General features: G+C 72.2%; 61 protein-coding genes (2 of these 61 running past the window's edge). 8 read left to right on the top strand and 53 right to left on the bottom strand.

Features of this window, described 5'->3' with window-relative positions:
- Both AC07VC_RS03665 and AC07VC_RS03660 read right to left on the bottom strand, forming a co-directional pair.
- Positions 1 to 19, bottom strand: the start of a protein-coding gene (locus tag AC07VC_RS03665) for an ATP-dependent helicase (RefSeq protein WP_494674414.1). Its footprint begins 2,432 nt before the window's first position; 19 of the gene's 2,451 nt are visible here — the first part of the coding sequence; the start codon lies at positions 17 to 19; its stop codon lies beyond the left edge, outside the window.
- 54 nt (positions 20 to 73) lie between these two features.
- The gene (locus AC07VC_RS03660) at positions 74 to 1,243 is read right to left on the bottom strand and encodes a glycerophosphodiester phosphodiesterase family protein (RefSeq protein WP_494674415.1); all 1,170 of its coding nucleotides are present in this window, start codon (positions 1,241 to 1,243) and stop codon (positions 74 to 76) included.
- A gap of 141 nt (positions 1,244 to 1,384) precedes the next feature.
- On the opposite strand from AC07VC_RS03660, the gene AC07VC_RS03655 reads away from it, so the two are divergent.
- Entirely contained in the window at positions 1,385 to 2,188 is an 804-nt protein-coding gene (locus tag AC07VC_RS03655; protein ID WP_104343693.1) for a Bax inhibitor-1/YccA family protein, read from the top strand.
- 113 nt (positions 2,189 to 2,301) lie between these two features.
- On the opposite strand, the gene guaA is transcribed toward AC07VC_RS03655, so the two are convergent.
- The 8 genes from guaA to guaB form a co-directional block, all read right to left on the bottom strand.
- Positions 2,302 to 3,882: a glutamine-hydrolyzing GMP synthase gene (gene guaA, locus AC07VC_RS03650; protein WP_494674416.1), complete on the bottom strand. Its 1,581-nt coding sequence runs from the start codon at positions 3,880 to 3,882 to the stop codon at positions 2,302 to 2,304.
- Positions 3,879 to 4,418, bottom strand: coding sequence for a DUF3817 domain-containing protein (locus AC07VC_RS03645; protein WP_494674417.1), 540 nt, complete (start codon positions 4,416 to 4,418; stop codon positions 3,879 to 3,881). Before AC07VC_RS03645 ends, guaA begins: the two co-directional genes overlap by 4 nt.
- A 9-nt stretch (positions 4,419 to 4,427) precedes the next feature.
- Positions 4,428 to 5,444, bottom strand: coding sequence for an SURF1 family cytochrome oxidase biogenesis protein (locus AC07VC_RS03640; protein WP_494674418.1), 1,017 nt, complete (start codon positions 5,442 to 5,444; stop codon positions 4,428 to 4,430).
- Entirely contained in the window at positions 5,444 to 6,970 is a 1,527-nt protein-coding gene (locus AC07VC_RS03635; RefSeq protein ID WP_494674419.1) for a cation:proton antiporter, read from the bottom strand. The genes AC07VC_RS03640 and AC07VC_RS03635 overlap by 1 nt, the downstream gene beginning before the upstream one ends.
- Positions 6,971 to 6,973: 3 nt before the next feature.
- Positions 6,974 to 7,507, bottom strand: a complete 534-nt coding sequence (locus AC07VC_RS03630; RefSeq protein WP_094116559.1) for a cation:proton antiporter regulatory subunit — start codon at positions 7,505 to 7,507, stop codon at positions 6,974 to 6,976.
- A 99-nt stretch (positions 7,508 to 7,606) separates the two neighbouring features.
- A complete protein-coding gene (locus AC07VC_RS03625; protein WP_094117055.1) occupies positions 7,607 to 8,725 on the bottom strand; it encodes a GuaB3 family IMP dehydrogenase-related protein in 1,119 nt (372 codons plus the stop codon).
- On the bottom strand, positions 8,718 to 9,884 hold the full coding sequence (locus tag AC07VC_RS03620; protein WP_494674420.1) for a hypothetical protein: 1,167 nt from the start codon (positions 9,882 to 9,884) through the stop codon (positions 8,718 to 8,720). The genes AC07VC_RS03625 and AC07VC_RS03620 overlap by 8 nt, the downstream gene beginning before the upstream one ends.
- A 200-nt stretch (positions 9,885 to 10,084) precedes the next feature.
- On the bottom strand, positions 10,085 to 11,587 hold the full coding sequence (guaB, locus tag AC07VC_RS03615; RefSeq protein ID WP_317229011.1) for an IMP dehydrogenase: 1,503 nt from the start codon (positions 11,585 to 11,587) through the stop codon (positions 10,085 to 10,087).
- Positions 11,588 to 11,863: 276 nt separating this feature from the next.
- Between guaB and AC07VC_RS03610 the strand changes: the two genes are divergently transcribed.
- From AC07VC_RS03610 to AC07VC_RS03595, 4 genes are read left to right on the top strand one after another with little or no spacing between them, the layout of a single operon-like run.
- Positions 11,864 to 13,273, top strand: a complete 1,410-nt coding sequence (locus AC07VC_RS03610; protein ID WP_494674421.1) for an ABC transporter permease subunit — start codon at positions 11,864 to 11,866, stop codon at positions 13,271 to 13,273.
- A 6-nt stretch (positions 13,274 to 13,279) separates the two neighbouring features.
- Positions 13,280 to 14,251 carry a branched-chain amino acid ABC transporter permease gene (locus tag AC07VC_RS03605; RefSeq protein WP_104289944.1) on the top strand — a complete coding sequence of 324 codons (972 nt, stop codon included), beginning with the start codon at positions 13,280 to 13,282 and terminating at the stop codon, positions 14,249 to 14,251.
- Positions 14,244 to 15,167 (top strand): ABC transporter ATP-binding protein, encoded by a 924-nt coding sequence (locus tag AC07VC_RS03600; RefSeq protein ID WP_094116561.1) that lies wholly within the window; start codon positions 14,244 to 14,246, stop codon positions 15,165 to 15,167. The genes AC07VC_RS03605 and AC07VC_RS03600 overlap by 8 nt, the downstream gene beginning before the upstream one ends.
- A complete protein-coding gene (locus tag AC07VC_RS03595) occupies positions 15,164 to 15,922 on the top strand; it encodes an ABC transporter ATP-binding protein (protein ID WP_094116562.1) in 759 nt (252 codons plus the stop codon). Before AC07VC_RS03600 ends, AC07VC_RS03595 begins: the two co-directional genes overlap by 4 nt.
- A gap of 488 nt (positions 15,923 to 16,410) precedes the next feature.
- Here the strand turns inward: AC07VC_RS03595 and AC07VC_RS03590 are convergent, their stop codons facing one another.
- The 3 genes from AC07VC_RS03590 to groES form a co-directional block, all read right to left on the bottom strand.
- Positions 16,411 to 17,700: an ABC transporter substrate-binding protein gene (locus tag AC07VC_RS03590; protein ID WP_494674422.1), complete on the bottom strand. Its 1,290-nt coding sequence runs from the start codon at positions 17,698 to 17,700 to the stop codon at positions 16,411 to 16,413.
- 178 nt (positions 17,701 to 17,878) lie between these two features.
- Positions 17,879 to 18,832: an EamA family transporter RarD gene (gene rarD / locus AC07VC_RS03585; protein ID WP_494674423.1), complete on the bottom strand. Its 954-nt coding sequence runs from the start codon at positions 18,830 to 18,832 to the stop codon at positions 17,879 to 17,881.
- A gap of 120 nt (positions 18,833 to 18,952) precedes the next feature.
- Positions 18,953 to 19,249 carry a co-chaperone GroES gene (gene groES / locus AC07VC_RS03580; protein WP_012039257.1) on the bottom strand — a complete coding sequence of 99 codons (297 nt, stop codon included), beginning with the start codon at positions 19,247 to 19,249 and terminating at the stop codon, positions 18,953 to 18,955.
- A gap of 144 nt (positions 19,250 to 19,393) precedes the next feature.
- Between groES and AC07VC_RS03575 the strand changes: the two genes are divergently transcribed.
- The gene (locus AC07VC_RS03575) at positions 19,394 to 20,596 is read left to right on the top strand and encodes a class I SAM-dependent methyltransferase (RefSeq protein WP_494674424.1); all 1,203 of its coding nucleotides are present in this window, start codon (positions 19,394 to 19,396) and stop codon (positions 20,594 to 20,596) included.
- 91 nt (positions 20,597 to 20,687) lie between these two features.
- On the opposite strand, the gene AC07VC_RS03570 is transcribed toward AC07VC_RS03575, so the two are convergent.
- The 7 genes from AC07VC_RS03570 to glmS all read right to left on the bottom strand — a co-directional run bounded on the left by AC07VC_RS03570 (position 20,688) and on the right by glmS (position 28,588).
- Positions 20,688 to 21,113, bottom strand: coding sequence for a DUF4190 domain-containing protein (locus AC07VC_RS03570; RefSeq protein WP_494674425.1), 426 nt, complete (start codon positions 21,111 to 21,113; stop codon positions 20,688 to 20,690).
- A gap of 112 nt (positions 21,114 to 21,225) precedes the next feature.
- Positions 21,226 to 22,854, bottom strand: a complete 1,629-nt coding sequence (tsaD, locus tag AC07VC_RS03565; RefSeq protein WP_494674426.1) for a tRNA (adenosine(37)-N6)-threonylcarbamoyltransferase complex transferase subunit TsaD — start codon at positions 22,852 to 22,854, stop codon at positions 21,226 to 21,228.
- Entirely contained in the window at positions 22,851 to 23,468 is a 618-nt protein-coding gene (gene tsaB, locus AC07VC_RS03560) for a tRNA (adenosine(37)-N6)-threonylcarbamoyltransferase complex dimerization subunit type 1 TsaB (protein WP_317229018.1), read from the bottom strand. Before tsaB ends, tsaD begins: the two co-directional genes overlap by 4 nt.
- A 9-nt stretch (positions 23,469 to 23,477) precedes the next feature.
- On the bottom strand, positions 23,478 to 25,217 hold the full coding sequence (gene alr / locus AC07VC_RS03555; RefSeq protein WP_494674427.1) for an alanine racemase: 1,740 nt from the start codon (positions 25,215 to 25,217) through the stop codon (positions 23,478 to 23,480).
- Positions 25,214 to 26,371: an alanine racemase gene (gene alr / locus AC07VC_RS03550; RefSeq protein ID WP_494674428.1), complete on the bottom strand. Its 1,158-nt coding sequence runs from the start codon at positions 26,369 to 26,371 to the stop codon at positions 25,214 to 25,216. The genes alr (AC07VC_RS03555) and alr (AC07VC_RS03550) overlap by 4 nt, the downstream gene beginning before the upstream one ends.
- Positions 26,368 to 26,727, bottom strand: coding sequence for a holo-ACP synthase (locus AC07VC_RS03545; RefSeq protein ID WP_317229021.1), 360 nt, complete (start codon positions 26,725 to 26,727; stop codon positions 26,368 to 26,370). Before AC07VC_RS03545 ends, alr (AC07VC_RS03550) begins: the two co-directional genes overlap by 4 nt.
- A 10-nt stretch (positions 26,728 to 26,737) precedes the next feature.
- Positions 26,738 to 28,588, bottom strand: a complete 1,851-nt coding sequence (gene glmS, locus AC07VC_RS03540) for a glutamine--fructose-6-phosphate transaminase (isomerizing) (RefSeq protein ID WP_317229022.1) — start codon at positions 28,586 to 28,588, stop codon at positions 26,738 to 26,740.
- A gap of 110 nt (positions 28,589 to 28,698) precedes the next feature.
- Here glmS and coaA point away from each other — a divergent pair, with 110 nt between their 5' ends.
- Entirely contained in the window at positions 28,699 to 29,658 is a 960-nt protein-coding gene (coaA, locus tag AC07VC_RS03535; protein ID WP_494674429.1) for a type I pantothenate kinase, read from the top strand.
- Positions 29,659 to 29,703: 45 nt separating this feature from the next.
- Here coaA and glmM read toward each other — a convergent pair whose 3' ends face one another.
- The 17 genes from glmM to AC07VC_RS03450 all read right to left on the bottom strand — a co-directional run bounded on the left by glmM (position 29,704) and on the right by AC07VC_RS03450 (position 43,624).
- Positions 29,704 to 31,053 carry a phosphoglucosamine mutase gene (gene glmM, locus AC07VC_RS03530; RefSeq protein ID WP_494674430.1) on the bottom strand — a complete coding sequence of 450 codons (1,350 nt, stop codon included), beginning with the start codon at positions 31,051 to 31,053 and terminating at the stop codon, positions 29,704 to 29,706.
- Between the two features lie 23 nt (positions 31,054 to 31,076).
- Positions 31,077 to 31,562, bottom strand: coding sequence for a 30S ribosomal protein S9 (gene rpsI / locus AC07VC_RS03525; protein ID WP_043668864.1), 486 nt, complete (start codon positions 31,560 to 31,562; stop codon positions 31,077 to 31,079).
- Between the two features lie 50 nt (positions 31,563 to 31,612).
- Positions 31,613 to 32,059, bottom strand: a complete 447-nt coding sequence (rplM, locus tag AC07VC_RS03520) for a 50S ribosomal protein L13 (RefSeq protein ID WP_012039269.1) — start codon at positions 32,057 to 32,059, stop codon at positions 31,613 to 31,615.
- Between the two features lie 151 nt (positions 32,060 to 32,210).
- Positions 32,211 to 33,221: a tRNA pseudouridine synthase A gene (locus tag AC07VC_RS03515; RefSeq protein WP_494674431.1), complete on the bottom strand. Its 1,011-nt coding sequence runs from the start codon at positions 33,219 to 33,221 to the stop codon at positions 32,211 to 32,213.
- The gene (locus AC07VC_RS03510; RefSeq protein WP_317229026.1) at positions 33,218 to 34,309 is read right to left on the bottom strand and encodes a GNAT family N-acetyltransferase; all 1,092 of its coding nucleotides are present in this window, start codon (positions 34,307 to 34,309) and stop codon (positions 33,218 to 33,220) included. Before AC07VC_RS03510 ends, AC07VC_RS03515 begins: the two co-directional genes overlap by 4 nt.
- 155 nt (positions 34,310 to 34,464) lie before the next feature.
- Positions 34,465 to 35,034 carry a 50S ribosomal protein L17 gene (gene rplQ, locus AC07VC_RS03505; protein WP_464169999.1) on the bottom strand — a complete coding sequence of 190 codons (570 nt, stop codon included), beginning with the start codon at positions 35,032 to 35,034 and terminating at the stop codon, positions 34,465 to 34,467.
- 49 nt (positions 35,035 to 35,083) lie between these two features.
- A complete protein-coding gene (locus AC07VC_RS03500; RefSeq protein WP_086515376.1) occupies positions 35,084 to 36,079 on the bottom strand; it encodes a DNA-directed RNA polymerase subunit alpha in 996 nt (331 codons plus the stop codon).
- A gap of 161 nt (positions 36,080 to 36,240) precedes the next feature.
- The gene (gene rpsK, locus AC07VC_RS03495; RefSeq protein ID WP_012039274.1) at positions 36,241 to 36,639 is read right to left on the bottom strand and encodes a 30S ribosomal protein S11; all 399 of its coding nucleotides are present in this window, start codon (positions 36,637 to 36,639) and stop codon (positions 36,241 to 36,243) included.
- Between the two features lie 44 nt (positions 36,640 to 36,683).
- On the bottom strand, positions 36,684 to 37,058 hold the full coding sequence (gene rpsM, locus AC07VC_RS03490) for a 30S ribosomal protein S13 (RefSeq protein ID WP_015491172.1): 375 nt from the start codon (positions 37,056 to 37,058) through the stop codon (positions 36,684 to 36,686).
- A gap of 155 nt (positions 37,059 to 37,213) precedes the next feature.
- Complete coding sequence (rpmJ, locus tag AC07VC_RS03485; protein WP_077055107.1) at positions 37,214 to 37,327, bottom strand: 50S ribosomal protein L36; 114 nt, start codon at positions 37,325 to 37,327, stop codon at positions 37,214 to 37,216.
- 73 nt (positions 37,328 to 37,400) lie between these two features.
- Complete coding sequence (gene infA, locus AC07VC_RS03480; RefSeq protein ID WP_012039277.1) at positions 37,401 to 37,622, bottom strand: translation initiation factor IF-1; 222 nt, start codon at positions 37,620 to 37,622, stop codon at positions 37,401 to 37,403.
- A 231-nt stretch (positions 37,623 to 37,853) separates the two neighbouring features.
- Complete coding sequence (locus AC07VC_RS03475; RefSeq protein ID WP_494674432.1) at positions 37,854 to 39,026, bottom strand: mannitol-1-phosphate 5-dehydrogenase; 1,173 nt, start codon at positions 39,024 to 39,026, stop codon at positions 37,854 to 37,856.
- The gene (locus AC07VC_RS03470) at positions 39,023 to 39,460 is read right to left on the bottom strand and encodes a PTS mannitol transporter subunit IIA (protein WP_262404257.1); all 438 of its coding nucleotides are present in this window, start codon (positions 39,458 to 39,460) and stop codon (positions 39,023 to 39,025) included. The genes AC07VC_RS03475 and AC07VC_RS03470 overlap by 4 nt, the downstream gene beginning before the upstream one ends.
- 116 nt (positions 39,461 to 39,576) lie before the next feature.
- Positions 39,577 to 41,100, bottom strand: a complete 1,524-nt coding sequence (locus AC07VC_RS03465) for a PTS mannitol transporter subunit IIBC (RefSeq protein WP_262404258.1) — start codon at positions 41,098 to 41,100, stop codon at positions 39,577 to 39,579.
- 107 nt (positions 41,101 to 41,207) lie between these two features.
- Positions 41,208 to 42,878 carry a phosphoenolpyruvate--protein phosphotransferase gene (gene ptsP / locus AC07VC_RS03460; RefSeq protein WP_494674433.1) on the bottom strand — a complete coding sequence of 557 codons (1,671 nt, stop codon included), beginning with the start codon at positions 42,876 to 42,878 and terminating at the stop codon, positions 41,208 to 41,210.
- A complete protein-coding gene (locus AC07VC_RS03455; protein WP_012039282.1) occupies positions 42,875 to 43,141 on the bottom strand; it encodes an HPr family phosphocarrier protein in 267 nt (88 codons plus the stop codon). The genes ptsP and AC07VC_RS03455 overlap by 4 nt, the downstream gene beginning before the upstream one ends.
- A gap of 102 nt (positions 43,142 to 43,243) precedes the next feature.
- Positions 43,244 to 43,624 (bottom strand): PTS sugar transporter subunit IIB, encoded by a 381-nt coding sequence (locus tag AC07VC_RS03450; protein ID WP_494674434.1) that lies wholly within the window; start codon positions 43,622 to 43,624, stop codon positions 43,244 to 43,246.
- Between the two features lie 206 nt (positions 43,625 to 43,830).
- Between AC07VC_RS03450 and AC07VC_RS03445 the strand changes: the two genes are divergently transcribed.
- Positions 43,831 to 45,897, top strand: a complete 2,067-nt coding sequence (locus AC07VC_RS03445; RefSeq protein WP_494674435.1) for a BglG family transcription antiterminator — start codon at positions 43,831 to 43,833, stop codon at positions 45,895 to 45,897.
- Positions 45,898 to 45,922: 25 nt separating this feature from the next.
- Here AC07VC_RS03445 and map read toward each other — a convergent pair whose 3' ends face one another.
- The 16 genes from map to rpsC all read right to left on the bottom strand — a co-directional run.
- Entirely contained in the window at positions 45,923 to 46,759 is an 837-nt protein-coding gene (gene map, locus AC07VC_RS03440) for a type I methionyl aminopeptidase (protein WP_494674436.1), read from the bottom strand.
- A 3-nt stretch (positions 46,760 to 46,762) separates the two neighbouring features.
- A complete protein-coding gene (locus AC07VC_RS03435) occupies positions 46,763 to 47,365 on the bottom strand; it encodes an adenylate kinase (RefSeq protein WP_494674437.1) in 603 nt (200 codons plus the stop codon).
- Positions 47,362 to 48,684 (bottom strand): preprotein translocase subunit SecY, encoded by a 1,323-nt coding sequence (secY, locus tag AC07VC_RS03430; RefSeq protein WP_094116581.1) that lies wholly within the window; start codon positions 48,682 to 48,684, stop codon positions 47,362 to 47,364. Before secY ends, AC07VC_RS03435 begins: the two co-directional genes overlap by 4 nt.
- A gap of 124 nt (positions 48,685 to 48,808) precedes the next feature.
- Positions 48,809 to 49,387, bottom strand: a complete 579-nt coding sequence (gene rplO / locus AC07VC_RS03425; protein ID WP_317229370.1) for a 50S ribosomal protein L15 — start codon at positions 49,385 to 49,387, stop codon at positions 48,809 to 48,811.
- Entirely contained in the window at positions 49,387 to 49,569 is a 183-nt protein-coding gene (rpmD, locus tag AC07VC_RS03420; protein ID WP_012039289.1) for a 50S ribosomal protein L30, read from the bottom strand. The genes rplO and rpmD overlap by 1 nt, the downstream gene beginning before the upstream one ends.
- Positions 49,569 to 50,234 carry a 30S ribosomal protein S5 gene (gene rpsE / locus AC07VC_RS03415; protein WP_012039290.1) on the bottom strand — a complete coding sequence of 222 codons (666 nt, stop codon included), beginning with the start codon at positions 50,232 to 50,234 and terminating at the stop codon, positions 49,569 to 49,571. The genes rpmD and rpsE overlap by 1 nt, the downstream gene beginning before the upstream one ends.
- 35 nt (positions 50,235 to 50,269) lie before the next feature.
- Positions 50,270 to 50,641, bottom strand: a complete 372-nt coding sequence (gene rplR / locus AC07VC_RS03410) for a 50S ribosomal protein L18 (RefSeq protein ID WP_012039291.1) — start codon at positions 50,639 to 50,641, stop codon at positions 50,270 to 50,272.
- Between the two features lie 2 nt (positions 50,642 to 50,643).
- Entirely contained in the window at positions 50,644 to 51,180 is a 537-nt protein-coding gene (rplF, locus tag AC07VC_RS03405) for a 50S ribosomal protein L6 (protein WP_094116583.1), read from the bottom strand.
- A gap of 4 nt (positions 51,181 to 51,184) precedes the next feature.
- Positions 51,185 to 51,583, bottom strand: a complete 399-nt coding sequence (rpsH, locus tag AC07VC_RS03400) for a 30S ribosomal protein S8 (protein ID WP_012039293.1) — start codon at positions 51,581 to 51,583, stop codon at positions 51,185 to 51,187.
- Between the two features lie 138 nt (positions 51,584 to 51,721).
- Complete coding sequence (gene rplE / locus AC07VC_RS03395) at positions 51,722 to 52,318, bottom strand: 50S ribosomal protein L5 (RefSeq protein WP_192973318.1); 597 nt, start codon at positions 52,316 to 52,318, stop codon at positions 51,722 to 51,724.
- Between the two features lie 2 nt (positions 52,319 to 52,320).
- Positions 52,321 to 52,680, bottom strand: coding sequence for a 50S ribosomal protein L24 (gene rplX, locus AC07VC_RS03390; protein ID WP_043668810.1), 360 nt, complete (start codon positions 52,678 to 52,680; stop codon positions 52,321 to 52,323).
- A gap of 2 nt (positions 52,681 to 52,682) precedes the next feature.
- A complete protein-coding gene (gene rplN / locus AC07VC_RS03385) occupies positions 52,683 to 53,051 on the bottom strand; it encodes a 50S ribosomal protein L14 (protein WP_012039296.1) in 369 nt (122 codons plus the stop codon).
- 27 nt (positions 53,052 to 53,078) lie between these two features.
- Positions 53,079 to 53,375: a 30S ribosomal protein S17 gene (gene rpsQ / locus AC07VC_RS03380; RefSeq protein WP_094116585.1), complete on the bottom strand. Its 297-nt coding sequence runs from the start codon at positions 53,373 to 53,375 to the stop codon at positions 53,079 to 53,081.
- 2 nt (positions 53,376 to 53,377) lie between these two features.
- Positions 53,378 to 53,704: a 50S ribosomal protein L29 gene (rpmC, locus tag AC07VC_RS03375; protein ID WP_012039298.1), complete on the bottom strand. Its 327-nt coding sequence runs from the start codon at positions 53,702 to 53,704 to the stop codon at positions 53,378 to 53,380.
- Complete coding sequence (gene rplP / locus AC07VC_RS03370) at positions 53,704 to 54,123, bottom strand: 50S ribosomal protein L16 (RefSeq protein WP_094116586.1); 420 nt, start codon at positions 54,121 to 54,123, stop codon at positions 53,704 to 53,706. Before rplP ends, rpmC begins: the two co-directional genes overlap by 1 nt.
- A gap of 2 nt (positions 54,124 to 54,125) precedes the next feature.
- Positions 54,126 to 54,242, bottom strand: partial view of a 30S ribosomal protein S3 gene (rpsC, locus tag AC07VC_RS03365; protein WP_012039300.1) — the 3' end only. It continues 681 nt past the right edge of the window; 117 of the gene's 798 nt are visible here — the last part of the coding sequence; its start codon lies off the right edge, out of view; the stop codon is at positions 54,126 to 54,128.

Genomic DNA, 54,242 nt, shown 5'->3' with positions numbered 1-54,242 from the left:
CGGCGGGGTCGGCACTCATGTCGGCTTCGATCCTAGGCGCTGCCCCCGACGCCCGGCCGGGCCCGGTCCCGCGTCAGCGCCCCGCCGCGGCCGCCAGCTCCGCGACCAGGCGCACCGCGAGGTCCGGGTGGTCGGCGAAGACGCCGTCGACCCCCGCGTCCAGGAGCCGCCCCCAGTGGGTGCGGTGGTCGCCGTGCGCCGAACGCGGCCCGGCGCTCCGGAGCGGCCGGGGCAGGAACGCGTTCTCCGGCCGCAGCGTCCACGTGAGGACCGAAAGACCCGCTCGGTGCGCGCGCTCGACGAGGTCGGAGACGGGTGCGACGCCGGGGTCGCCGCCACCGACCACGCCGGCCACCTGCACCCCCGGTGCCGTCACGGGTGTCGTCACGTTCGTCCCCCGAGCCGCCGCCCCCGCCCCGGCGGATGCCCCCGCGGATGCCGCCGCGGATGCCGCACCGAACGCGGCAGCGGCCACGATGCGCTCCATGCCGACGCTGATCCCGTCGACCTCCGCGGCGAGCGCGGCCAGCCCCGCGTCGGTCAGCTGCTCGTCGAAGGTGACCGCGCGGTCGCCGACCCGGGCGACCTCGTCCGCGGGTCGGCCGCGCCCCTCGAGCAGGTAGACGAGCCGTGCGGCGACGCCGCGCGCGCGGACGCGCAGCAGCACGTCGCGCTCGAAGGCCTCGACCGTGAGCCGGGACGCGTCCTCCGCCCAGCCGTGCGCGCCGAGGTCGCGGGCGAGCAGCTCGTCGAGCGGCAGGCCGAGCGCCTGGAAGTGCGTGGCGTGCTTGATCTCCGCGACCATGCCGAGCGGGCGGCCGTGGCGCGCGGACTCCTGGTCGATGATCCGCAGCAGGTCCGGCAGCGACAGCACGGTCTCCTCGTCGTCGTGGGCCGCGCTGGCCGGGCGCACCGCGGGGATCCGCTCCCGGCAGCGGAGCGTGCGGATCTCGGCCCACGTCATGTCCTCGGTGAACCAGCCGGTGCGCTCGACGCCGTCGACGAGGCGCGTCGTCCGCCGGTCCGCGAGCTCCGGGCGGTCGGCGACGTCGGTCGTGCCCGACAGCTCGTTCTCGTGCCGGATGACGAGCACCCCGTCGGACGACGCCACGAGGTCCGGCTCGACGGCGTCCGCCCCCTGGGCGAAGCCGAGCCGCACGGCCGCGGCCGAGTGCTCCGGACGGTGGCCGCTGGCGCCGCGATGGGCGATGACGAGGGGACGGGGGCGACGGGCGTGATCCACGCGGGGGACGCTACAGGCGCCAGGTGGACGGAGAGCGCGTGCCCATCCGAGGAAATGCGGAGGCCGCGCGAGTGGTTTCCCAGGCTGGTCGGCTAAATTCGTCGGCAATCACGTTCATCCACCACTGAGAGTAGAAGGACCATGGCCAACCCCACGTTCTCCAACAACCCGGTCTTCAACGGCCGGGGTGCGCAGCCGACGAGGGAGGTGACCCCGGAGAGCCTCGACGAGCTCTACAACCGCCCCTCGGCGACCTCGGTCCAGACCGACCGGATGACCTTCGAGGACACGACCGTGAAGACGGTCAGCCTGCTCGCCATCGTCGTGGTGCTCGGCGCCGTCGCATGGATCTCGGGTCCGCTCGCGCTCCCCCTCGCCATGCTCGGCGCCATCGGCGGTCTCGTCCTCGGCCTCGTCAACTCCTTCAAGAAGGAGCCGTCGGTCCCGCTCATCGTCGCCTACGCGGCGTTCGAGGGACTCTTCGTGGGTGGCATCTCCCGCGTCTTCGACAACATCTATCCGGGTGTCGCGACGCAGGCGGTCCTCGGCACGGCGGCCGTCTTCGCGACGGTCCTGCTGCTCTTCCGCAGCGGCAAGATCCGCGCCTCCAAGAAGGCCACGAAGATCTTCATGGTCGCCATGGTCGGCTACCTGCTCTTCTCGGTCGTCAACTTCGCCCTCACGGCGTTCGGCGTCCTGGACAGCCCGTTCGGCCTCCGCAGCGAGACGGTGTTCGGCATCCCGCTCGGCGTGATCCTCGGCATCTTCGTCGTGCTCCTGGCCTCGTACTCGCTGGTCCTCGACTTCGACTTCATCCAGCGCGGCGTCCGCTCGGGCGCTCCCCGCCGGTACGGGTGGACCGCGGCCTTCGGCCTCGTCGTCACCATCGTGTGGCTGTACGTCGAGCTGCTCCGCCTGTTCGCCATCCTGCGCGGCAACAACTAGCACCACCGCCGGTCCGCGGCGCAGCACCGCGGACCGGCAGAACGACGAAGGCCGCTCCCCTCGGGGAGCGGCCTTCGTCGTCCAGCGCCGGCGTCAGGGCCGGAGCGGGAGGATCACTCCCACTCGATGGTGCCCGGCGGCTTCGACGTGACGTCGAGCACGACGCGGTTCACGCCGTCGACCTCGTTCGTGATGCGGTTGGAGATGCGCGCCAGCACGTCGTACGGCAGGCGGGTCCAGTCCGCGGTCATGGCGTCCTCGCTGGAGACGGGGCGCAGCACGATGGGGTGGCCGTACGTACGGCCGTCGCCCTGCACGCCGACGGAGCGGACGTCCGCGAGGAGCACGACCGGGCACTGCCAGATCTCCTGGTCGAGGCCGGCCGCGCTGAGCTCGGCCCGCGCGATGGCGTCGGCCTTGCGGAGCAGCTCGAGGCGCTCGGCCGTGACCTCGCCGACGATGCGGATGCCGAGGCCGGGGCCGGGGAACGGCTGGCGTCCCACGATGACCTCGGGGAGGCCGAGCTCACGGCCGATGGCGCGCACCTCGTCCTTGAACAGCGTGCGGAGCGGCTCGACGAGCTCGAACTTGAGGTCCTCGGGGAGCCCGCCGACGTTGTGGTGGCTCTTGATGTTCGCGGTGCCCGTGCCGCCGCCGGACTCCACGACGTCCGGGTACAGCGTGCCCTGCACGAGGAAGCGGATCGGCTCGCCGTCGGCCTTCGCCTCGAGCACGAGCGCCTCCGCGGCGCCCTCGAACGACCGGATGAACTCGCGGCCGATGATCTTGCGCTTCGCCTCGGGGTCCGTGACGCCTGCGAGGCCGTCGAGGAACTGCTCGGCCGCGTCGACGGTGACGAGGCGGACGCCCGTGGCGGCCACGTAGTCCTCCTCGACCTGGCGGCGCTCGTCCTGGCGGAGGAGGCCGTGGTCGACGAACACGCAGGTGAGCTGGTCGCCGACCGCGCGGTGCACGATCGCCGCGGCCACGGCCGAGTCGACGCCGCCGGAGAGGCCGCAGATGACGCGGGCGTCGCCGACCTGGGCGCGGATGCGCTCGACCTGCTCGGCGATGACGTTGCCGCTGTTCCAGTCGCCGGGGATGCCCGCGGCGCGGTGCAGGAAGTTCTCGAGCACGGCCTGGCCGTGCGCGCTGTGCTTGACCTCGGGGTGCCACTGCACGCCGTACAGGCGGCGCTCGTCGCTCGCGAAGGCGGCGACGGGCGTCGAGGCGCTGGATGCGAGGACCTCGAAGCCCTCGGGGGCCTTCGACACCGAGTCGCCGTGGCTCATCCACACGGTCTGGTCGTCGGGCTGGCCGTCGAGGAGGGTGCTTCCGGGCGTGAGCGTGACCGCGGTGGATCCGTACTCGCGCTGGCCGGTGTGCGCCACCTCGCCGCCGAGCGCGCGGGCCATCACCTGGAAGCCGTAGCAGATGCCGAGCACCGGGACCCCGAGTTCGAGGATGCCCTCGTCGAGGCCGGGCGACCCCTCCTCGTAGACGCTGGACGGGCCGCCGCTCAGCACGATGCCCGAGGGGTCCTTCGCGCGGATCTCCTCCGCGGTGATCGTGGACGGCACGATCTCCGAGTACACGTTGGCCTCGCGGACGCGGCGGGCGATCAGCTGCGCGTACTGGGCGCCGAAGTCGACGACGAGGACGGGGCGCTGGTTCGTGGGGTTGTCGACGCTCAAGTGGTGGCCTCCGTGGTGGTGGTCGGGTCGATGGGTCGGGGATCGGGATCGTCGGCGCCGCCGGTCGGGGCCGCGCGGCGGGGCGCCTCGAGCCTCGCGATGGTCTCCCGCACCTGGCGGGCGATGCGCGCCTCCACCACGAAGGAGAGGAACGGCACGACGCCGCCCGCCGCGATGAGGATGAAGCGCGTGAACGACCAGCGCATCCTCTGCCACAGCAGGAAGTCGCTGATGAGGTAGACCACGTAGATGTTGCCGTGGACGATCTGGATGATGAGGCTCAGGTTGGTGCCCGTGAGCGTGTCGGCGGGCGACAGCGCCAGGAAGCCGGACGGTCCGTTCAGCTCCAGCTCGTAGCCCGCGCCCGCGAGGTACTGCAGCGAGCCGTCCACGAACTGGAAGCCGGGCAGGTACTTGAAGCCCATCTCCACGACGAGGAGCAGGAGGAACGCGCCGGTGATGAACGCCATGACGCGGTAGAAGGCGAGGACCCTCCGGATCTGCGGGACGTCGGAGCGCTTGAGTCCGTAGGCCATGGGGCGATCCTACCGGTCGGCGTCTGCGCGGCCCCCGGGGCGGGCGGCCCCCGGGAGGGCGGACCCGACGGGGGCGTCGAGGTCGTCGCCGGGGGACGCGTCGTCGTCCTCCTCGTCCTCGTCCTCGTCCTCGCGGTAGCCGGGCTGCTCCCGCGCCCACGTGTCGCGGACGGTGCGATACCAGATGACGATCGCGAAGATCGCGAAGACCGCCCACTCCGCCGCGTAGAAGATGTTGAGCCAGTTGAGCTGCACCGCCTCGCTCGGCGGCGGGGAGTCGATGGCCTCGAGACCCGCGACGGGCGCGGAGGCGACGATGAACCCGTTGTAGACGGCGCCGACATCGCCCGGCCAGAGGTTCACGAGCGCCGCGGTGCTGAGCCGCGTCATGCGCTCGGGGTCCTGGCCCGAGCCCGGCGGCTCCGGCTGCTCGCTGGGCAGGAAGCGGCCGACGACCTCGACGACCCCGGTGGGCGTCCCGTCGCCCGCGTCCATGGCGGCGGCCACGCGCGCGGCCTCCTCGTCCGTCGCGGCCCAGCCGAGCGCCACGGGAACGCTGTCCGGCAGGGCGTCGGAGTCGGGATCCGCGGGGACGCCGGCGTCCGTGATGGCGAGGTGCCCCACGACCCAGGCACCGGTGCGGTCGCCGTTCCGGCGGTCGGCGACGACGACGAGGTCGCCGGGGACGAGGGTGCCGGACACCGTGACCATGTGGCCCGCGGACCGGTCCGTGACGTAGCCCTGCGGCTCGACGAGGGTCCCGAGCGGGAGCGCCGTCTCCGTGTCGCGCTCGATGACGACGCCGGACTCGACCGCGCGAGCCAGCTGCCACTGGCCGAGGGCGGCGAAGCCGGCGGCGATGACCAGGGCGAGCGCCAGGAGCGCCACCGAGCGGGGGCGCCGGGCGACCTGGCCGACGGTGGGACCGGGAGCCTCGGATGCGGGGCCGCCAAGTCCGCCGGAGCCAGCGGATCCGGAGGCCGGCCGGTCGGAGGCGGGGATGCGGTGGTCGGGTGCGTGCGTCATCAGTAGTCGGGTTCCCGTTCGCGGGTGGGCGGTGTCCAGGTGTCGTGGTCGGACTGCTGTCCGGCCTGCTCGGCGCGGCGTCGGTCGGGCGCAGGATGCGCGTCCGCCTCCCCGTCGTCCGAGGCCGGGCCCGCGGACCCCGTGGCACCGCGCGCGCCCTCCGCCTCGGGTCCGGTACCCGGCGTCGTGCCGCGTCCCGGTGCGCCGGGACGGGATCCGGCGACCGCGAGCCCGTCGTCGTACGCGGACGTCGCGGCGGCGGGGGCGTCGCCGCGCTCGGCGGCCTCGAACAGCGCGAGCGCCCCGGCGCGCTCCGCGTCGCGCTCGGCCTTCTCCGCGGCGCGCCGGGTCGCGGACCGGTAGCGGGTGGGGAGCACGGCCGTGCCGATGCGCACCGAGTTGGCGGCGAGGAGCGGGCCCATGATCGCCATGACGAGCACGTACAGGCCGGCGAACGGCTGGATGCGCTCGTCGAGCCCCGCCGAGAGCGACAGGGTCGCGAGGATGAGCGCGAACTCGCCCCGGTTCTGCAGGATGAACGCCGTGTTGATGCCGGCCTGCGCCCCGTGGCCGTTCAGCCACGCGACGAACTGCCCGGCGATGAGGTTGAGCACGAAGGTCATCACCACGGCCACCAGGACCGGCACGACCACGGTCGGGAACTCGCCGGGATCGAGCGCCAGGCCGAAGTTGAGGAAGAAGAACGCGCCGAAGACGTCGCGCAACGGGATGGCGATCTGCTCGATGCGGTTGCGCATGCGGGTCGCGCCGAGCACGAGGCCGATGAGGAAGGCGCCGATCGCGTCGGTCACCCCGAGGACCTCGCCGATGCCGCCGAACAGGATGGCGAGCCCGAAGAACAGCACCGTGAACAGCTCGACGTCGCGCGTGCGCAGGAAGCGGGACAGGAACGCGCCGCCCTTCCGCGCGACCGTGAACATCACGACGAGGAACGCGAACGACACCGCGAGCTGCCCGACCACCGCCCACGGCTCGGTCTGGCCGCTGAGCACGACGGACACGATGGCGAGGTAGACGGCGATGAAGATGTCCTCGACCACGGTGACCCCGAGGATCATGGGGGTCTCGTCGTTGGCGAGGCGGTTGAGCTCGATGAGCAGCTTGGTGACGATGGCGCTCGAGGAGGTCGCCGTCATGCCGGCGATGATGAGCGCCTCGCGGGTCCCCCAGCCGAGCGCGAACCCGAACGCGAAGCCCACGCCCATGTTGATGAGCACGTAGGAGCCGCCGGAGACGATGAGCTTCCCGGCGTTGCCGAAGAACTCGTCCTGGTCGAACTCCAGCCCGAGGTTGAACAGGAGCAGGATCAGGCCGAAGACGGCGATCAGCTCGATGTCCCCCGAGGCGAAGTCGAGGGGGAACCAGTGGACGCTCGGGCTCGCGAGGAGCCCCACGAGCATGTAGATGGGGATCGCGGGCAGGCCGATGCGCTTGCCGAGCTGGCCGAAGGCGTACGCGAGGACGAACAGCAGGCCGAGGACGATGAGGTCGTGGCCGTGGTGCACCCGCTACCCTCCGTCCGGCGCGGAGCCGGATGCGGGACGGTGCGGGAACTCGCCCGTCCGGTAGAACGCGAAGGCCTTGGCCACCTTCTCGGGCGAGCCGGCGACCACGAGCGTGTCGCCCGGGTAGACGGTGAAGTCGTCGGCGGGGGCCGGGTTCGCCGAGTCGCCGCGCACGACGGCCACGACCGTGAGGCCGACGACGCCGCGGGAGGCGAGGTTGCCGAGCGCCTGCCCGGCGATGTGGTCGTCGTAGTCGACCGTGAACCAGTCGATGCTGAGCCCCGGGATCTGGTCGAGCTTGTCGATCGACTCGGTGATGCGGGTCCCGCCCAGCAGCTCCGCGAGCGTGTGGGCCTCGTCCTCGCTGAGGCGCAGCGACACCTTCTGCGTGTCGGGACCGTCCTGCTCCTCGGAGAAGGTGATCAGGTCGCTGTGGCCCGAGCGGTGGGCGATGACGCCGACCTTGCCCCCGTCGTCGGTGATGAAGGTGTGCAGCACGCCGACACCCGGCAGCTTGACGCGACGGACCTCCGCCATGCGCGCACCTCCCTCTTCCTGACCTTCACAACGCGGGCCGCGCCCCGCATGTTCCCGGACCGCGCATGCGGCGCGGACCGGCCGGGCGGCCGGCGTGGACTACTTGCCGTACGGCGCGACGACGACCTCGACGCGCTGGAACTCCTTGAGGTCGGAGTAGCCGGTGGTGGCCATGGCGCGACGCAGGGCGCCGACCAGGTTTGCGCTGCCGTCGGCGGTGGTGGACGGGCCGTAGAGGATCTGCTCGAGCGGGCCGACCTGGTCGACGCGGACGCGGTGCCCGCGCGGCAGCTCCGCGTGGTGCGCCTCGGCGCCCCAATGGAAGCCCTGGCCGGGCGCGTCGGTCGCGCGGGCGAGGGTCGAGCCGAGCATGACCGCGTCGGCGCCGACCGCGATGGCCTTGACGATGTCGCCCGAGCTGCCGAGACCGCCGTCGGCGATGACGTGCACGTAGCGGCCCCCGGACTCGTCCATGTAGTCGCGGCGGGCGCCGGCGACGTCGGAGAGGGCCGTGGCCATGGGCGCGTGGATGCCGAGCGTGGAGCGCGTCGTGGACGCCGCTCCCCCGCCGAAGCCGACGAGGACGCCGGCCGCGCCGGTGCGCATGAGGTGCAGGGCCGCCGTGTACGTGGCCGCGCCGCCGACGATGACGGGCACGTCGAGCTCGTAGATGAACTCCTTGAGGTTGAGCGGGGCCGCGGCCTTCGAGACGTGCTCCGCGGACACGGTCGTGCCGCGGATGACGAAGAGGTCGATGCCGGCGGCGACGACGGTCTCGTAGTGGTCGGCGGTGCGCTGGGGCGAGAGGGCCGCGGCGACCACGACGCCGGCCGCACGGATCTCGGCGATGCGCGCCGTGATGAGCTCGGGCTTGATGGGCTCGGAGTAGATCTGCTGCATGCGCCGCGTCGCGGACTCCGGCGGCAGCGAGCGGATCTCCTCGAGCAGACGCTCGGGGTGCTCGTAGCGCGTCCACAGCCCCTCGAGGTCGAGGACGCCGACCCCGCCGAGGCGGCCCATGGCGATGGCCGTGGCCGGGGAGACCACGGAGTCCATGGGCGCCGCGAGGAACGGGATCTCGAACTGGTAGGCGTCGATCGACCAGGCGACCGAGACGTCCTGCGGGTCGCGCGTGCGCCTCGACGGGACGATGGCGATGTCGTCGAACGCGAACACCCGGCGGGCCCGCTTGGCGCGGCCGATCTCTACATCACTCACCCGCACAGCCTAGCGGCGGGCCGCTGGACGGCCAGCCGACGCCGGAGGCGCTCCGTGCGCGGCCGGAGGCGGGGCCGGCCGGTCGCACGGGCTCGAGGCCCGCGTGCACGAGGAGCGCGCGGAGCCGCCCGGGGCCCAGCACGTCCCGCTCCGTGACGTCGACCATGCGCCACCGCGCGCCATCCGCCGACAGCCCGGGGTCGGACGGCCCGCCGTACCGCGTCGGCCTCGACGAGGACGACGGCGGCGGCGCGGGCGGCGCGATCCGCAGCCCGACGCGGTCTCCCGGCCAGGTCAGGGCGACGCGTCCATGTCCCTCGACCCGCACGCCGACCTCGGGGCGCGCCATCCCGGCCTCGGCGGCGATGCCGCGCGCGACGGACTCCGCCGGGCCGACCGCGCCGCCCTCCGCGGCCGAGATCAGGAGCGCGGACCGTCGGCTCCAGGGACCGGGGCCGCGCAGCGCCCGCTCCGCCTCGAGGTCCGCGCGGGTGATCGGCGACGGCCTGCTCGCCCCGAGCGCGTCGTCGAGCGCGACCAGGCCGTGCGCGAACCAGCCCGGCCCGCGCGGCGCGGCGTCGCGAACGGCCGCCATCGCCGCCTCGTGCGACGCGGCGAGCGCCGTCGCCGCGAGCCCGGGCAGCAGCACCCCCGCTCCGGCTCCGCCTCCGCCGACGCCGACGCCGACGCCGACGCCGACGAGCGAGGATCGCCCGCCGGACGGGTCGCGGACGGTGCGCGTGCCCGCGCGGCGCGAGGGTGCGTGCCCCGGCACGTCGAGGAGCGTCACGAGCCGCGGCCACGGCGTCATGCGCGGGAGTCCGTGCACGGCGGCGGCCGAGGCGCCGCCGAGCACGACGGGCGGCGTGGACGCGCTGACGAGCGCCCGGATGCGCAGGAGGTGCCGCTCCCGACCCGACACGGCCTCCCACCCGCTCCTCTCGACGTGCACCCCGGCGCGCAGCCGCACGAGCTCCCCCCGCGCCTCGGCACGTGCGACCGTCACGGGGTCGGCACGCTCGTGCACCGCGTCCGCGCCGCAGTCGGACGCCTCACCGGCGGACTCCGCGCCGGACAGGATCAGGACCACGTCGGGAGGCCCCAGCACCCCCGCCCCGAGGACGTCGGGCACGGGCATCTGCGGGGAGTCGGGCGGCATGACCGCACTGTGCCGTGCCCGGCGCTCGCCGGACGCTCGCCGGCGCGGCCCGCGAGCCGTCGGTCACCACGCACCCCTGTGAGGGAGGGCGCCCCGCATCCCGAGGTCGACCCGGCGACGACCGCCGACGACGCGCGAGGGGCCGGCGCTGTCCGCGTCGGCCCCTCGTCCTCACCGCGCGTGACGCGCGGCCCCGCGCATCAGCGCCGGTAGTTGGGCGCCTCGACGACCATCTGCACGTCGTGCGGGTGCGACTCCTTCAGCCCGGCCGCCGTGATGCGCACGAAGCGCCCGCGGTCCTTGAGCTCGCCGACCGTGCGCGCCCCGACGTAGAACATGGACTGCCGGAGGCCGCCCGTGAGCTGGTACACCATGTTCGCGAGCGATCCGCGGTAGGGCACCTGGCCCTCGATGCCCTCGGGGATGAGCTTGTCGTCGCTCGGCACGTCCGACTGGAAGTAGCGGTCCTTCGAGTAGGAGGTCTTCGAGCCGCGGGTCTGGAGCGCGCCGAGCGAGCCCATCCCCCGATAGCTCTTGAACTGCTTGCCGCCGACGAACATGAGGTCGCCCGGGCTCTCGTCGCAGCCTGCGAGGAGGCTGCCGAGCATGACGGTGTCGGCACCGGCGACGAGCGCCTTCGCGATGTCGCCCGAGTACTGCAGGCCGCCGTCCGCGATGACCGGGATGCCGGCGGCGCGCGCGGCGAGCGACGCCTCGTAGACGGCGGTGACCTGGGGCACGCCCACGCCCGCGACCACGCGCGTGGTGCAGATGGACCCGGGGCCGACGCCGACCTTGATGGCGTCCGCGCCCGCGTCGATGAGCGCCTGGGCGCCCGACCGGGTCGCGACGTTGCCGCCGATGACGTCGACGTGCGACGTCGCCGGGTCGGACTTCAGCCGGCGGATGATGTCGAGCACGCCCTTGCTGTCGCCGTTCGCGGTGTCCACCACGAGCACGTCGACGCCCGCCTCCACGAGGGCGAGCGCGCGCTGCCAGGCGTCGCCGAAGAAGCCGATGGCCGCCCCGACGCGGAGGCGCCCCTCGGCGTCCTTGGTCGCGTCCGGGTACTGCTCGGACTTGTCGAAGTCCTTGACCGTGATGAGGCCGCGGAGCTTGCCGGCGTCGTCCACCAGGGGGAGCTTCTCGATCTTGTGCTCCGCGAAGATCGCGATCGCGTGGTCGGGATCGATGCCGACCCCGCCCGTGATGAGCGGGGTGCGGGTCATGACGTCGCGCACGAGCGTCGTCGCCGCCTGGACGGGCGAGACGAAGCGCATGTCCCGGTTGGTGATGATGCCGACGAGGGTGCCGTCGGACTCGACGACGGGGAGGCCCGAGACGCGGAACTGGCCGCAGAGCGCGTCCACCTCGGCGACGGTGGCGTCGGGCCGCGTCGTGACCGGGTTCGTGATCATGCCCGACTCGCTGCGCTTGACCTTGTCGACGAAGGCCGCCTGGTCCTCGATGGAGAGGTTGCGGTGGATCACGCCCAGACCGCCCTGCCGGGCCATCGCGATGGCCATGCGCGCCTCGGTGACGGTGTCCATCGCCGAGGAGAGGAGGGGAGCCGCGACGCTGATGTTGCGGGTGAGGCGGGACGTGGTGTCCGCCTCGCTGGGGATGACGTCGGTGTGCCCCGGGAGGAGCATGACGTCGTCGTAGGTGAGGCCGATGACGCCGAACGGGTCGGACTGATCCAAGTTCCCTCCAGGGGGGTGAGAGGCGGACGATGCACCCGGGGGACCGCGTCGGCAACCGGTGTGTCGATGTTAACGGTCGTGCTCCCGCGCTATTCCCGCGCTATCACGCCGCCGCGCGCCGTGGACGCGAAACATCCAGGACATAATCAGCACGTACTGTCAACCAACGTCGTCCTGACGGTAGTCGCGGTGCCTGTGCGGATGTGCCCATCCCACGGCTCCCCCTATGGAGGTCTAGTGATAGCCACTGGTTCGGCCGGAGCACGCGCGCAGCGCATGTGGGCCCTGATTCTCGCGGTGGCGTTCGCCTGCGCCGCACTCGTCCTCACGGCCCCGGCGGGTGCTCACGCTGATCCCCGCGCGGCGCCCCAGGCCGTCGACCCGGCATCCGCCGAGCAGTCCCTGCTCGTGTGGGTCCGGGCGGACGCCGACAAGACCGGCATCGCCGGCGTCACCGTCACGGTGTCGGGCGGCGGCGTCGACGCCACCGGCACGACCGACGCGGAGGGCAAGGCGGAGGTCGGGCTGTCCGCCCCCGGATCGTTCACCGTCGAGGTCGACGAGTCCACGGTCCCCGAGGGCGCGGGCATCCCCCGCGCGGGCTCGAGCCCCCGCGAGATCGACGTCGCCGCGGGCAACAAGAACGTGCCGGCCTTCTTCTTCCTCTCCCCCGACGGCGGCGCGGCGGCGGGCCCGAGCCCCACGCCGAGCACCGACGCGGGCACGTCCACCGGCGGCGAGACGGCCGCCCCGGACACCGAGACCGGCGCCGTCTCGGGCACCGCCGAGCCCGTGTCGGGCAACAACTTCTGGAAGATCTTCTGGCCCAAGGTGGTGACGGGCCTCATCTTCGGCCTCCTCCTCGCCCTCGCCGCCATCGGCCTCTCCCTCATCTACGGCACGACCGGCCTCAACAACTTCGCGCACGGCGAGCTGGTGACCTTCGGGGCCCTGATGGCCTACCTCTTCAGCAACGTGCTGGGACTCAACCCGGTGCTCGCGATCCTCATCACGGTGGTCCTCGGCGGGGCGTTCGGCTACACGCAGGACGCCGCGATCTGGAAGCCGCTCCGGCGGCGGAACCTCGGCCTCGTGCCGCTGATGATCGTCACCATCGGCCTGTCGCTCGCGCTGCGCTACCTCTTCCAGTTCATCTTCGGCGCCGACCGCCTGACGCTGCCGAACAGCCCCGCGCCGTTCCTCGTCGTCGGGCCGGTGAGCCTCAAGTTCACGGACGTCGCCGGAGCGGTGGTCTCCATCGTGCTGCTGCTCGCCGTCGCGTACGTGCTGCTCTACACGAAGATCGGCAAGGCCACCCGCGCCGTCTCCGACAACCGCTCGCTCGCGGCCGCGTCCGGCATCGACGTGGAGCGGGTCATCCGCGTGGTCTGGGTCGGCGGCGCGGCCCTCGCGGCGCTGTCCGGCGTCTTCATCGCCTACTACCAGTCGCTGCGCTGGGACACGGGCGCCTCGATCCTGCTGCTCGTCTTCTCCGCCGTCGTCCTCGGCGGCCTGGGGACGGCGTTCGGCGCCCTCATCGGCTCGATCGTGATCGGCGTCTTCATCAACGTCAGCACCATGGTCCTGCCCGAGAACATGAAGTACGTGGCCGCTCTCGTGGTCATGATCGTCATCCTGCTCGTCAGGCCCCAGGGCATCCTGGGCCGGAAAGATCGGATCGGTTAGCCGCGCATGAACACCAACTTCATCTTCCTGGCGATCGGCGAGATCTTCTCGCCGACCACCGCGGCGTACGCGCTCGCGACCGTCGGCCTCGTGATCCACTTCGGCTTCACGGGCCTGCTCAACTTCGGCCAGGCCGGCTTCATGGCCATCGGCGGGTACGCGTTCGCCATCACGGCGGTCATGTACGACTGGCCCGTCTGGGCGTCCCTGCTGGCGGCGATCGTCGCGTCCACCGTCTTCGCGCTGATCCTCGGGATCCCGACGCTCCGGCTGCGGGCGGACTACCTGAGCATCGTGACCATCGCCGCGGCGGAGATCATCCGGCTCAGCGTCAAGACGCCCGAGTTCTCGAGCGTCACCGGCGGCTCCGAGGGCATCAACGGCGCGGCCGCGGGGTTCAACGACCTCAACCCGCTGCCCGAGGGCCGGTTCGGCGCGGGCGTCCTCACCTACTCCGCCGACCAGTGGTGGATCCGCATCGTGGGCTGGGGCCTCGTCGGCATCGCCTGCCTCCTGGTCTTCCTCCTCATGCGCAGCCCCTGGGGCCGCGTGCTGAAGGGCGTGCGCGAGGACGAGGACGCGGTCCGCGCGCTCGGCAAGAACGTGTACTCCTACAAGATGCAGGCGCTCGTGCTCGGCGGCGTGTTCGGCGGGCTCGCGGGCGTGGTCTTCATCCTCCCGAGGTCGCTGCAGCCCGACAACTACGGCACGCAGCTCACGTTCTTCCTGTACACGATCATGCTGCTGGGCGGTGCCGCGACGATCTTCGGCCCCGTCATCGGCTCGATCATCTTCTGGGTCACGCTGTCGCTGTCCGACGGCCTGCTCAGCCTCGCGGTCACGAACGACTGGCTGCCCATCTCGAGCACCCAGCAGGGCCCGATCCGCTTCATCATCGTGGGCGTCGCGCTCATGCTGCTCGTGATCTTCCGACCACAGGGCATCTTCGGGAAGAAGAAGGAGACGCACTTTGCCTGACAAGACCCCGGTCTCGGCCATCCTCGACGGCGATGCCGGTCCGGGCTGCGCCAAGAAGGACCCCATCATCGTCGCGCACGGCGTCAGCCGGCAGTTCGGCGGCCTGAAGGCGGTCGACGTCGACCACCTCGAGATCCCGCGCGGCTCCATCACGGCCCTCATCGGCCCGAACGGCGCGGGCAAGACGACCTTCTTCAACCTGCTGACCGGCTTCGACAAGCCGAACACCGGCAAGTGGGAGTTCTCCGGCCGGAACCTCGCCGGGATGAGCGCGTTCCGCGTCGCCCGCCTCGGGATGGTCCGCACGTTCCAGCTCACGAAGGCGCTCGGCGGCATGACGGTGCTGGAGAACATGCGCCTCGGTGCCACCGGCCAGGGCGGCGAGAACTTCTTCTCCGCGCTGATCCGCCCGCTGTGGAGCCGGAAGGAGGACGAGATCACCGAGCGCGCCCGCGGGCTGCTCCGGAAGTTCAAGCTCGACGCCAAGGAGGAGGACTACGCGGCCAGCCTCTCCGGCGGACAGCGGAAGCTGCTCGAGATGGCCCGCGCGCTCATGACCCGTCCGCAGCTCGTCATGCTCGACGAGCCCATGGCCGGCGTCAACCCGGCGCTGACGCAGTCGCTGCTCCACCACATCCTCGACCTCAAGACCGAGGGCATGACCGTGCTGTTCGTCGAGCACGACATGCACATGGTCAACGAGATCGCCGACTGGGTCGTCGTGATGGCCGAGGGCCGCATCGTCGCCGAGGGTCCGCCCTCGACGGTGATGAGCGACCCGGCCGTCATCGACGCCTACCTCGGCGCGCACCACGACACCGACCTCGGCACGCTCACCGGCCAGCGCGAGGTGGCGAAGGACATGGAGTCCGACCTCGTCAAGGAAGAGATCGAGAAGGAAGCGGCAGAGAAGTGACGGCAGAGCGGGTCCTCCAGACCACCGACCTCCACGCGGGCTACCTGCCCGGGGTGAACATCCTCAACGGGTGCAACGTGCACGTCGACAAGGGCGAGCTCGTCGGCATCATCGGCCCGAACGGCGCCGGCAAGTCGACGCTGCTGAAGGCGATCTTCGGCCAGGTGAACGTGCGCGGCGGCAGCATCGAGCTGAACGGCCAGGACATCACCGGGCTGAAGGCCGACAAGCTCGTGTCCCGCGGCGTCGGCATGGTGCCGCAGAACAACAACGTGTTCCCGACCCTCACCATCGACGAGAACCTGCAGATGGGCGTGTACCAGAAGCCCAGGATGTACAAGGAGCGGCTGGCGTTCGTCACCGACCTGTTCCCGGAGCTCGGCAAGCGCCTCAAGCAGCGCGCCGGGTCCCTCTCCGGCGGCGAGCGGCAGATGGTCGCCATGTCGCGCGCGCTGATGATGGACCCGACGGTGCTGCTCCTCGACGAGCCGAGCGCGGGCCTCTCCCCCGTCCGCCAGGACGAGACGTTCATCAACGTCGCGCAGATCAACCGCGCGGGCGTCTCGGTCATGATCGTCGAGCAGAACGCCCGCCGGGCCCTGCAGATCTGCGACCGCGGCTACGTGCTCGACCAGGGCAAGGACGCCTACGAGGGCCGTGGGCGCGAGCTCATGAACGACCCGAAGGTCATCGAGCTGTACCTCGGCACGCTCGCCGCCGACCAGGAGAAGGCCAAGGCGGCACCGCAGCCCTGATCTCCCGCTCCTCGCACCATCCGACGCGGCATCCCCACGGGGGTGCCGCGTCGTCGTGTGCGCGGCGCGCGGCCGGCGGCGACGCCCGGCCGGCGGGCGGCGGAGTGCGTGCAGCTGCACGGGCGAGCGAGCGTGCGTGCGTGCGTGATCAGGCACGGCATCGCCCGCGCCGGTCAGGGCCGCGCCCCGACGTCCCCGAGCGCGTGCACGCGGCCACGGCGAGCTGACGGCGCGGCACCGTGATCCTCAGCTCCCGCAGGGCCCTCGTGGCGGCAGGCAGCGGTCCCGGCCGTGCGGTCATGGCGCCACGACGCGTCCCCGCCGACGCGCGCACGCCGGCGCCGCTGCGAGGCGTGCGGCCGGTGCCGCGCGTCCGCCCGTGCCGGTGCACGGAGGCCGCTGGGGCTGCGTGCAGGCGCCGGGCACGCGGGAGGGCCCGGTCCTTCCGGACCGGGCCCTCGGGCTCGTGCGTCGTGCGGGGTGCGGTGCTAGTCGAGCTTGCCGTAGACCTGCTCGGAGAAGGTCTGGACGTTGCCCTCCTCGTACTTGTAGACGGAGACGTACGCCTCGGTCGGGTCGCCGTTCTCGTCCCACGTGATCGGGCCGGAGATGCCGTCGTAGTCGATGTCCTCCCCGTCGGCGATGAGCTTCGCGCAGTCGGCGAACGACTCGCACTTGGTGCCGCCCTCGGAGACGGACTGCAGGTTGTCCTTCAGCGTCGCGCCGTCGGTCGCGCCACCCTGGAGGGCGGCGAGGGCGAGCAGCGTCGTGCCGTCGTAGGACTCGGCGGCGTAGCTGAAGACGGTCAGCTCGGGGTCGCCGTCGGCCTTGACCATGTCCTGCAGACGACCCTGGAAGTCCTCCTTGGCCTCGACGCCCGGGTTCGTGAACTGGGCGCCCGCGATGTCGACGTTGGTGTCGGTCTCCTTGATGACGCCGTAGTTGCCGTCCGTGCCGTAGAAGTTCGCGAAGTCGAAGCCCTTGGACGCGAGCTGGTCGGCGATCGTCTTGATCTCGTCGAACGAGATGACCACGAGCGCGTCGGGGTTCGGGGCGAGCACCGACGTGATGGCGCTGTTGAAGTCCGTGGCGGACGGCTCGAACACCGACTCGGCGGCAATGGTGGCGCCGCCCTCTTCGAGCGTCTTCTTGATGTTCTCGCGGAGGCCGGTGCCGTACGCGTCGTTCATGTAGAGGATGGAGACGTTCGTCTTGCCGTCCTGGAGGATCTTGTTGCCGAGGATGCGGCCCTGGAGCACGTCCGAGGGGGCGGTGCGCCAGTAGTAGCCGTCGTCCTCGTAGGTCGTGAAGTCGGGCGAGGTGTTCGCCGGCGACAGCTGGACGACGCCGGCCTGCGTGACCTGGTCGATGAAGGTCTTCGAGACGCCGGAGGACGCGGCACCGAGGATGGCGCTGTTGCCGTCCGCGATGAGCGACGTGGCCGACTGGCTCGCGATGTCGGTGGTGGTGTCGCCCGAGTCCTTGTCGGTGACGGTGACCGTGATGCCGGCGGCGGCGTCGTTGATGTCCTGCTCGGCGAGGTGGACGCCCGCGAACTCGGGCGGGCCGAGGACGGCCAGCGAACCGGTCTGGGGCAGGATCGTGCCGATCTTGAGTTCCAGGCCGCCGTCGCCCGTGGTGCCTCCGCTGCCGCTCTCGCCGCTGCCGCCGGAGCAGCCGGCCAGGACGAGCGCGCCGGCCACCGCGATGGTGACGGCGCTGAGGGCGGTGCGGGCGGATCGTGAGCGGGAGGCCGAAGCCCTGCCGAATGCGCTCATGGTGCTCCTTATGGATGTGTGTGGTGATGCTCGGGAATGTGGTGCATGAGGCACGCGAATGCGCGCCTCGCCTGGTGCGACCCTAGGGCGCGCGTGAGACGGACACAATGCATCGGCATTTCCGGCGTGTAACGCGACCCGATCGTTACCTTTCGCGGAATGCGCGACGGGATCCGAATCAGATGCCCTCGACCACCGCCGGATCCCTCCGGATGGGCGCGGACGGCGATGCGGCGCGACGCGCCGTGCCGAGCATGTCGATCGTGAGCAGCACGAGCGCCGCCCAGACGATCGCGAAGCCCGCCCAGCGCTCCGGCGGCATCGCCTCGTGCATCACGAAGACGCCGAACGCGAACTGCAGCAGGGGCGCGAGGTACTGCGTGAGCCCGATCACGGACAGCGGCAGGCGACCCGCCGCGAAGCCGAACAGGAGGAGCGGACCCGCGGTGACCACGCCCGTGCTCACCAGGAGGAGCGTGTGCCCGAGCGAGACGGTGCCGATCGTGAGGCCCGCCCCCGCGCCGGTGATCACGAGCATGGTCGTGGCGGCCGGCACGAGCCAGGCGGTCTCCAGCGCGAGGCCCGAGAGCGCGTCCGCCTGGCCGCTCACGCGCTTCTTGACGAGGCCGTACAGGCCGAAGGACCCGGCGAGCGCCAGGGAGACCCACGGGAGCTGCCCGTAGCCGATCGCGATGACGGCGACCGCGACGGCGCTCAGCCCGACGGCCGTCCACTGCAGCGGACGCAGGCGCTCCCGCAGGAGGACGACGCCGAGGAGCACGGTGACGATCGGGTTGATGAAGTAGCCGAGCGCGGTCTCGACGACGTGGCCCGAGAGCGTGCCGTACACGTAGACGGTCCAGTTGACGAGGATCAGGTGCCCCGCGAGCCCGAGGCCCAGGAGGATCCGCGGGCGCCGCACGATCGCGACCACGTGCGACCAGCGGCGCGCGACCGTGATGACGAGGGCGCAGACGACGAGCGAGAAGAGGATGCGCCAGCCGACGATCTCGAAGGCCCCCGCCGGCACGAGGAGGAGGAAGAAGACCGGCAGGACCCCCCACAGGCCGTAGGCGCCGACGGCGGCGAGGAGGCCGGTGCGGGTCGAGGTCTCCGGGGCGGGGTGCGTCACCTCCCGAGGCTAGCCCCGCGACCGGCGTCGGCCCGCCGGATCGGCCGCCGGACGCACGGGAGCCCGGCCGAACGCGTCGGCCGGGCTCCCGGGTGGTGCGGTGTCGCTAGACGACGAGCGTCAGCGCTCGATGACCGCGAGGACGTCGCGCGCGGAGAGGACGAGGAGGTCCTGGCCGTCGTACTTGACCTCGGTTCCGCCGTACTTGGAGTAGATGACCTTGTCGCCCACGGCGACGTCGAGCGGGACGCGGTTGCCGTTGTCGTCGATGCGGCCGGGGCCCACGGCCACGACCTCGCCCTCCTGGGGCTTCTCCTTGGCGGTGTCGGGGATGACCAGACCAGACGCTGTGGTCTGCTCGGCTTCGACCTGCTGGATGACGATGCGATCCTCGAGCGGCTTGATGGAGACCGACACGGTTGACCTCTTCCTTCGTGACTAAGGGACAAGACTGATTGGCAATCCCCGGGGGAGAGTGCCAGGTGAGATTCTACGGGCTGGGCTTGCACTCGTGCAACGCGAGTGCCAATCGGTGGGGAGCCGCTTCGGTACGGTGGGCGGATGGACCAGACCGACCTCCGCGAGGTGCTCTCCCTCGAGGGGCTCCGCCTGCTCGACAGCCTGCCCGAGCCGCGGCCGGGCGACGACGCGGTCCGGATCGTCACCGCGCTGCGCGGCGAGGGCCACTCCCCCGCGCTGGTGAGCGCCGTCCTCACGCAGTCCCGGCTGCGCGCCCGCGCCCGCGCCAAGTTCGGCGAGTTCGCCGGACGCATGCTCTTCACGGAGGCCGGGCTCGAGCAGGCGACCCGCCTGCCCGTCGCCGCGCAGCACGCCGGGCGCTTCCAGCAGGCGGGCGTGGCGCACGTCGCCGACCTCGGCTGCGGGATCGGCGGGGACGCGATGGCCATGGCGGCCATCGGGATCCGCGTCACGGCCGTCGAGCGCGACGAGGTGACCGCCGCGGTCGCCGGCTGGAACCTCGCGCCCTTCCCCGAGGCGGAGGTCGAGCAGGGCACGGCCGAGGGCTTCGACGCCGGCCACGTCGACGGCGTCTACCTCGACCCCGCGCGGCGCACCGACGGGCACTCCTCCACCCGGCGCATCTCGGACCCCGCGGCATACTCGCCGACGCTCACGCAGGCGTTCGAGCTGGCGGCGGGGCGCCCCGCGGGCATCAAGCTCGGGCCCGGCCTCGACCGCGACCTCATCCCCGACGAGGCGGAGGCGCAGTGGGTCTCCGTCGACGGGCAGGCCGTGGAGATGGGGCTGTGGTTCGGGCCCACGCGCCGCGACGGCGTGCGGCGGGCGGCGCTCGTGATCAGCGGGGCGTCGTCGTCGGAGCTCGTGTCCGCGGCCGACAGCCCGGACGCGGAGCTCGGCGAGCTGGGCGAGCACCTGTACGAGCCGGACGGCGCCGTCATCCGCGCCCGGCTCATCGGCGACCTCGCGCGCTCGCTCGACGGCCGCATGGTCGGCGAGGGCATCGCGTGGATCACGGCCGACCGGGAGCAGGCGACCCCGTTCGCGCGCGGGTTCCGCGTGCGCGAGGTGCTGCCGCTCGACGAGCAGCGGCTGCGGCGGGAGCTGCGGGCACGCGGCATCGGGACGCTGGAGATCAAGAAGCGCGGCGTCGACGTCGATCCGGCCCGGCTGCGCACGCGGCTGCAGCTGAAGGGGGACGCGTCGGCGACGCTCATCGCGACGCGCGTGGGCGGCCGGCGGGTGGCGATCCTCGCGGACCGGCACGGGGCCGTCGCGGGCTGAGGCCGGCTCCCCGCCCGGACGCGACGACGCGGCCGCCCCGAGGGGACGACCGCGTCGTGGTGGTGCGGATGGTGCGTGCGTGCCGGACGGGCTACGGCGCCGTCGGCAGCGGGGTGCCGTTGATCTCGCCGGTCTGGATCGCCGTGTTCACGAACACGACGACGACCAGCACCACGACGATGCTGACGAGGACGCCCACGATGCCGAGGATGAGGCCGGTGAGCCAGAAGCCCTTGGTGCCGGGGTTGCGCTTGCGCGCGAGGAGGCCCGTGATGATCGCCGCGATGCCCACGAAGAACGTGAGGAACCACAGCGGGAGCGACAGCACCACGGAGACGATGCCGAGCACCATCGAGGTGATGGCGAGGCCCTTCTTGGGCGCACCGCCGGGGCCGGGCTGGTAGGGCGCCGCGTAGGGCGAGCCGGATCCGGCGGCGGGAGCAGCCGGGTAGGACGGCTGGCCGGGCGCGGGCGGGAAGTCGTCGGAGGAGCGGTCCGGGTTCTGCGGATCGGTCATGGTCGTTCCTTTCGTCCCTGGGAACATACCGTGACATCGCCCCCGCGTTTAGAGGCTCGCGGAAATGGCCCCGGACGGGGGACCACCGGATCGGGACCGGATCCGGACCGGCTCAGCCGACCTGGACGACGGTGACCGGGAGGGTCGAGTCGGCGCCGAACGCGAGGCCCGACGGCGCGCGCCCCGCCTCGATGAGGCGCGCCCCGAGCGCCGCGATCATCGCGCCGTTGTCGGTGCACAGCGACAGGGGCGGGATCCGCAGCTCGATGCCCGCTGCCCGGCACCGCTCGGCCGCCACCTCCCGGATCCGCGAGTTGGCGACCACGCCGCCGCCGAGGAGGAGGCGTGGGATGCCGTGGTCGACGCACGCCGCGACGGCCTTGGTGAGGAGGACGTCGACGACGGCCTCGCGGAAGCTCGCGGCGACGTCCGCCACGGGCACGGGCTCGCCGGCGTCCTGGCGCTTCTCGACCCAGCGCGCGACCGCGGTCTTGAGGCCCGAGAAGGAGAAGTCGTAGCGGTGGCGCTCCATGTCCTTCGGGAGGCTCAGGCCGCGGGGGAATCGGATCGCCCGGGGGTCGCCGTCGGCCGCGACCCGGTCGATGTGCGGACCGCCGGGGTACGGCAGGCCGAGCACGCGCGCGACCTTGTCGAAGGCCTCGCCCGCGGCGTCGTCGATCGTCTCGCCCAGCAGCTCCACGTCGTCGACGAGGTCGCGCACGAGGAGGAGGGACGTGTGGCCGCCGGAGACGAGGAGCGCGATGCTCGGCGCCTCGAGCGGCCGGCCGGATCCGCCGTCGACGCTGAGGAGGTCCGCGCCGACGTGGCCCACCAGGTGGTTGACGCCGTGCAGCGGGACGTCGAGGGCCACGGCGAGCGCCTTCGCCGCGCCGACGCCCACCATGAGGGCGCCGGAGAGGCCCGGGCCGGCGGTGACCGCGATCGCGTCGAGCTCGCGGAGGGTGACGCCGGCCTCCTCGAGCGCCGCCTCGATCGCCGGGGTCAGCGCCTCGAGGTGGGCGCGGGCGGCGACCTCGGGGACCACGCCGCCGTAGCGCGCGTGCTCCTCCATCGAGCTGGAGATGACGTTGGCGAGGAGCGTCTGGCCGCGGACGATGCCGATTCCGGTCTCGTCGCAGGAGGTCTCGATGCCGAGGACGAGCGGGCCCGCGGTCGCGTCGCACTCCCCCTCGGACGCGCACCCGTCGACGTCGTCGTCGGCGCCGTCCGCCGGGGCCGCGGGCTCCGCGGCGGGGCGCGGCTCGGTGGCGACGTGCGGGACCGGGCCGAGCGGGGCCCGCATCACGACCGCGTCGACGTCGTCGGGCTGGTAGTAGTGCGGGCGCACGGCGATCGGCTCGAAGCCGAGCGACGCGTAGAGCGCCTGCGCGACCGGGTTGTCCGCGCGCACCTCGAGCAGGACCTCCCGCGCGCCCCGGGCGTGGGCCTCCACGAGGAGGCGGGTGAGGAGGGCGCGGCCGATGCCGCGGCCGCGGGCGGATCCGGCGACCGCGATGGTCTGCACGTCGGCGGCGTGCAGGCCGCGCGGGCAGGAGAGCCCCGCGTAGCCGAGGATCGCGCCGTCGGACGCGTCGACCGCGACGACGTACCAGCCGTGCCGGGAGACGAGCTCGCCCCGCATGGCGTCCTCCGACCAGGCGTCGCTGACGAACGTGCTCGTCTCGAGGCGCATCAGCGCCGGGAGGTCCGCCAGCGCGGCCGGCCGGAAGACCACGCTCACGAGGTCACCCGCTTGGGTCCCGTGGAGACGGTGACGTCGGGCGAGCGGAGGTACAGCGCCTCGTCGGCGGCCTGCGGCAGCTCGAGGGCGTCCATGAGGCGCGCGACCTGCGCGAGGGACGCGGCACGGACCCCGGCGGCGTCGACGCGGTGGTCCGCCGTGGGCACGTCGTCGGGTTTGCTGAGGCCGGGACCGGCGGTGCGCTCGGCGACGCCGCCGGCCGCCGGCTCGGCGTACACGGACCAGTACAGCTCGCGGCGGCGTGCGTCGGTGACGACCACGAGGGACCCGGTGCCGCCCGCGGCGTAGTGGTCGTGGGCGACGGCGTCGTGGCTGACCACGGGGATGACGCGGACGTCGAGGCCGGTGGCGAGCACGCGGGCCGCCGCGATGCCGACGCGGAGGCCGGTGAAGGGGCCGGGGCCCATGCCCGCGACGACCGCGCGGATGTCGCAGCGGTCGACGCCGCACGCGGCGAGGCACTCGTCGAGCAGGGTGCCGATGACCTCGGCGTGCCGCATCGTGTCGGCCTCCTGGCGCTCGGCGAGGACCCGGCCGTCGGGGTCGATGACGGCGACGCCCGTGCCGGCGGAGGTGTCGATCGCGAGGAGCACTGGTCGAGTCTAGGCGCGGGCGCGCGCGCGGAGCCGACGGACGCGGACGGTGCGGGGCTCCTCGAGGGCGGCGTCGGGATCCGCGGCGTCATCGCCGACGGCGTCCGGATCCGCGTCCCCGGCTCCCGTCGGCCGCGAGATCCTCAGGTCCCACCACTCCTCGGCGACGCCGTCGAGCTTGCCGTCGCCCCACTCGACCACGACGACGGAGCGCGCGAAGTCGATGTCGAGGTCGTCGAGCTCGCGGGCGTCGGCCAGCCGGTACGCGTCCACGTGCACGAGCGGCGGCCCCTCGACGAGGCTCGGGTGCGTGCGGGCGAGCACGAACGTGGGGCTCGTGACGGGTCCGCGGACGCCGAGGCCGTCGCCGAGGCCGCGGGTGAAGGTGGTCTTGCCGGCGCCCAGCGGGCCGGACAGGACCACGAGGTCGCCCGCGCCGAGCTCGCGCGCGAAGGCGCGGCCGAGCTCCTCCATGTCGTCCGTCGTGGGGACGGGCACCCGCTCGTCGGAGAGGACGGCCGGGTCGGCCGCCGGGTCGGCCGCCGCGTCGGCGCGCTCGTGGAGGTGCACGCGGTCGACCCGGGGCCCGACCCGCGTCACGATCTCGTCGCCGATGGTCTCGGCCCACCCGGCCCACTCCTCGGCGGTCGGCTCGCCGCGGTCGCCGGGCCCCAGGACCACGACGGTGTCGCCGACCTCGACGGGCAGGTCGCCCACGTCGAGCACGAGCTGGTCCATCGCGATGCGGCCGGCGATCGGGAAGCGGCGGCCGCCCAGCAGCACGGACGCGTGCGGGCCGGCGATGCGCGGGATCCCGTCGGCGTAGCCCAGCGGCACGAGCGCGAGCGTCGACGGCCCGGCGGTCCGGTGGTCGAGGCCGTAGGAGACGCCCTGCCCGGCCTCGACGCGCTTGACCGCGACGACGTCGGCCTCGAGCGTCATCGCCGGGACGAGGCCGAGGTCCCGGCCGGAGCGGTCGTCGAACGGGGAGATGCCGTAGACGGCGATGCCGAAGCGGACCATGTCGAAGCGCGCCGCGGGCAGCCGGATCCCGGCCGAGCTCGCCGCCAGGTGCTTCTCCGCCGGGCGCGCGCCCAGCTCCTCGGCGACGCGGACGGCCTCGTGGAAGCGGGCGAGGGCCGCGTCGTCGTCCTCGGGCGACGCGTCGGCGAGGTGCGACCAGAGCGCGTGCAGGGTCAGCTCCCCCGCGGCGTCGGCGGCGACGGCCGCGCGCACGAGGTCCGGCCACAGCTCCGGGGTGGCGCCGTTGCGGCTGAGGCCCGTGTCGGCCTTGAGGTGCACGCGGGCGCGGATCCCCGTGGCGCGCCCGGCGGCGGCGATGCGCTCGAGCTCCCACAGGGCGGAGACGCCGAGGTCGATGCCCTCCTCGACGGCCACGCGGAAGTCGGTGTCGACGCCGTGCAGCCAGGCCAGGAGGCGGGCTCCGATGTTGGCGCGTCGCAGCTCGACCGCGGACGCCACGTCGAGCACCGCGAGGCTCTCCGCGCCCGACTCGAGGGCGGCGCGCGCGACCTGGAGGGCGCCGTGCCCGTAGGCGTCGGCCTTGACCGCCACCATCGTGCGGGCGGGCGCGGCGAGCGCCGCGAGGGTGCGGACGTTGTGGCGGATCGCGTCGAGGTCGATGACGGCGCGGCGACCCGGCGCGACGGGGGCGGCAGGGGCGACGGCCGCAGTGGGCGCGGGCCGGTCGGCATCGGGTGCGGGCGCCGCGTGCGCGGATCCGGTCATGCCAGGTGCCTCCGGGTCACGCGGCCGGCGACGCGCGTGACGATCTCGTAGCCGATGGTGCCGGTCGCCTCGGCCCACTCCTCCACCGACGGGGCGCCCGTGGCGGGATCCCCGAACAGCACGGCGTCGTCCCCCACCGCCACCGCGCGCCCGTCGACGACCCCGTCGCCCACGTCGACCACGAACTGGTCCATGGCGATCCGGCCGCTCACCCGGAAGCGGGCGCCGTGGATCGCGACGGGCGCCCGGTTGCTCGCGAGGCGCGGGACGCCGTCGGCGAAGCCGAGCGAGACGAGGGCGAGCGTCGTCGCGCGCGTGGTGCGGTACGTGTAGCCGTAGGAGACGCCCGTGTCGGCGGGCACGCGCTTGACCGCGACGACGCTGCCGACGAGGGTCATCGCGGGCACCAGGCCGAGGTCGGCCGACGTGACGCCGTCGAGCGGGGAGATGCCGTAGATCCCGATGCCGAGGCGCACCATGTCGAGCCGCGCCTCGGGCACGCGCAGCGCGCCGGCGGTCGCCGCGAGGTGGCGGATCCCGGGCTCCAGCCCCGCGGCCCCCACGACGTCGAGCGCGGCGTGGAAGGCGCGCACCTGCGCGGCGTCCTCGTCGGCGCCGGCGTTGGCGAGGTGGCTGAAGACGCCGCCGAGGCGGACGACCCCCTCGGCGACGAGCGCGCGCACCTCGGCGACCACGGACGGCCAGTCCGCGGCGGTGACGCCGTTCCGGCCGAGTCCCGTGTCGACCTTGAGGTGGACGTCGGCGGGTCGCCCCGCCCGGCGCGCGGCCTCCGCGGCCTCCCGCACCTGGCGCCGGCTGTTGAGCCCGAGGTCGATGCCGTGCGCGATGGCGGTGCCGAAGTCGGCGCCGGGGGCGTGCATCCAGGTGAGGACGGGCGCGTCGATGCCCGCGGCCCGCAGGGCGAGCGCCTCGCGGATGTCGACCACGCCGAGCCGGTCGGCGCCGCCCGCGAGGGCCGCGCGGGCCGACGCGACGGCCCCGTGCCCGTAGCCGTCGGCCTTCACCACGGCCATCACGAGCGGGGCGCCCGTGGCGGCGCGGAGTGCGCGGACGTTCCGGGAGATGGCGCCCGTGTCGATGCGCGCCTCGCGACGGAGGGCGGCCGGGGCCTGGAGCGTCGCCTCGTCGGTCATGCGCCCTCCCCCTCCGTCACCACGAACGCGGTCGCGAGCCCGGCGTCGTGGCTCATGCTCAGGTGGATCCGCGTCACGCCCCGCTCGCCGGCGACCGCCGCGACGGCCCCGCCGATGCGGAACGACGGGTCGCCGTGCGCGTCGCGGACGACCTCCATGTCCTGCCAGCTGATCCCGCCGGGACCGCCCAGCGCCTTGATGAGCGCCTCCTTGGCGGCGAACCGCGCGGCCAGCGAGCGCACCGGCAGGGCGCGCTCGGCGGGCGCGAACAGGCGCGGCACGAGGCCCGGCGTCCGCCCGGCGCTCCGGGCGAAGCGCGCCACGTCGACCACGTCGACGCCGATGCCCCTGATCACGCGCGCCCAGTCACTCGACGGTGACGGACTTCGCGAGGTTGCGCGGCTGGTCGACGTCGAGGCCCTTCGCGGCCGCGAGCTCCATCGCGAAGATCTGCAGCGGGGTCACGGCGAGGAGCGGCTCGAACAGCGGCGCCGCGAGCGGGATCGGGATGACCTCGTCCGCGTGCGGCAGGACGAACGCGTCGCCCTGCTCCGCGATCGCGATGACGCGCGCGCCCCGCGCCCGGATCTCCTCGATGTTGGAGATGACCTTCTTGTGCAGCGCCAGCTGGTGCGTGGGGCTCGGGACGATGACGAACACGGGCTGGCCCGGCTCGATGAGCGCGATGGGCCCGTGCTTGAGCTCGCCCGCGGCGAAGCCCTCCGCGTGGATGTACGCGAGCTCCTTGAGCTTCAGCGCGCCCTCGAGCGCCACCGGGAAGCCCACGTTGCGGCCGAGGAACAGCACGGCGCGCGTGTCCGCCATCCACTTCGCGAGCTGGCGGATGGTCTCGCCCTGCTCGACCACCGTGGTGAGCTTCTCCGGGATCGCGAGGAGCTCCTCCGTGTTGGCGACGATCTCGTCGGCCGACAGCGTGCCGCGGATGCGCGCGAGGTGCAGCCCGAGGAGGTACAGCGCCGCGACCTGCGCGACGAAGGCCTTCGTGGACGCGACCGCGACCTCGGGGCCCGCATGCGTGTAGACGACGGCCTCCGACTCGCGCGGGATCGTGGCGCCCTGCGTGTTGCAGATCGAGAGGACGCGCGCCCCGGCCTCGCGGGCGAAGCGCACGGCGAGCAGCGTGTCCATGGTCTCGCCGGACTGGCTGATGGAGACGACGAGCGTCCGCGCGTCGAGCACCGGGTCCCGGTAGCGGAACTCGTGCGCGAGCTCCACCTCGACGGGCACGCGCGCCCACTTCTCGACGGCGTACTTGCCGAGGATGCCCGAGTAGGCCGCCGTGCCGCACGCCACGATGACGATGCGCTGGATGTCCGCGAGGTCGGCCTCGCCGATCGCGTCGAGGTCGGGCAGCACGACGACGCCGTCGACGATGCGGCCTCGCAGCGTGTTCGCCACGGCATCCGGCCCCTCGCTGATCTCCTTCGCCATGAAGCTCGACCAGCCGCCCTTCTCGCTGGCGGAGGCGTCCCACGCGATCTCGAACTCGTGCGTCTCCACGGGCGCGCCGTGGAAGTCGGTGACGGTGACCGAGTCGGGGCGGATCGCGACCATCTGGTCCTGCCCGATGGCGACCGCGCGGCGCGTGAACTCGACGAAGGCGGCCACGTCGGAGCCGAGGAAGTTCTCGCCCTCGCCCAGCCCGATGACGAGGGGGGAGTTGCGGCGCGCGCCGACCACGAGGCCGGGCTGGTCGCGGTGCACGGCGAGGAGCGTGAACGCGCCCTCGAGGCGGCTCACGGTGTTCCGGAACGCCTGCTCGAGGTCGTGCGTGATGCCGTACTCGCGGCCGAGGAGCCGGGCGGCGACCTCGGTGTCCGTGTCGCTCTCGAAGGAGTAGCCGTCCGCGAGGAGGTCGTCCTTGAGCTCCGCGAAGTTCTCGATGATGCCGTTGTGGATGAGGGCGAGCCTGCCGTCGTCGCCCAGGTGCGGGTGCGCGTTGCGGTCGGTCGGGCCGCCGTGCGTGGCCCAGCGCGTGTGGCCGATGCCGGTGGATCCGTCCGGGAGCGGCGACGCCTCCAGGTCCTCCAGCAGGCGGTCGAGCTTGCCGGCGCGCTTGCGGACGCCGAGCGTCCCGTCCTCGTCGAGGATCGCCACGCCCGCGGAGTCGTATCCGCGGTACTCGAGCCTCCGCAGCCCTCCGAGGAGGACCTCGAGGCTCCTGGCCCCACCGACGTATCCCACGATTCCGCACATGGGGCAGGAGTTTACCGTCGCGGGTCGGGGATCCCCTGCGCGGCCGTGCCCCGGGCGCGCCCCGGCCGCCGCCCGGTCGCCGCGGCGGCCCGGCCGTAGGATGAGGGGCCATGCCAGACACCGCGACGGGACACCCGACGAGCCGCGGCAGCGTCTCCCCGTTCGTGGAGATCGCCCGTGCCGACTGGGCGGCCCTCGCCCCCGCCACGCACCTGCCGCTCCGGGAGACGGAGCTCGTCCAGCTGCGGGGCATCGGCGACCGGCTCGACATGCGCGAGGTGGGCGACGTCTACCTCCCCCTCAGCCGGCTGCTGAACCTCTACGTGTCCGGCACCAAGAAGCTGCACCGGGAGACGAGCGCGTTCCTCGGCGAGCGGGCCAAGAGCACGCCGTTCGTCATCGGCGTCGCCGGATCCGTCGCGGTCGGCAAGTCGACCGTGGCCCGGCTCCTCCGGGAGATGCTGGCCCGCTGGGAGGACACGCCGCGCGTCGAGCTGGTGACCACCGACGGCTTCCTCCACCCGAACGCCGAGCTCGAGCGCCGCGGCCTCATGGAGCGGAAGGGCTTCCCCGAGTCGTACGACCGGCGGGCGCTCCTGCGCTTCGTCACCCAGGTGAAGAGCGGCGTCCCCGAGGTGCGCGCGCCCTTCTACTCGCACCTCGCCTACGACATCGTCCCGGGCGCCGAGGTCGTGGTCCGGCAGCCGGACGTGCTCATCATCGAGGGCCTGAACGTCCTCCAGCCCGCGGCGTCCGGTGCGAAGCTCGCGGTGAGCGACCTGTTCGACTTCTCGATCTACGTCGACGCCCGCACGCACGACATCGCCCAGTGGTACGAGGAGCGGTTCCTGAGCCTGCAGCGCGGCGCGTTCAGCAACCCGCGCTCGTACTTCCACCGCTACGCGGAGCTCAGCCCCACCGAGGCGGCGGAGCGCGCGCGCCGCATCTGGTCGACCATCAACGAGCCGAACCTCGAGCAGAACATCCGCCCCACGCGATCGCGGGCGACGCTGGTGCTGCGGAAGGACGCCGACCACTCGGTCGCGAACGTCCTGCTGCGGAAGCTCTGACGGCACCAGCACCGGCGGCCGGTCCGGGACGGACCCTGTGGCGGGCTAGATCGCGAGGCGCTCGGTGACCAGGGCGGCCAGCTCGCCGGCGTGCCGCTCGGCGGTCGCCTGGTCGGCGGCCTCGACCATGACGCGGATCATCGGCTCGGTGCCCGAGGCGCGCATGAGGATGCGGCCCGTGTCGCCGAGCTCGGCCTCCGCGCGCGCGACCGCGGCGTTCAGCTCCGCGTCGTCGCCCACGCGCTCGCGGTCGACGCCGCGGACGTTGATCATCACCTGCGGGTAGACGGTCATGACCGACGCGAGCTCGCGCAGGCTCCGGCCGGTGGCCGCCATCTCGCCGAGGATCTGGATGCCCGTGAGGATCCCATCGCCGGTGGTGGCGTGCTCCGCGATGATGAGGTGGCCGGACTGCTCGCCGCCGAGCGAGTAGCCGCCCTCGTTCATGGCCTCGAGCACGTACCGGTCGCCGACGCGCGTCTGCAGCACGGTGATGTCGTTCTCGGCCATCGCGATGCGGAGGCCGAGGTTGCTCATGACCGTGGCGACGAGCGTGCGCTCCGCCAGCAGGCCGCGACGGGCCATGGAGAGCGCGAGGACCGCCATGATCTGGTCGCCGTCGATGAGGGCGCCCGTGTGGTCGACCGCGAGGCAGCGGTCGGCGTCGCCATCGTGCGCGATGCCCACGTCGGCGCCGTGCGCGAGGACGGCCTCGGCGAGGAGGTCGAGGTGCGTGGACCCGACGCCGTCGTTGATGTTCATGCCGTCGGGGTCGTTGCCGATGACGGTGACGCGCGCGCCCGCGTCGGTGAGGACCTCGGGGCTGATGCCCGCGGCGGCGCCGTGCGCGCAGTCGAGGACCACGTGGATGCCGTCGAGCCGGTGCTGCAGCGTGCCGAGCAGGTGGAGGACGTAGCGGTCCTCGGCGTCCGCGAAGCGGCGGATGCGGCCGACGTCGGCTCCCGTGGGGAGCAGGACGGGCTGGCTCAGCTGCGCCTCGATGCGGTCCTCGAGCTCGTCGGCGAGCTTCCGTCCGCCCGCGGCGAAGATCTTGATCCCGTTGTCGGGAGCGGGGTTGTGCGACGCGGAGATCATGACGCCGAAGTCGGCGTCGATGTCCGCGATGAGGTACGCCGTGGCCGGCGTCGGGATGACCCCGGCGTCGAACACGTCGACGCCGGAGCTCGCGAGGCCGGCGGCCACGGCCGCCGCGATGAACTCGCCGGAGACGCGGGGGTCCCGGGCGACGACCGCGGTGGGTCGCCGCCCGGAGTCCCGGGCGTCATGGCCGAGCACGTGCGCGGCGGCCTGGGCCAGGCGCAGGGCGAGGTCCGCGGTGATGACCTCGCCGTTGGCGAGACCGCGGACGCCGTCCGTGCCGAAGAGCCGGGGCATGGCTGCCGGTGTGCCCGAGCGCCTTAGCGCTTCGAGAACTGGGGCGCCTTGCGGGCCTTCTTGAGTCCGGCCTTCTTGCGCTCCTTGACGCGCGCGTCGCGGCTGAGGAAGCCGTTCTTCTTCAGCGTGGCGCGGTTGTTCTCCTCGTCGATCTCGTTGAGGGCGCGGGCGATGCCGAGGCGCAGCGCGCCGGCCTGGCCGGAGGGGCCGCCGCCGGAGATGCGCGCGACGACGTCGTAGCTGCCGAGGAGGTCGAGCACCTTGAACGGGTCGTTCACGAGCTGCTGGTGCAGCTTGTTGGGGAAGTAGTCCGCGAACTCACGGCCGTTGACCGTGATGCTGCCGGAGCCGGGGACGAGGCGCACGCGGGCGATGGCCTGCTTGCGTCGTCCGACGGCGCCGCCGGACACGTTGAGGACCGCGCGGGGGGCCTTGGGGGCCTCCTCGTTCGGGGTCTCGGTCGAGAAGCTCTCGGGAGCCACGTCGAGGGAGTCTGAGATCTGAGCCACTGGGTTCGATTCCTTCTGAGGTCTTTGGTCGTCGCTGTCGGCAGCCGGAGCTACTGAGCGACCTGGCCGAGGGTGTACGGGGTGGGCTGCTGAGCAGCGTGGGGGTGCTCGGGGCCCGCGTAGACCTTGAGCTTCTTCAGCTGCGCCGCACCCAGCGAGTTCTTCGGCAGCATGCCGCGGATGGCCTTCTCGACCGCGCGCGTGGGGTGCTTCTCGAGCATCTCGACGTACGTGGTGGCCGTGAGGCCGCCCGGGTAGCCGGAGTGGCGGTAGGCCAGCTTCTTCTCGAGCTTCTGGCCCGTGAGCGCCACCTTCTCGGCGTTGACGATGATCACGAAGTCGCCCATGTCCATGTGGGGGGCGAACGTGGCCTTGTGCTTGCCGCGCAGGAGCGCGGCGGCGTGGCTGGCGAGACGGCCGAGGACGATGTCCGTGGCGTCGATGACGACCCAGTCGTGCTGGACCTCACTGGCCTTGGGGGAATAGGTGCGCGTCATTGATCTGACTGCCTTCTTTTCGAGGTGAGATGGTCGTGGATCCCGCTCCGTGGGCGTTCTGACGAGAACGCATCCGGTGGAGGGCTCAACCTTGTACGTCGCCGCACGCAGGCGCGCAGACAACCGGTTCAGAGTACGCGATCCGGGGCCGTCAGGCAATCCCGGGCGTGTCGGCCCTGCGGGCGAGCACGCGCGCGACCGCCTCCGCGCCCTCCGCGGCGGGGTCCACCTCGTGGTCCGCCCGCCGGGCGCGGGTCACCTCGGCGCGCGCCGCGAGGTCGGCGTCGGCCGGATAGCCGACCCGCTCGAGCACGAGCCCGCGCGCCGGCATGACGGTGAACTCGCTCGTCCGCTCGCGCAGCTCCAGGAGCTCGCGCAGCCGCGCGACGGCGACGCGACCGCCCGCCGCCGCGACGCACGCGCCCACGAGGGCCCGCACCATGCTGTGGCAGAACGCGTCGGCGCGCACCGCCGCCTCGAGCGCGCCGTCGGCGGCCCGCGTCCAGGTCATCTCCTGCAGCGTGCGGATCGTCGAGGCCCCCGCCCGCGGCTTGCAGTAGGCGGCGAAGTCGTGGAGGCCGAGGAGAGCGTCGGCCGCGTGCTGGAGCAGCGCCTCGTCGAGGGCCGCGGGCACCTCGACCGTGCGGTGCCGCTGCAGCGGGTCCCGGGGGCCCGTGGCGTCGGAGATCCGGTACCGGTACGCCCGCCACGTCGCGGAGAAGCGCGCGTCGAAGCCGTCCGGCGCGCGCACCCCGGAGAGCACCACCACGTCGGACCGGGTCCCGAGCACGCCGCCCAGGCGACGGGCGAGCGCGGAGGCCGCGCGGTCGGCGGACGGGACGTGCGGCAGCCGCTCCCCCGCCTCGGCGGCGGCGCGGCCGCGCGGCGGACGGTCGAGGGCGGCGACCTGCGCGTCCGTCAGGTCGACGTGGACGACCTGCCCGGTGGCGTGCACCCCCGCGTCCGTCCGCCCGGCGACGACCAGCGTCGGCGCGGGCGGCGTGCGGACGAGGAGCTGCGCGAGGGCCTCCTCGAGCGTGCCCTGCACGGTGCGCAGGCCCGGCTGCTTGGCCCAGCCGGCGAACCCGGTGCCGTCGTAGGCGACGTCGAGGCGCACGCGCGTGGCCGCCGGGCGCCCCGACCCGGCCGCATCGTCGGTCATCGTCCGGCGGATCCCCGGGGAGGCGTCATCCCGACCTCGCGCTCGAGGACGACGGTGCGGCTGGACGCCGTGAACCCCAGGTGCTCGTACAGGCCGAGCGCGCCCGTGGGGCTGTCGGAGTCGACGTCGAGCACGGCCCGGTCCAGGCCCTCCGCGCGGAACGTCGCGAGCGCGGCCGACAGCAGCGCCTGGGCGAGGCGGCGACCGCGGAACTCGCGGCGGACGCCGACGAGCGCGAGGTAGGCGGACGAGTAGCCCGCGGCCTCCCAGTTGTCGGGCGAGACCTCGGTCATGGCGAAGCCGGCGACCTGCGCGTCCTCCCCGTCGCCCGTGACGGCGATGACGGAGAGGTCGTCCCGCGCGGTGGGCAGGGAGAGGAAGGCGTCCCAGCGCTCCGCGCTCACCGGCTCGGAGCCCCAGTGGTCGCGGAAGACGTCGTTCTTGGCCAGCCGGGTGCGCTCCCACCACTCCCGCGTGACGGGGATGAGCCGGAGGCCCTCGGGCACCGGCACCTCGGGCAGCTCGGCGGCGAGGTCGCGGTGCATCTCGATGAAGTAGCGGCTGGGCGTGAACCCGCGTGAGGCGAGGAGCGCGGTCGCCCCGGCCAGGTCGTCCGGGAACTCGACGCCCATGCGCGTGGGGACGGGACCCTCCACGTGGTCCGCCGGCTGGGCGACCTCGAGGGCCTGCGTGGCCCGCGCGACCTGCCAGTCGAGGAGGCGCGCCCCGATGCCCCGGCGTCGGAGGTCGGGGCGGACGCCGCCGGGGAGGTGCCCGCGGACGACGCTCTCGTCGTCCGGCTTGACGATGGCGGACCCCTCGGCGGCCAGGCGCCCGTCCGCGTCGACGGCGACGATCGCGTCCCGCGCGAGGTCGACGTACGAGAAGCCGAGCGACATCGCGACCTCCTCGCGCGTGGCGCGGTGGTCCGGGTGGTCGGCGTCCGCGATGAGGCCGTCGAGCTCGACCAGCGCGTCCACGTCGTCGGGCGTCGTCGCCCGCCAGGTGATCCCCTCCGGCCCCTCGGGGAGCGGGATCGGCGCGGTGGAGGGGAGGTCGTCCGGCGTGGTCGGGGTGCTGTCGGTCATCCCCCCAGGCTACCGGGGCCCGCCGCGGCCCCTCCCGGGCGGGTGCGTCCCCGCCGGAGGGCACCGCCGGTGAGGCGCGCCACCCGGCGGTGGACGCACGAGAGCCCCCGTCGCGCAGGGCGGCGGGGGCTCTCGGGGTGGTGCGACGGGCGGTCCTACTTGTCGGACTTCTCCGCGGCGTCGGCCTCGACCTCGGCGGCGGCCTCGTCGGTCGTCTCCGCGGGCGTGGCGTCGGTGTGCTCGACGGCGTCGGTCTCCTCGACGGGCACCTCGGCGGCGGACTCCTCGGTCTCCGCCTCGGCGACCGGGGCCGCGGCGGCCGGAGCCGTCGTGGTCGCGGTGCGCGAGGAGCGGACCTTCGGGGTCACGGGCTCGAGCACGAGCTCGATCTGCACCATGGGGGCGTTGTCGCCCTTGCGGAAGCCGAGCTTGGTGATGCGGGTGTAGCCGCCCTCGCGCTCGGCGACGAGCGGCGCGATCTCCGTGAAGAGCTCGTGGACGACGCTCTTCGAGGGGATGATCCCCATGACGCGGCGGCGGGCGTGCAGGTCGCCGCGCTTGGCGAACGTCACGAGGCGCTCGGCCACGGGACGCAGGCGCTTGGCCTTCGTCTCGGTCGTCTTGATGGACTTGTGCTCGAACAGGCTCTGGGCCAGGTTCGCGAGCATGAGGCGCTCGTGCGCCGGTCCGCCTCCGAGGCGGGGACCCTTGGTGGGCTTGGGCATGGTCTTGTCTCCGTAGTGGTCGAAAGAAGTCGGGCCGAGGCCGGACGGGTCAGTTGGTGGTGGTCTCGTCCTCGTCGTAGCTGTAGTAGTGCGCGCCGTCGAAGCCGGGGACGGCGTCCTTCAGCGACAGACCCAGCTCGACCAGCTTGTCCTTGACCTCATCCACCGACTTCTGACCGAAGTTGCGGATGTTCATGAGCTGCGTCTCCGAGAGGGCGACGAGCTCGCTGACGTTGTTGATGCCCTCGCGCTTGAGGCAGTTGTACGACCGCACCGAGAGGTCGAGGTCCTCGATGGGCATCGACAGCTCGGAGCTGAGGACGGCGTCGACCGGCGCGGGGCCGATCTCGATGCCCTCTGCGGCCGAGTTGAGCTCGCGCGCCAGGCCGAACAGCTCGGTGAGCGTGCGACCGGCCGACGCGATGGCGTCGCGCGGCGTGATGGCCGACTTGGTCTCGACGTCGACCACGAGGCGGTCGAAGTCGGTGCGCTCGCCGGCGCGGGTGGCCTCGACGCGGTAGGTGACCTTGAGCACGGGCGAGTAGATCGAGTCGACCGGGATCTGGCCCGCCTCGCTGAACTCGCTGCGGTTCTGGGTCGCCGAGACGTAGCCGCGGCCGCGCTCGATCGTCAGCTCCAGCTCGAACTTCGCCTTCTCGTTGAGGGTGGCGATGACGAGCTCGGGGTTGTGGATCTCGACGCCCGCGGGAGCGGAGATGTCGGCGGCCGTGACCTGGCCCGCACCCTGCTTGCGCAGGTACGCGGTGATCGGCTCGTCGTGCTCGCTGGAGACGACGAGGCCCTTGATGTTGAGGATGATCTCGGTCACGTCCTCCTTCACGCCGGGGACGGTGCTGAACTCGTGCAGCACGCCGTCGATCCGGATGCTGGTGACGGCCGCGCCGGGGATGGACGAGAGGAGGGTGCGGCGGAGCGAGTTGCCGAGCGTGTAGCCGAAGCCGGGCTCGAGCGGCTCGATGACGAACCGCGAGCGGAACTCCGAGATCTGCTCCTCGGTGAGGGTGGGGCGCTGCGCAATGAGCACTGTGTTGTTTCCTTTCGGCGAGGCGTCCGCTATATGACACCTGCGATGCCCCCCGGATGGCGGTCCGGGCGGGTGGTGGATTGGTCGAACGGACACACGGCGGCTCGGCCGACGCCGTCCCCTCCTCTCGGAGCGGGACGGCAGCGGCCGATCAGCGCGAGCTAGACGCGGCGGCGCTTGGGCGGGCGGCAGCCGTTGTGCGCCTGCGGGGTGACGTCGTTGATCGAGCCCACCTCGAGGCCGGCGGCCTGGAGCGAGCGGATCGCGGTCTCACGGCCGGAGCCGGGTCCCTTGACGAACACGTCGACCTTCTTCATGCCGTGCTCCTGCGCCTGGCGGGCGGCCGACTCGGCGGCGAGCTGCGCGGCGAACGGCGTGGACTTGCGCGAGCCGTTGTAGCCGACGACGCCCGAGGACGCCCAGCTGATGACGGCGCCCGTGGGGTCCGTGATCGAGACGATGGTGTTGTTGAAGGTGCTCTTGATGTGGGCCTGGCCCACGGCGATGTTCTTCTTGTCCTTGCGGCGCGGCTTGCGAACGGCCGACTTGGGTGCTGCCATGGAATTCTCCTGTGTCTACGGGTGGCGAGGCGCGGGCCGGAGGCCTAGCGCGCCTTCTTCTTGCCGGCTACGGTGCGCTTCGGTCCCTTGCGGGTACGAGCGTTGGTCTTCGTGCGCTGCCCGTGGACAGGGAGGCCGCGGCGGTGGCGGATGCCCTCGTAGCTGCCGATCTCGACCTTGCGGCGGATGTCGGCGGCCACCTCGCGGCGGAGGTCGCCCTCCACCTTGAAGTTCCCGTCGATGTAGTCGCGCAGGGCGATGAGCTGGTCGTCGCTCAGGTCCTTGACGCGGATGTTCTTGTCGATGCCGGTGTCCTCGAGGGTCTTGACGCTCGAGGTGCGGCCGACGCCGTAGATGTACGTGAGTGCGATCTCGACGCGCTTGTCGCGCGGGAGGTCGACGCCTGCTAGACGTGCCATTGAGGCTTCTCCTGGTGATGATGTGGAGGTCTGCAGCAGAGCCTGTGCATCGGCCTCCGACCGATGGTGTCCCCCGGACCCTCGCGGGTCCCGGCTTCCGGCGCTGCTGTCGTTCTACGTGGGGTGGTGCGGGTGGTGCCGTGCGGTGGTGCTGACTAGCCCTGGCGCTGCTTGTGGCGCGGGTTCTCGCAGATGACCATCACGCGTCCGTTGCGTCGGATGACCTTGCACTTCTCGCAGATCCTCTTGACGCTGGGGTTGACCTTCATGATGCTTCCTTGCTTTCGGTTCTCGCTGGCCTCGTGCCGCCGCGGATGCGGGGCCGTTCCTTGTGCAGCAGGCCTACTTGTAGCGGTAGACGATCCGGCCGCGGGTGAGGTCGTACGGGCTCAGCTCCACGATCACGCGGTCCTCGGGGAGGATGCGGATGTAGTGCTGACGCATCTTGCCCGAGATGTGGGCGAGGACCTTGTGCCCGTTGCTCAGCTCAACGCGGAACATCGCGTTCGGCAGAGCTTCGACAACTCCGCCTTCGATCTCGATGACGCCGTCTTTCTTGGCCATATACTCACTGTCGCTAGAGGTGGTGTCTGCTGTTCGTGCGGATGCGCATCATGGTGAGGCGCAGGTGCGGTCGGCATGCCGGGACGGCGGCCGAGCACCAAGGGTCGAGAGTACGGCATCCCCGGGCGTGTCGCAATTCTCCCCGCGTGTCGCGGCCGGATCCGGGGATCCTGCGCTAGCGGGACGCGCGGACGGGCCGAGCGGTCGCCCGCCCGGCCCGTCATGGCACCGCTACTCCGCGCGGTGGCGCGGCGCGCGGCGCCGGTCGGCCTGGACGGCGTCGACGACCGCGACGAGGTCCGCGGTCAGCGGGTGCCCGTCGTCGAGCCCCGTGACGCGGCGGACGAGGTCGGCCGCGGTGTCCGTCGCCAGGAGCTCCTGCAGCTCGAGCGCCTGCGGGTCCGCCGCGGGGTCGAAGCGTAGCGCCTGCCCCATGGCGCGCACGAGCGCGTCGTGCGGCAGGCCGCGCTCGGCGAGCTGGGACGCGGGCCCCACGAAGCGCTCCTCGCGGGAGAGCTTCCGCAGCGGCTGGCGGCCGACGCGCTCGACCGTGTCCGCGAGCGCCGCGTTCGCGAACCGGGCGAGGTTCTTCTCCCGGTAGGCGGCCTGCTCGGCCTCGTCGAGCCCGTGCTTGGCCACCAGCAGCGCGCTCGTCTCCTCGAGCACCTGCCGCACCTCGTCCGCGACCTCGGGGATCGCCATGGCGTCCGACTGGCTCACCGCTCCGCGGGCGTAGCCGTGGTACGCCACCGTGGCGTGGCCCGTGTTGACCGTGAAGAGCTTCCGCTCGATGTACGGGGCGAGGTCGTCGACGAACGTGGCGCCGGCGATCCGGGGCACGGCGTCGCCGAACGGGCCGCGCTCCACCACCCACTCGGAGAAGTCCTCGACCGTGACGTCGAGGCCGGCGGCGGGATCCTGGTTCGGGACGATGCGGTCGACGGCCGTGTTGGCGAAGACCGCGCGGTCGAGCGCCGCGGCGTCGTCGCCGAGCGCCGTCCGGATCTCGTCGCGGAGGGTGTCCGTGGCGTTGATCGCGTTCTCGCAGGCCATGACGGCGACGGGGGCGAGGTCGGCGGAGCGCGCCCGAAGACCCGAGGCGATGGCGGGCGCGACGAAGCGGAGGATCGCGGGGCCGACGGCGGTCGTCACGACGTCGGCGGTCGCGATCTCCGCGATGAGGGCCTCGCCGTCGACCGCGCTGTCGATCGCCCGGAAGCCGGTGACCGTCCAGTCGCGCGCGTGCGGCCCGACCTCGGTGACCCGGTACGAGTCGGCGGAGGCCAGGTGCCCGATGAGCTCGGCGTTCACGTCGGCGAACACGACCTCGTAGCCGGCCTCGTGCAGGATCAGCCCGACGAAGCCGCGGCCGATGTTGCCGGCGCCGAAGTGGACGGCCTTCACGCCTCGTTCACCTCGGCCAGGAGCGCGTACAGCTCCTCGGCGGTGGGGGCGTCGAGGAGCTTCCGCACCTCGTCGTCGTCGCTGAAGATGATGGCGATCTTGCTGAGGATCTCGAGGTGGCCGTTGTCCTTGCCGGCGATGCCGACGACGAAGCGGACCTCGTTGCCCGCCCAGTCGATCGGGGCGTCGTAGCGCACGAACGACAGCGCGGAGTCGAGGATCGTGTCCTTGCCCTCGTTGGTGCCGTGCGGGATGGCCAGGAGGTTGCCCATGTACGTCGAGACGCTCTTCTCGCGCTCGAGCATGAACCCCTCGTACTCGGGGGTGACGGCACCCGCGGCGACGAGGATGCCCGCCGCCTCGGCGATGGCCTCCTCCACGCTGGACGCGGTGCCGCCGACGCGGATCTGGGCGGGTTCGAGGACGTTCGACATGATGCTCCTGACGTTGTGCGTGGCTGGTGCGAGGCTACCGGGGCCCGGTCGGTGTCGACCGGGCCCCGGGGGCCTCGCGCGTGCGTTGGTGCGGGTCCGCCGGGGGCGGACCGGGATCAGCTGTCCGAGCGCTGCTTCTGGACCAGCTCCACGATCTCGTCGTAGCGCGGCGAGTTCATGAAGTTGTCGACGGAGACGTGCTCCGAGGACGGGCTCTTCTGGCGGGCGCGGTCGGTGAGCTCGCGCTGCGTGATCACGAGGTCGGCCGTGCCGTCGAGGGCGGCGATGGCCTTGTTGACGACCGTGACGTCGGTGACGCCGGCCTTCTTCATCTTGTTGCGGAGGACCGACGCGCCCATGGCGGAGGAGCCCATGCCGGCGTCGCAGGCGAACACGATGTCCTGGATGCGGGTGGCCGTGGCCGTGCCGCCGTCCGTCGCGGCCGCGCCGTCGGCGAGGCCGCCGACCGTGCCCGCGGTGCCGGTCTCGGCGCCGAGGCCCGTGAGGATGCTCGACTCCTTGCCCTTGTTGGCCTGCGTCGCGGCGACCGCGGCGCCGAAGTCGCCGGAGCCCTTCTTGCCGGTGCGGAGGATGACCGCGGCGACGACGAAGGTGACGGCGGCCGAGATCAGCACGGAGAGGATCACGCCGGGGAAGCTGTTGCGCTCGGTCTGGCCGAGCACGGCGAGGATGCTGCCGGGCGAGGCCGGGCCGCGGAGGCCGGAGCCGAACGCGACGTTGGTCGCCACGCCCGAGGCGCCACCCGCGATGACCGCGAGGAACAGCAGGGGCTTGGAGAGCACGTACGGGAAGTAGATCTCGTGGATGCCGCCGACGAACTGGATGAGGATCGCGCCGGGGGCGGTGGAGCGCGCCGCGCCCGCGCCGAAGATCGCGAAGGCGAGGAGCACGCCGAAGCCGGGGCCGGGGTTCGCCTCGAGCAGGAACAGGACGCTCTTGCCGTTCTCCAGCGCCTCGGTGGTGCCGAGCGGCGTGAGGATGCCCTGGTTGATGGCGTTGTTGAGGAAGAGGACCTTGGCGGGCTCGATCACGATGCTCGTGAGGGGCAGGAGGCCGTTGTCGACGAGGAAGCCGACGCCGCCGCCGAGGACCGACGTGATGCCGCGGATCACCGGCGTGAGCAGGTAGTACGCGCCGATCGCGAAGACCGCGCCCAGGATCCCCGCGGAGAAGTTGTTGACGAGCATCTCGAAGCCGGGGCGGATCCTGTCGATCCACAGGCGCTCGATGACCTTCAGCAGGTACGCCGCGAGCGGGCCCGTGATCATGGCGCCGAGGAACATCGGGCTGCCGCCGTCGAAGTACGGCTCGCCGACCGTGCCGACGATGACGCCCATCGTGGCGATGGTCGCCACCACGCCGCCGCGCGCGTCGTAGACCATGCGGCCGCCGGTGTTCGCGATGAGGAGCGGGAGGAGGAAGTACAGGACCGGAGCGATGAGCTGGGCGATGTCCGCGTTCGGCAGGTAGCCGTCCGGGATGAACAGGGCCGTGAGCAGGCCCCAGGCGATGAACGCCGCGATGTTGGGCATGATCATGCCGCTGAGGAACGTGCCGAACTTCTGCACGCCGGTGCGCACGGAGCGTCCCGTGCTGCGGGTGGGTGACGTCGTCGTCATGGGGGTGGTGCTCCTGTCGTGGTGGTGGCGGGCCTGCTGCGGCCCGCCGTGCTGCGGATGGGGGGGGTGATCGCTCGTGGTGCGGTGGAGGGGGTCGGTGGTGCGGGTCAGACGGGGGCGGGCGCCGACGCCGCGGTGACCGCGGCGCGCGCCTCGACGGCGCTGTCGGCGGCGAGGGCGACGGCGGCGAGCGCTTCCGCCTCCCCGCGCGTGTGGAGGGCGAGCTCGGCGCGCACGTCGGCGAGCGCCGCCGGCGACATCGAGAGGCTGGTGGCGCCGAGGCCGACGAGCACGACGGCGAGCAGCGGATCGGCCGCCGCCTCGCCGCAGATGCCCACCGGCTTGCCGAGCGCGCGCCCCGCGGCGCCGACCTCCTGCACGAGGCGGAGGACGGCGGGGTGCCACGGGTCCTGGAACGCGGCCACCGATCCCAGCAGCCGGTCGGCCGCGAGCGTGTACTGCGTGAGGTCGTTGGTGCCGATGCTCGCGAAGTCGGCGACGCCGAGGATCCGGTCGGCGAGGAGCGCGGAGGACGGGACCTCCACCATCACGCCGACGGTGCGGAGGCCGAGCTCCCGGCCGAGGGAGCTGAAGTACCGCGCCTCCTCCACCGTGGAGACCATGGGCGCCATGACCCACAGGTCCGCGTCGGTCGCGGCGTCGGCACGGGCGAGCGCCGTGAGCTGGTCGCGGAGGATCTGCTCGTTGGCGCGGAGCGCACGGAGGCCGCGGAGGCCGAGCGCCGGGTTCTCCTCGGCCGCGTCGTTGAGGAAGCTGAGGGGCTTGTCGGCGCCGGCGTCGAGGGCGCGCACGACGACCTTCCGCCCCGGGAACGCCTCGAGCAGGCGGGTGTAGTGCGCCTGCTGCTCCTCGACGGTCGGAGCGCTCGTGGCGTCGAGGAAGAGGAACTCGGTGCGGAAGAGGCCGACGCCCTCGGCGCCCTTCTCGACCGCGTCGGCCGCGCCGTCAGCGGAGCCGAGGTTGGCCAGCAGCGGGACCGCGGTGCCGTCGAAGAGCGCGCCCGGGCCGGTGGGCACGGCGACCTGCGCACGGCGGGCCGCGATGGCATCCCGGGCCGCGGACTCCTCCTCGGCGGTGGGGCCGACCGTGACGGCGCCCGTGAGCGCGTCGACCACGACGGTCTCCCCGTCGGCGAGGTCCGCCGCGGCGGCGACGCCGACGACCGCGACGATGGCCTTCTCCCGGGCGAGGATCGCCGTGTGCGAGGTCGGCCCGCCGTCGGTCGTGATGAGCGCGAGGACCTTGTCGAGGTCGAGGAGCGCGGTGTCGGCGGGCGCGAGGTCGCGGGCCACCAGCACGAACGCGTGGTCGGGATCCGGCACCCCCGGCGCCGCGACGCCCTGCAGGTGCGCGACGACGCGCTGCGAGACGTCGTCGAGGTCGGTGGCGCGCTCCCCCATGTACCCGCCCATGCTGAGGAGCAGGTCGCGGAAGCCCGCGAAGGCCTCGTGCACGGCGCGCTCGGCGGTGCGGCCGTTCGCGAGGCGCGCGGTGATGTCGTCGACGAGCGTCGGGTCCTCCGCCATGAAGGCCTGCGCCTCGAGCACGTCCTTGGCGGCGCCGCCGGCCTTCTCCCCGCGGATGCGGATGTCGGCGGCGACGGCGGCGAGCGACGCGCTCACGCGGATCCGCTCCTCGTCGGGGGTGAGGGCGCTCGCGGTGTCGGCGGGCTCGGGGAGCGGGTCGGGCATCCGGATGACCGGTCCGACGGCGGACCCCCGTCCGATGCCGATCCCCTGCAGGGTGCGCGAGCTCATGCCGCGTCCAGGTCGGACTCGAGGAGCGTGGCGAGGTCGGTGACGACCTGCTCCGCGTTCTCGCCCTCCGCCGAGACGACGACCTCGTCGCCCGTGTCGACGCCGAGGGAGATGACGCCGAGGATGCTCGCGGCGTTGACGCTGCGGTCGCCCTTGGCGAGCTGCACGGGGATCCCGGCCTTCGCGGCCGCCTGCGTGAACAGCGAGGCGGGGCGGGCGTGCAGCCCGTGCGACGAGGCGATGGTGACGGTGCGTTCTGCCATGGTGGCTCCTTCGGTCGGCCCCGTCGTCGGGGCCCTGGTGGGCGGTCGTCGTGCGGTGGTGCGGTGGTGCGGTCGTGCGGGGGTCGGCGCGGGCGCCGGTGGTCAGGCGGCCGGGGGCGATCCCCCGGCGGGTCGGCCGTGGAGGCCGGACGGTCGACGGAGCGAGCGCGCGCCCGTGCGCATCGCCGCGAGGGCCCGGTCGAGGGCCGCGCGGGCGCCCTCCGGGCGTGAGGCGTCCGCGTCGAGGAGGACGGCGGTCGCGCCCTCGTCGGCCGCGGCGGCGCGCACGGCATCGAGGCGGTCCGCGAGGTGGGCGCCGAGGAGGACGACGTCCATGCCCGCGGCATCGAGCCGGACCTGCGCGAGGGATCCGGCGACCGCCTCGATCTCGAGCCCGTCGGCCTCCGCGAGGGTGCGCAGGCGCTGGGCGAGGAAGGTGCTGGATGCGCCGGAGCCGCAGACGACGAGGATCCTCCCGGTCATGCTGTGCCTCCTCGCGTCGTCGCTGGTCCTCCCATGGTGCTCCGGCGGCACGGCCCGGTACCAGCAGGATCGTTTCCGCGGGGTAGGAAGACCGCTTCCGGGCCCGCGGCGGACGGCATGGGCGGCGGGTGCGGATGGTTGACTCAGGGGGACGGACGCGCACCGGCCCCCGGGCCGCACCGCGTCCCGCCCCCGAGGGAGACGACATGCTGAGCGAGAACCACGAGAGGCTGCTGGACTACCTGTCCACCGCCGACCGCTGGGTCGAGGCCGGCGAGCTCGCGGACCGCCTCGGCGTCACGACGCGGAGCGTCCGCAACTACGTCACCGCCGTCCGGGAGCGCTCGACCGTGGCGATCGCCTCCTCCCCCGACGGCTACCGCATCGATGCCGCGAGCTACGCCCGCCACCTCGGCGCGCGCCCGAGCGCCGACCCCCAGGGCACGCCCCGCGACCGGCTGCACGCGCTCGTCCGCCGGCTCGGCGACGCGCCCGACGGGCTCGACGTCTTCGCGCTCGCCGGCGAGCTGCACGTGAGCGAGTCCACGGTCGAGGCGGACCTCCGCAAGGTGCGCGCGCTCGTCGAGGACGCCGGCCTCGCGCTCCGCCGCACCGGGTCCACCGTCGTCCTCGAGGGGTCCGAGCGCGACTTCCGTCGCCTCCTGTCGCGGATGTTCCGCGACGAGAGCGCGCAGGGCTTCCTGCCGCTGGAGTCGGTGCAGCGGGAGTTCGCGTCGGACTCGCTGCGCGCGTTCAAGACGGACCTGATCCGCGAGCTCACGGAGGGCGGCTTCTTCGTCAACGAGTACGGGGTCGACAACGTGCTGCTGCACGTCGCCATCGCGGTCGACCGCCTGGCGCGGTCGCCGCGGCGGGAGGGGGCCGCGGCGGATGCGACCGCCGACGAGCGGGCGGACGGCACCCGTGCAGCCTCGCGCGCCGATGCCACCGCCCTCGAAGCGGGCGACGCGCACGATGCCGCGGGCGACGCGCACGACGCCGAGGACGACGCCGACCCCGGCCCCGCGGATCCGGAGGGCCCGTCCGAGGACCGCACCGCGCTCGCGATCCGCACGGTGCTCGCCCGCCTCCTCGCTGCGCACTTCGACGTGCCCGTCCCCGCGGGCGACGTCGCCTACCTGGCGCTCCTCGTGCGCACGCGCGTCGTCACGCCCGGCAACGAGCAGTCCCTCGCCACCGTGATGCGCGAGCACGTGGTCGAGAGCGACCTCGACGTGGTGCGCGCGATCGTGCGCCGCGTCAAGCAGGAGTACCTGGTCGACCTCGAGGACGAGGACTTCACCGTGCGGTTCTCCCTGCACCTCGGCAACCTCGTGGCCCGTGCCGCCGACCGCTCCTTCTCACGGAACCCGCTGGCGCGGTCGATCAAGACGTCGTACCCCATGACGTACGAGATCGCCGTCTTCATCGCGAGCGAGGTGCAGCGCCGCCGCGGCATCGCCATCAACGACGACGAGATCGCGTACATCGCCCTGCACGTGGGCTCGCACCGGGAGCGCGTCGCCCGGCGCGACGACCGGGTCGCGTGCGCGCTCGTGTGCCCCAACTACTACGACCTGCACCAGATCATGCGGCAGCGCATCGAGCAGGCGCTCGGGGCCGACATCAGCGTCGACGCCGTGGTCACGCGCACGGACGTGGACGCCGACGCCCTGGGCGTGCAGCTCGTGATCGACGCGACGGGGTCGCGCCCGCCCGCCGACAACGTCGTGGTGGTCCAGCCCCTGCCGACGCCGGACGACATCGAGGCGATCCGGCGGGCCGTCGCCCGCGTGCGCCGGCACGCGCGTCGGAGCGCCATGAAGCACGACCTGCTGCGCTTCCTCGACGAGTCGCTGTTCTTCCGCGACCTGCACGCCCCGGACGAGGAGTCGATGATCCGGCTCCTCGGCCAGCGCATGGTCGAGCAGGGCATCATCGAGCCCGAGTACATCGAGGGCGCCATCGAGCGCGAGCGGCTGTCGTCGACGGCGTTCACCGACACGCTCGCGGTGCCGCACTCCCTCGCCATGACCGCGCACCGCACGGCGATCGCCATCGTGGTGAACGACGAGGCGATGCGCTGGGGCGGCAACCGCGTGCACGTCGTCGCGCTGGTGGCGTTCAGCGCGAGCGGGCGCACGAGCTTCCAGCACGTGTTCGACCAGTTCGTGGAGGTGTTCTCCGACCACCGCGACGTGCAGGCGATCATGCGGGCGTCGGGATCGCACGGCTCCTTCATCGAGGAGCTCGTGCACGTCATGGACACCTAGGCCGGCGTCGGCCGGCCGTCCCCGCTCAGGGCGAGACGGGCGTGACGCCCCGCGGCACGAGGCGCGACGCCCCGCCGTCCGCGAGCGTGAGCACCCAGATGCCGCGCGCGTGCACCGCGACCGAGTGCTCCCAGTGCGAGGCCATGCTGCCGTCGACGGTGGCGACGGTCCAGTCGTCGTCGAGGACGCGCGTCTCCGCCTCGCCGTCGGTGATCATCGGCTCGATCGCGACGACCAGGCCCGGCTTCACGGCGGGGCCCCTGCCGCGCACGCGGTAGTTGAATACCGGCGGGTCCTCGTGCATGCTCCGGCCGATGCCGTGGCCGGTGTAGTCCATGACGATGCCGAAGGACCCGGCGGCCTCGACGCTCTCCTCGACCGCCTCGCCCACCTCGTTGAGGTGGGATGCGGTCGCGAGCCGGGCGATGCCGGCCCACAGCGCGTCCTCGGTGACGCGGGACAGGCGCTCCCGGGCCTCCACCACGTCCGGGCGGGCGGGATCCGGCACCACGACCGTCATGGCCGAGTCGCCGTTCCACCCGTCGATCTCCGCGCCGCTGTCGACCGACACGATGTCGCCCGGCTGCAGCACGCGGTCGCCGGGGATCCCGTGGACGACCTCGTCGTTCACGGACACGCAGACGGTGTGCCGGTAGCCGGGCACCAGCTGGAAGTTCGAGTGCCCGCCGAGGGCGCGGATGGCGGCGTCCGCGGCGGCGTCGAGCTCGCCCGTGGTCACGCCCGGGGCGATGAGCCCGCGGACGGCGTCGAGGGAGGCGGCCGTCGCGAGCCCGGGCGCCACCATGCGGCGGATCTCGTCCGGCGTCTTGTAGATCCCGGGGGTCCGGCGGAGGGCGCCCACGGCCTACGCGCGGCCGGCGTCGGAGACGGGACGGACGCCGCGGCCCGCGAGGGCCTCACGGACGCGCCGGGCGACCTCGTCGACCTCGCCGAGGCCGTCGACCTCGAGGAGCAGGCCGCGGTCCCGGTACACGGCGATGAGGGGGCTCGTCTCGCGGACGTAGACCTCCTGGCGGTGCCGGATCTCGTCCTCGCCGTCGTCGGCGCGGCCCTGCTCGGCTGCGCGGCGGGTGAGGCGGGCCACGACCTCCTCCTCGTCGGCGACGAGCTGGATGACGGCGTCGAGCTCCTGGCCCCAGCCCTGCAGCAGCTCCTCCAGGTACGCGACCTGGTCGAGCGTGCGCGGGTAGCCGTCGAGGAGGAAGCCCGCCTGCGCGTCCTCCTCCTGGAGCCTGGCCGTGATGAGGCGGTTGGTGAGCTCGTCGGGCACGTAGTCGCCCGCGTCCACCAATGCCTGGACCTGCTGGCCGAGCTCGGTGCGGTCCTTGATGTTCTGGCGGAAGATGTCGCCGGTGGACACGTCCGGGATGCCGAACTCGTTCGAGATGCGCGTCGCCTGCGTGCCCTTGCCCGCACCGGGAGGGCCGACGATCAGGAGGCGGGTCACTTGAGCAGCCCCTCGTAGTGGCGCTGCTGCAGCTGCGAGTCGATCTGCTTCACCGTCTCGAGGCCGACGCCGACGACGATCAGGATGCTCGCGCCGCCGAACGGGAAGTTCTGGTTGGCGCCGACCAGCGACAGGGCGATGAGCGGCAGCAGCGCGATGAGGCCGAGGTACAGCGAGCCCGGCAGCGTGATGCGCGTGAGGACGTAGTCGAGGTACTCGGCGGTGGGGCGGCCCGCGCGGATGCCGGGGATGAAGCCGCCGTACTTCTTCATGTTGTCCGCGACCTCCTCCGGGTTGAAGGTGATGGCGACGTAGAAGTACGTGAAGCCGACGATGAGCAGGAAGTACATCGCCATGTAGAGCGGGTGGTCGCCCGTCGTGAGGTTGTCGGTGATCCACTGCACCCACGGCGCCGGCGCCTCGCCGACGGCGGGCTGGTTGAACTGCGCCACCAGCGCGGGGAGGTACAGCAGCGACGAGGCGAAGATGACGGGCACGACGCCGGCCATGTTGACCTTGATGGGGATGTACGTGTTGTTGCCGCCGTAGGTGCGGCGACCGACCATGCGCTTGGCGTACTGGACCGGGACGCGGCGCTGCGACTGCTCGACGTAGACGACCGCGGCCACGACGAGGAGCCCGACGGCGATCACCAGGAGGAAGACCTCCCAGCCGCGGCTCTGCTGGATGGCGAGGAGCGAGGTCGGGAAGGCGGCGGCGACCGACGTGAAGATGAGGAGCGACATGCCGTTGCCGATGCCGCGCTCGGTGATGAGCTCGCCCATCCACATGATGAGGCCGGTGCCGGCGGTCATCGTGATGACCATGAGCATGATCGCGTACCAGGCGTCGTTCGTCACGAGCTGGGTGCAGGCACTGACGTTCGTCTGCCCGAAGAGGGCACCGCTGCGCGCGACCGTGATGAGCGTCGTGGACTGGAGGACCGCGAGGGCGATCGTGAGGTAGCGCGTGTACTGCGTGAGCTTGGCCTGGCCGGACTGGCCCTCCTTGTAGAGGGTGTCGAAGTGCGGGATGACCACGCGGAGCAGCTGGACGATGATCGAGGCCGTGATGTACGGCATGATGCCCAGCGCGAAGATGGAGAGCTTCAGCAGCGCTCCGCCGCTGAAGAGGTTGACGAGCTCGTAGAGGCCCGAGGTGCCCTGGTTCGCCGCGAGGCACGACTGCACGTTGGCGAAGTCGACGAACGGCGCCGGGATGAAGGATCCCAGGCGGAAGAGGGCGATGATGCCCAACGTGAAGCCGATCTTGCGACGCAGATCGGGGGTGCGGAAGATCCTGACGACGGCGCTCAACACGGAGGGTGTCCTGCTTTCTGTGGGAGGTCCGCCGCGAGGCGGGGGTCGGGCCGACCCGATGCGGCCCCAGGTGCTCGGAGGGGCGGCCGGTTTCCCGACCGCCCCTCCGTTGCGTCCTGCAGTGCTACTTGACGGAGCCGCCTGCTGCGACGATCTTCTCCGCAGCGGAGCCGGAGACCTTGTCGACAGCAACCGTCAGCTTAACCGAGATGTCGCCGTCCCCGAGGACCTTGACCTTCTCGTTCTTGCGCACGGCACCCTTGGCGACCAGGTCGCTCGTGGTGACGTCGCCGCCGTCGGGGTAGAGCACGGCGAGCTTCTCCAGGTTCACGACCTGGTACTCGACGCGGAACGGGTTCTTGAACCCGCGGAGCTTCGGGGTGCGCATGTGCAGCGGCATCTGCCCACCCTCGAAGCCGACGCGGACCGTGTAGCGGGCCTTCGTGCCCTTGGTGCCACGACCCGCGGTCTTGCCCTTCGAGCCCTCACCGCGGCCGACACGCTGGCGTGCCTTCTTGGCCCCGGCGGCGGGACGGAGGTGGTGGACCTTGAGGACCTGCTCGCGCTTGACCGTCTCCGTCGCGGCGACCGTGGTCGTCTCGGCGGATGCGGCCGCGGCGGCGGGCGCCTTCGCGGTCTTCTTGGGTGCGGCCTTGGGCGCCTTCACGGGCGCCGGCTCGGCCGACTCGTTCTTCTCAGCCATCAGTCGATCTCCTCCACCTTCACCAGGTGCGCGACGGTGTTGACGTAGCCGCGGTTCTGGGCGTTGTCCTCTCGGACCACCACGGCACCGATGCGACGGAGCCCGAGGCTCCGCAGGGTGTCGCGCTGGTTCTGCTTCTCGCTGATCTTGGACTTGATCTGCGTCACTCGGAGCTGAGCCATCAGACACCTGCCTTCGCGTCGGCCTCGGCACGCTGGGCGCGGAGGATGCGGGCCGGGACGACCTGCTCGAGCTCGAGCCCACGACGGGCGGCGACGGCGCGCGGCTCCTCGAGCTGCTTGAGCGCCTCCACCGTGGCGTGCACGATGTTGATCGTGTTCGACGAGCCGAGCGACTTGCTCAGGACGTCGTGGATGCCGGCGCACTCCAGGACCGCGCGGACGGGGCCACCGGCGATGACGCCGGTACCCGCGGACGCGGGACGCAGGAGGACGACTCCGGCGGAGGCCTCACCCTGCACGGCGTGCGGGATGGTCAGGCCGATGCGGGGGACGCGGAAGAAGTTCTTCTTCGCCTCCTCGACGCCCTTGGAGATGGCGGTCGGCACCTCGCGGGCCTTGCCGTAGCCGACGCCCACCAGTCCGTTCCCGTCTCCGACGATCACGAGCGCGGTGAAGCTGAAGCGACGACCGCCCTTGACGACCTTGGACACGCGGTTGATGGTGACGACGCGCTCCAGGAACTGGCTCTTGTCGGCATCACGGCCACCGCGGCTGTCACGGCCGCCCTGGTTCCGGTCACGCCCGCCACGACGGCCCTCACGGCCCTCGTTCTGCGCGGGTGCGGTGGACGCCGCGGTCTCGACGGGCGTCTCCGCCACGGCCACGACCTCGGGCTCCTTGTTGTTGTTCTCGGCTGCGCTCACAGGCTCAGACCACCCTCTCGAGCTCCTTCGGCGATGGCCGCGACGCGTCCTGCGTAGCGGTTGCCACCACGATCGAATACGACGCTCTCCACGCCGGCCGCCTTGGCGCGCTCGGCGACGAGCTCGCCGACCTTGCGCGACTTGGCGGTCTTGTCGCCGTCGAACGTGCGCATGTCGGCCTCGAGGGTCGATGCGGACGCGACGGTGTGACCACGGCTGTCATCGACGACCTGCACGAAGACGTGGCGGGCCGAGCGGGTGACGACCAGGCGCGGACGCAGCTCGGTGCCCTCGACCTTCTTGCGCAGGCGTGCGTGCCTGCGGCCGCGGGCGGCGGACTTGCTTTTTCCTCTAACTCCGAGAGCCATGATCACTTACCACTCTTTCCGGCCTTGCGGCGAACGTTCTCGCCGGCGTAGCGGACGCCCTTGCCCTTGTAGGGCTCGGGCTTGCGAATCTTGCGGATGTTGGCGGCCGTCTCGCCGACGAGCTGCTTGTCGATGCCGACGACGGTCATCTTGTTGACGCCCTCGACGGTGAAGCTGATGCCCGCGGGCGCCTCGACGTACACGGGGTGGGAGAAGCCGAGCGCGAACTCGACGCCCTTGTCCTTGAGCGCGACGCGGTAACCCGTGCCGACGATCTCGAGGCCCTTGGTGTAGCCGGTGGTGACGCCGACGATCTGGTTGGCGATGAGGCTGCGCGTGAGGCCGTGGAGCGAGCGCGACTCGCGCTCGTCGTCGGGACGGGTGACGAGCACCTGTCCGTCCTGGACCTCGGCGCGGATGGGCTGGGCCACGGTGAGGCTCAGCTCGCCCTTGGGGCCCTTGACCGTGACGACCTGGCCGGCCACGGCGACGTCGACCCCTGCGGGGACGTCGATGGGGAGTCTTCCGATGCGGGACATGTCGTTACCACACGTAGGCGAGGACTTCCCCACCCACGCCCTTCTTCGCAGCCTGGCGGTCCGTGAGGAGCCCCGAGGAGGTGGACAGGATGGCGACCCCGAGGCCACCGAGGACCTGGGGGATCTCCGCGGACTTCGCGTAGACGCGCAGTCCGGGCTTCGACACGCGCTTGATGCCCCGGATGGAGCGCTCGCGATCGGGGCCGAACTTGAGGCTGAGCGTCAGCGTCTGGCCGACGCGGGCGTCCGCGACGTCCCAGCCGGCGATGAAGCCCTCGGACTTGAGGATGTCGGCGATGTGCGACTTGAGCTTGGAGTGCGGCATGGAGACCGTGTCGTGGTGCGCGGAGTTCGCGTTCCGGAGTCGGGTCAGCATGTCGGCGACCGGGTCGGTCATTGTCATGACTGGTGGTACCTCTCTCGCCTGGTTTCGTTCATCCGGACACGGATGACGACCTGTGGTGGTGGCGGCGCCGGGCGGAGGTGCCCGGCGCCGATCGTGCGGTGGTGCTGGTCGTGCGGGTGATGCTGGTGGAGCTGGTTACGGCGTGTTCTCGGGCGTCTGGAACGGGAAGCCGAGCGCCTTGAGCAGCGCGCGTCCCTCGTCGTCCGTCCGAGCGGTCGTGACGACCGTGATGTCCATGCCGCGGACCCGGTCGATGCGGTCCTGGTCGATCTCGTGGAACATGGACTGCTCGTTGAGACCGAACGTGTAGTTGCCGTTGCCGTCGAACTGCTTCGGGCTGAGCCCGCGGAAGTCGCGGATGCGGGGCAGGGCGAGCGACAGCAGGCGGTCGAGGAACTCCCACATGCGGTCGCCGCGCAGCGTCACGTGGGTGCCGATGGCCTGGCCCTCACGCAGCTTGAACTGAGCGATCGACTTGCGGGCCTTGGTGACCTGCGGCTTCTGGCCCGTGATCTTGGTGAGGTCGGCGACCGCGCCGTCGATGATCTTGCCGTCACGAGCGGCGTCGCCGACGCCCATGTTCACGACGATCTTCGTGAGCCCGGGCACCTGGTGCACGTTCGTGAAGCCGAGATCAGCGGTCAGCTGGCTGACGATCTCGGAGCGGTACTTCTGCTTCAGGCGCGGGAGCTGCTTCTCCTCGGCCGTGCCAGCGGTTGCGGTGTCGGTCATTGCTAGAGGTCCTTACCTGACTTCTTGGCGTAGCGGACGCGGACGGTCTTGGAGACCCCGTCCTTCTCGACCGTCTCGGTCCGGAAGCCGACTCGCGTGGGCTTCTTGGACTCGGGGTCGACGAGCGCGACGTTGGAGATGTGGATGGGCGCCTCGACGGTCTCGATGCCGCCGGTCTTGGAGCCGCGCTGCGTCTGGCCGACGCGGACGTGCTTCGTGATGAAGTTCACGCCCTCGACGACGACGCGGTTGCGCTCGACCAGGACGGACAGGACCTTGCCCTGCTTGCCCCGGTCGCCGCCCTTGGCCTGCGTGCGACCCGTGATGACCTGGACCAGGTCACCCTTCTTGATGTTCGCCATGACTAAATGACCTCCGGTGCCAGCGAGATGATCTTCATGAACTTCTTGTCCCGGAGCTCGCGGCCCACCGGTCCGAAGATGCGGGTGCCGCGGGGCTCCCCGTTGCTGTTCAGGATGACGGCGGCGTTCTCGTCGAACTTGATGTACGAGCCGTCGGGACGGCGCGTCTCCTTCTTGGTGCGGACGATGACGGCCTTGACGACCTCGCCCTTCTTGACGTTTCCGCCGGGGATCGCGTCCTTGACGGTCGCGACGATGACGTCGCCGAGGCCGGCGTAGCGGCGACCCGAGCCACCGAGCACGCGGATGGTCAAGATCTCCTTGGCACCCGTGTTGTCCGCGATCTTGAGGCGGGATTCCTGCTGAATCACTGTTGCTCCTTATCCAAGCAGCCGGGGCTACTTGGCCTTCTCGAGGATCTCGACCAGGCGCCAGCGCTTGGAGGCGCTGAGGGGACGGGTCTCGTTGATCAGGACGAGGTCGCCGATTCCGGCGGAGTTCGCCTCGTCGTGCGCCTTGACCTTGGAGGTGCGGCGGATGACCTTGCCGTACAGCGGGTGCTTCACGCGGTCCTCGACCTCGACGACGATGGTCTTGTCCATCTTGTCGCTGGTGACGTAGCCACGACGGGACTTGCGGTAGCCGCGGTCGACCGTCGCGGTGTCAGCCGTGTTCTTCTCTTCGGCGTTCGCCATGATCAAGCCTCCTCAGCCTTCTCGGTGACGGCGGCGTCGTCGGCCTTCGCGGCCTTCTTCGTCGCCTTCTTCTTCTCGGGCTTCTCGGGGACCTCGACGGGGGCGGGCGTGGCACGGATGCCCAGCTCGCGCTCGCGGATGACCGTGTAGATCCGAGCGATGTCGCGCTTGACCGCGCGGAGGCGGCCGTGGCTGTCGAGCTGACCGGTGGCCGACTGGAAGCGCAGGTTGAACAGCTCCTCCTTGGCCTTCTTCAGCTCTTCGACGAGTCGCTCGTCCTCGAAAGTGTCCAGCTCGACGGGGGCGAGCTCCTTGGAACCGATCGCCATTATGCGTCGCCTTCCTCGCGCTTGATGATGCGTGCCTTGAGGGGCAGCTTGTGGATGGCCCGGGTGAGCGCCTCGCGCGCCGTGACGTCGTCGACGCCGGCGAGCTCGAAGAGGACGCGACCCGGCTTGACGTTCGCGACCCACCACTCGGGCGAGCCCTTGCCGGAGCCCATGCGGGTCTCGGCGGGCTTCTTGGTGAGCGGGCGGTCGGGGTAGATGTTGATCCACACCTTCCCGCCGCGCTTGACGTGACGCGTCATGGCGATTCGAGCGGACTCGATCTGGCGGTTGGTGACGTAGGCGGGCGTGAGGGCCTGGATGCCGTACTCACCGAACGACACGGTGGTGCCACCGGTCGCGTGGCCGGAACGGCCGGGGTGGTGCTGCTTGCGGTGCTTGACTCGACGGGGGATCAACATGGTTACGCCTCAACTCCTGCTGCGGCGACCGGCGCTGCCTCGGCGGCCGGCGCGGTGCGCGGCGCGTTGGTGCGGCGGTCTCCGGTTCGACCGTCGGAACGGTCGTTACGACGCTCGGG

It is taken from the genome of Clavibacter sp. GW821-FHT01D01 (assembly GCF_059422605.1).
Note: the sequence above shows the minus strand (reverse complement) of the source record. Positions and strands in the feature narration are given on the sequence as shown.

What these genes read in the sequence shown, in the direction of transcription:
- AC07VC_RS03655 (WP_104343693.1), top strand. Translation starts at nt 1,385, where the DNA reads ATGGCCAACCCCACGTTCTCCAACAACCCGGTCTTCAACGGCCGGGGT.
- AC07VC_RS03455 (WP_012039282.1), bottom strand. Translation starts at nt 43,141, where the DNA reads ATGGCAGAACGCACCGTCACCATCGCCTCGTCGCACGGGCTGCACGCC.
- ptsP (WP_494674433.1), bottom strand. Translation starts at nt 42,878, where the DNA reads ATGAGCTCGCGCACCCTGCAGGGGATCGGCATCGGACGGGGGTCCGCC.
- rpmD (WP_012039289.1), bottom strand. Translation starts at nt 49,569, where the DNA reads ATGGCTCAGCTCCGAGTGACGCAGATCAAGTCCAAGATCAGCGAGAAG.
- rpsQ (WP_094116585.1), bottom strand. Translation starts at nt 53,375, where the DNA reads ATGGCGAACGCCGAAGAGAAGAACACGGCTGACACCGCGACGGTCGAC.
- rplR (WP_012039291.1), bottom strand. Translation starts at nt 50,641, where the DNA reads ATGGCTCTCGGAGTTAGAGGAAAAAGCAAGTCCGCCGCCCGCGGCCGC.
- AC07VC_RS03510 (WP_317229026.1), bottom strand. Translation starts at nt 34,309, where the DNA reads ATGACCGACAGCACCCCGACCACGCCGGACGACCTCCCCTCCACCGCG.
- rplQ (WP_464169999.1), bottom strand. Translation starts at nt 35,034, where the DNA reads ATGCCCAAGCCCACCAAGGGTCCCCGCCTCGGAGGCGGACCGGCGCAC.
- AC07VC_RS03515 (WP_494674431.1), bottom strand. Translation starts at nt 33,221, where the DNA reads ATGACCGACGATGCGGCCGGGTCGGGGCGCCCGGCGGCCACGCGCGTG.
- infA (WP_012039277.1), bottom strand. Translation starts at nt 37,622, where the DNA reads ATGGCCAAGAAAGACGGCGTCATCGAGATCGAAGGCGGAGTTGTCGAA.
- AC07VC_RS03450 (WP_494674434.1), bottom strand. Translation starts at nt 43,624, where the DNA reads ATGACCGGGAGGATCCTCGTCGTCTGCGGCTCCGGCGCATCCAGCACC.
- rplM (WP_012039269.1), bottom strand. Translation starts at nt 32,059, where the DNA reads ATGACGCGCACCTATTCCCCCAAGGCCAGTGAGGTCCAGCACGACTGG.
- rpmJ (WP_077055107.1), bottom strand. Translation starts at nt 37,327, where the DNA reads ATGAAGGTCAACCCCAGCGTCAAGAGGATCTGCGAGAAGTGCAAGGTC.
- AC07VC_RS03610 (WP_494674421.1), top strand. Translation starts at nt 11,864, where the DNA reads ATGTGGGCCCTGATTCTCGCGGTGGCGTTCGCCTGCGCCGCACTCGTC.
- glmS (WP_317229022.1), bottom strand. Translation starts at nt 28,588, where the DNA reads ATGTGCGGAATCGTGGGATACGTCGGTGGGGCCAGGAGCCTCGAGGTC.
- AC07VC_RS03470 (WP_262404257.1), bottom strand. Translation starts at nt 39,460, where the DNA reads ATGTCGAACGTCCTCGAACCCGCCCAGATCCGCGTCGGCGGCACCGCG.
- rpsH (WP_012039293.1), bottom strand. Translation starts at nt 51,583, where the DNA reads ATGACAATGACCGACCCGGTCGCCGACATGCTGACCCGACTCCGGAAC.
- rpsM (WP_015491172.1), bottom strand. Translation starts at nt 37,058, where the DNA reads ATGGCACGTCTAGCAGGCGTCGACCTCCCGCGCGACAAGCGCGTCGAG.
- AC07VC_RS03630 (WP_094116559.1), bottom strand. Translation starts at nt 7,507, where the DNA reads ATGGCGGAGGTCCGTCGCGTCAAGCTGCCGGGTGTCGGCGTGCTGCAC.
- rplF (WP_094116583.1), bottom strand. Translation starts at nt 51,180, where the DNA reads ATGTCCCGCATCGGAAGACTCCCCATCGACGTCCCCGCAGGGGTCGAC.
- AC07VC_RS03445 (WP_494674435.1), top strand. Translation starts at nt 43,831, where the DNA reads ATGCTGAGCGAGAACCACGAGAGGCTGCTGGACTACCTGTCCACCGCC.
- AC07VC_RS03575 (WP_494674424.1), top strand. Translation starts at nt 19,394, where the DNA reads ATGGACCAGACCGACCTCCGCGAGGTGCTCTCCCTCGAGGGGCTCCGC.
- AC07VC_RS03590 (WP_494674422.1), bottom strand. Translation starts at nt 17,700, where the DNA reads ATGAGCGCATTCGGCAGGGCTTCGGCCTCCCGCTCACGATCCGCCCGC.
- AC07VC_RS03645 (WP_494674417.1), bottom strand. Translation starts at nt 4,418, where the DNA reads ATGGCCTACGGACTCAAGCGCTCCGACGTCCCGCAGATCCGGAGGGTC.
- AC07VC_RS03640 (WP_494674418.1), bottom strand. Translation starts at nt 5,444, where the DNA reads ATGACGCACGCACCCGACCACCGCATCCCCGCCTCCGACCGGCCGGCC.
- alr (WP_494674427.1), bottom strand. Translation starts at nt 25,217, where the DNA reads ATGACCGGATCCGCGCACGCGGCGCCCGCACCCGATGCCGACCGGCCC.
- AC07VC_RS03465 (WP_262404258.1), bottom strand. Translation starts at nt 41,100, where the DNA reads ATGACGACGACGTCACCCACCCGCAGCACGGGACGCTCCGTGCGCACC.
- rplO (WP_317229370.1), bottom strand. Translation starts at nt 49,387, where the DNA reads ATGGCTGAGAAGAACGAGTCGGCCGAGCCGGCGCCCGTGAAGGCGCCC.
- coaA (WP_494674429.1), top strand. Translation starts at nt 28,699, where the DNA reads ATGCCAGACACCGCGACGGGACACCCGACGAGCCGCGGCAGCGTCTCC.
- rplP (WP_094116586.1), bottom strand. Translation starts at nt 54,123, where the DNA reads ATGTTGATCCCCCGTCGAGTCAAGCACCGCAAGCAGCACCACCCCGGC.
- rpsK (WP_012039274.1), bottom strand. Translation starts at nt 36,639, where the DNA reads ATGGCAGCACCCAAGTCGGCCGTTCGCAAGCCGCGCCGCAAGGACAAG.
- AC07VC_RS03620 (WP_494674420.1), bottom strand. Translation starts at nt 9,884, where the DNA reads ATGCCGCCCGACTCCCCGCAGATGCCCGTGCCCGACGTCCTCGGGGCG.
- glmM (WP_494674430.1), bottom strand. Translation starts at nt 31,053, where the DNA reads ATGCCCCGGCTCTTCGGCACGGACGGCGTCCGCGGTCTCGCCAACGGC.
- AC07VC_RS03570 (WP_494674425.1), bottom strand. Translation starts at nt 21,113, where the DNA reads ATGACCGATCCGCAGAACCCGGACCGCTCCTCCGACGACTTCCCGCCC.
- rpmC (WP_012039298.1), bottom strand. Translation starts at nt 53,704, where the DNA reads ATGGCGATCGGTTCCAAGGAGCTCGCCCCCGTCGAGCTGGACACTTTC.
- rplE (WP_192973318.1), bottom strand. Translation starts at nt 52,318, where the DNA reads ATGACCGACACCGCAACCGCTGGCACGGCCGAGGAGAAGCAGCTCCCG.
- rplX (WP_043668810.1), bottom strand. Translation starts at nt 52,680, where the DNA reads ATGGCGAACATCAAGAAGGGTGACCTGGTCCAGGTCATCACGGGTCGC.
- alr (WP_494674428.1), bottom strand. Translation starts at nt 26,371, where the DNA reads ATGACCGACGAGGCGACGCTCCAGGCCCCGGCCGCCCTCCGTCGCGAG.
- AC07VC_RS03605 (WP_104289944.1), top strand. Translation starts at nt 13,280, where the DNA reads ATGAACACCAACTTCATCTTCCTGGCGATCGGCGAGATCTTCTCGCCG.